General features: G+C 61.1%; 54 protein-coding genes, 1 tRNA gene, 1 pseudogene and 1 riboswitch (2 of these 57 running past the window's edge). Of the genes and pseudogenes, 16 read left to right on the top strand and 40 right to left on the bottom strand.

Annotation, left to right across the window (positions count from 1 at the left end):
• Positions 1-426, bottom strand: partial view of a tetratricopeptide repeat-containing sulfotransferase family protein gene (locus ACR0DO_RS07060; RefSeq protein WP_480557410.1) — the 5' portion only. It extends 1,227 nt beyond the left edge of the window; only the first 426 of its 1,653 coding nucleotides appear in the window; it begins with the start codon at positions 424-426; its stop codon lies off the left edge, out of view.
• Positions 427-484: 58 nt separating this feature from the next.
• Here ACR0DO_RS07060 and ACR0DO_RS07055 point away from each other — a divergent pair, with 58 nt between their 5' ends.
• Both ACR0DO_RS07055 and mnmH read left to right on the top strand, forming a co-directional pair.
• Complete coding sequence (locus ACR0DO_RS07055; RefSeq protein WP_480557408.1) at positions 485-1,150, top strand: SOS response-associated peptidase; 666 nt, start codon at positions 485-487, stop codon at positions 1,148-1,150.
• 44 nt (positions 1,151-1,194) lie between these two features.
• Positions 1,195-2,247 (top strand): tRNA 2-selenouridine(34) synthase MnmH, encoded by a 1,053-nt coding sequence (mnmH, locus tag ACR0DO_RS07050; RefSeq protein WP_480557406.1) that lies wholly within the window; start codon positions 1,195-1,197, stop codon positions 2,245-2,247.
• Here the strand turns inward: mnmH and selD are convergent.
• Genes selD through ACR0DO_RS07015 form a run of 7 tightly spaced genes read right to left on the bottom strand, consistent with a single transcriptional unit; the run spans position 2,238 to position 10,324 of the window.
• Positions 2,238-4,397, bottom strand: a complete 2,160-nt coding sequence (gene selD / locus ACR0DO_RS07045; RefSeq protein ID WP_480557404.1) for a selenide, water dikinase SelD — start codon at positions 4,395-4,397, stop codon at positions 2,238-2,240. The genes mnmH and selD overlap by 10 nt on opposite strands.
• Positions 4,398-4,402: 5 nt before the next feature.
• Positions 4,403-4,789 (bottom strand): Na+/H+ antiporter subunit G, encoded by a 387-nt coding sequence (locus tag ACR0DO_RS07040; protein WP_170443061.1) that lies wholly within the window; start codon positions 4,787-4,789, stop codon positions 4,403-4,405.
• A 7-nt stretch (positions 4,790-4,796) separates the two neighbouring features.
• Positions 4,797-5,066: a K+/H+ antiporter subunit F gene (locus ACR0DO_RS07035; protein ID WP_170400169.1), complete on the bottom strand. Its 270-nt coding sequence runs from the start codon at positions 5,064-5,066 to the stop codon at positions 4,797-4,799.
• Positions 5,063-5,560 carry a Na+/H+ antiporter subunit E gene (locus ACR0DO_RS07030; RefSeq protein ID WP_480557402.1) on the bottom strand — a complete coding sequence of 166 codons (498 nt, stop codon included), beginning with the start codon at positions 5,558-5,560 and terminating at the stop codon, positions 5,063-5,065. Before ACR0DO_RS07030 ends, ACR0DO_RS07035 begins: the two co-directional genes overlap by 4 nt.
• On the bottom strand, positions 5,560-7,098 hold the full coding sequence (locus tag ACR0DO_RS07025; RefSeq protein WP_480557400.1) for a monovalent cation/H+ antiporter subunit D: 1,539 nt from the start codon (positions 7,096-7,098) through the stop codon (positions 5,560-5,562). Before ACR0DO_RS07025 ends, ACR0DO_RS07030 begins: the two co-directional genes overlap by 1 nt.
• Positions 7,095-7,454 (bottom strand): Na+/H+ antiporter subunit C, encoded by a 360-nt coding sequence (locus ACR0DO_RS07020; protein WP_170672104.1) that lies wholly within the window; start codon positions 7,452-7,454, stop codon positions 7,095-7,097. The genes ACR0DO_RS07025 and ACR0DO_RS07020 overlap by 4 nt, the downstream gene beginning before the upstream one ends.
• Positions 7,454-10,324 carry a monovalent cation/H+ antiporter subunit A gene (locus tag ACR0DO_RS07015; RefSeq protein ID WP_480557398.1) on the bottom strand — a complete coding sequence of 957 codons (2,871 nt, stop codon included), beginning with the start codon at positions 10,322-10,324 and terminating at the stop codon, positions 7,454-7,456. Before ACR0DO_RS07015 ends, ACR0DO_RS07020 begins: the two co-directional genes overlap by 1 nt.
• A 224-nt stretch (positions 10,325-10,548) precedes the next feature.
• On the opposite strand from ACR0DO_RS07015, the gene ACR0DO_RS07010 reads away from it, so the two are divergent.
• Both ACR0DO_RS07010 and ACR0DO_RS07005 read left to right on the top strand, forming a co-directional pair.
• Entirely contained in the window at positions 10,549-11,022 is a 474-nt protein-coding gene (locus ACR0DO_RS07010; RefSeq protein WP_480557396.1) for a rhodanese-like domain-containing protein, read from the top strand.
• On the top strand, positions 11,019-11,834 hold the full coding sequence (locus ACR0DO_RS07005) for a CE1 family esterase (protein ID WP_480557394.1): 816 nt from the start codon (positions 11,019-11,021) through the stop codon (positions 11,832-11,834). The genes ACR0DO_RS07010 and ACR0DO_RS07005 overlap by 4 nt, the downstream gene beginning before the upstream one ends.
• On the opposite strand, the gene mdoH is transcribed toward ACR0DO_RS07005, so the two are convergent.
• From mdoH to cbiE, 13 genes are all read right to left on the bottom strand, one after another.
• Complete coding sequence (mdoH, locus tag ACR0DO_RS07000; protein ID WP_480557392.1) at positions 11,835-13,703, bottom strand: glucans biosynthesis glucosyltransferase MdoH; 1,869 nt, start codon at positions 13,701-13,703, stop codon at positions 11,835-11,837. It lies immediately after the preceding gene.
• A complete protein-coding gene (locus ACR0DO_RS06995; RefSeq protein ID WP_480557390.1) occupies positions 13,700-15,199 on the bottom strand; it encodes an OpgD/OpgG family glucan biosynthesis protein in 1,500 nt (499 codons plus the stop codon). The genes mdoH and ACR0DO_RS06995 overlap by 4 nt, the downstream gene beginning before the upstream one ends.
• Positions 15,196-16,413, bottom strand: a complete 1,218-nt coding sequence (locus ACR0DO_RS06990; RefSeq protein WP_480557388.1) for an OpgC family protein — start codon at positions 16,411-16,413, stop codon at positions 15,196-15,198. The genes ACR0DO_RS06995 and ACR0DO_RS06990 overlap by 4 nt, the downstream gene beginning before the upstream one ends.
• Positions 16,414-16,448: 35 nt before the next feature.
• Positions 16,449-17,819 (bottom strand): tetratricopeptide repeat protein, encoded by a 1,371-nt coding sequence (locus ACR0DO_RS06985; protein WP_480557386.1) that lies wholly within the window; start codon positions 17,817-17,819, stop codon positions 16,449-16,451.
• Between the two features lie 181 nt (positions 17,820-18,000).
• The gene (locus tag ACR0DO_RS06980; protein ID WP_480557384.1) at positions 18,001-19,185 is read right to left on the bottom strand and encodes a CaiB/BaiF CoA transferase family protein; all 1,185 of its coding nucleotides are present in this window, start codon (positions 19,183-19,185) and stop codon (positions 18,001-18,003) included.
• Positions 19,172-20,791 carry a thiamine pyrophosphate-binding protein gene (locus ACR0DO_RS06975; protein ID WP_480557382.1) on the bottom strand — a complete coding sequence of 540 codons (1,620 nt, stop codon included), beginning with the start codon at positions 20,789-20,791 and terminating at the stop codon, positions 19,172-19,174. Before ACR0DO_RS06975 ends, ACR0DO_RS06980 begins: the two co-directional genes overlap by 14 nt.
• Positions 20,792-20,869: 78 nt before the next feature.
• Positions 20,870-21,328 carry a DUF302 domain-containing protein gene (locus ACR0DO_RS06970; RefSeq protein WP_480557380.1) on the bottom strand — a complete coding sequence of 153 codons (459 nt, stop codon included), beginning with the start codon at positions 21,326-21,328 and terminating at the stop codon, positions 20,870-20,872.
• Between the two features lie 61 nt (positions 21,329-21,389).
• Positions 21,390-22,136 carry a precorrin-6A synthase (deacetylating) gene (gene cobF / locus ACR0DO_RS06965; protein WP_480557379.1) on the bottom strand — a complete coding sequence of 249 codons (747 nt, stop codon included), beginning with the start codon at positions 22,134-22,136 and terminating at the stop codon, positions 21,390-21,392.
• Positions 22,129-22,857, bottom strand: coding sequence for a uroporphyrinogen-III C-methyltransferase (gene cobA, locus ACR0DO_RS06960; protein ID WP_480557377.1), 729 nt, complete (start codon positions 22,855-22,857; stop codon positions 22,129-22,131). The genes cobF and cobA overlap by 8 nt, the downstream gene beginning before the upstream one ends.
• Positions 22,854-24,170 (bottom strand): cobyrinic acid a,c-diamide synthase CobB, encoded by a 1,317-nt coding sequence (locus tag ACR0DO_RS06955; protein WP_480557375.1) that lies wholly within the window; start codon positions 24,168-24,170, stop codon positions 22,854-22,856. The genes cobA and ACR0DO_RS06955 overlap by 4 nt, the downstream gene beginning before the upstream one ends.
• Positions 24,163-24,957 (bottom strand): precorrin-4 C(11)-methyltransferase, encoded by a 795-nt coding sequence (gene cobM / locus ACR0DO_RS06950; protein WP_480557373.1) that lies wholly within the window; start codon positions 24,955-24,957, stop codon positions 24,163-24,165. Before cobM ends, ACR0DO_RS06955 begins: the two co-directional genes overlap by 8 nt.
• The gene (locus tag ACR0DO_RS06945; protein ID WP_480557371.1) at positions 24,954-25,322 is read right to left on the bottom strand and encodes a cobalamin biosynthesis protein; all 369 of its coding nucleotides are present in this window, start codon (positions 25,320-25,322) and stop codon (positions 24,954-24,956) included. Before ACR0DO_RS06945 ends, cobM begins: the two co-directional genes overlap by 4 nt.
• Complete coding sequence (cbiE, locus tag ACR0DO_RS06940) at positions 25,319-26,518, bottom strand: precorrin-6y C5,15-methyltransferase (decarboxylating) subunit CbiE (RefSeq protein WP_480557369.1); 1,200 nt, start codon at positions 26,516-26,518, stop codon at positions 25,319-25,321. The genes ACR0DO_RS06945 and cbiE overlap by 4 nt, the downstream gene beginning before the upstream one ends.
• On the opposite strand from cbiE, the gene ACR0DO_RS06935 reads away from it, so the two are divergent.
• Positions 26,517-27,266: a cobalt-precorrin-6A reductase gene (locus tag ACR0DO_RS06935; RefSeq protein ID WP_480557367.1), complete on the top strand. Its 750-nt coding sequence runs from the start codon at positions 26,517-26,519 to the stop codon at positions 27,264-27,266. The genes cbiE and ACR0DO_RS06935 overlap by 2 nt on opposite strands.
• On the opposite strand, the gene cobJ is transcribed toward ACR0DO_RS06935, so the two are convergent.
• From cobJ to ACR0DO_RS06895, 8 genes are all read right to left on the bottom strand, one after another.
• Positions 27,239-27,991: a precorrin-3B C(17)-methyltransferase gene (gene cobJ, locus ACR0DO_RS06930; protein ID WP_480557365.1), complete on the bottom strand. Its 753-nt coding sequence runs from the start codon at positions 27,989-27,991 to the stop codon at positions 27,239-27,241. The genes ACR0DO_RS06935 and cobJ overlap by 28 nt on opposite strands.
• A complete protein-coding gene (locus ACR0DO_RS06925; protein WP_170443098.1) occupies positions 27,988-28,716 on the bottom strand; it encodes a precorrin-2 C(20)-methyltransferase in 729 nt (242 codons plus the stop codon). Before ACR0DO_RS06925 ends, cobJ begins: the two co-directional genes overlap by 4 nt.
• Entirely contained in the window at positions 28,713-29,342 is a 630-nt protein-coding gene (locus ACR0DO_RS06920; protein WP_480557363.1) for a precorrin-8X methylmutase, read from the bottom strand. Before ACR0DO_RS06920 ends, ACR0DO_RS06925 begins: the two co-directional genes overlap by 4 nt.
• Positions 29,342-30,469 (bottom strand): precorrin-3B synthase, encoded by a 1,128-nt coding sequence (cobG, locus tag ACR0DO_RS06915; protein WP_480557361.1) that lies wholly within the window; start codon positions 30,467-30,469, stop codon positions 29,342-29,344. The genes ACR0DO_RS06920 and cobG overlap by 1 nt, the downstream gene beginning before the upstream one ends.
• The gene (gene cobN, locus ACR0DO_RS06910) at positions 30,466-33,759 is read right to left on the bottom strand and encodes a cobaltochelatase subunit CobN (protein ID WP_480557359.1); all 3,294 of its coding nucleotides are present in this window, start codon (positions 33,757-33,759) and stop codon (positions 30,466-30,468) included. The genes cobG and cobN overlap by 4 nt, the downstream gene beginning before the upstream one ends.
• A 3-nt stretch (positions 33,760-33,762) precedes the next feature.
• A complete protein-coding gene (gene cobW, locus ACR0DO_RS06905; RefSeq protein WP_480557357.1) occupies positions 33,763-34,818 on the bottom strand; it encodes a cobalamin biosynthesis protein CobW in 1,056 nt (351 codons plus the stop codon).
• Entirely contained in the window at positions 34,815-35,195 is a 381-nt protein-coding gene (locus tag ACR0DO_RS06900; RefSeq protein WP_480557491.1) for a DUF1636 family protein, read from the bottom strand. The genes cobW and ACR0DO_RS06900 overlap by 4 nt, the downstream gene beginning before the upstream one ends.
• 94 nt (positions 35,196-35,289) lie before the next feature.
• A riboswitch (cobalamin riboswitch) is annotated at positions 35,290-35,498 on the bottom strand.
• Positions 35,499-35,570: 72 nt separating this feature from the next.
• Complete coding sequence (locus ACR0DO_RS06895; RefSeq protein WP_480557355.1) at positions 35,571-36,446, bottom strand: LysR substrate-binding domain-containing protein; 876 nt, start codon at positions 36,444-36,446, stop codon at positions 35,571-35,573.
• 103 nt (positions 36,447-36,549) lie between these two features.
• On the opposite strand from ACR0DO_RS06895, the gene ACR0DO_RS06890 reads away from it, so the two are divergent.
• Both ACR0DO_RS06890 and ACR0DO_RS06885 read left to right on the top strand, forming a co-directional pair.
• On the top strand, positions 36,550-37,506 hold the full coding sequence (locus tag ACR0DO_RS06890) for an NAD(P)-dependent oxidoreductase (RefSeq protein WP_480557353.1): 957 nt from the start codon (positions 36,550-36,552) through the stop codon (positions 37,504-37,506).
• Between the two features lie 472 nt (positions 37,507-37,978).
• Positions 37,979-38,599 (top strand): thermonuclease family protein, encoded by a 621-nt coding sequence (locus ACR0DO_RS06885; protein ID WP_480557351.1) that lies wholly within the window; start codon positions 37,979-37,981, stop codon positions 38,597-38,599.
• A 280-nt stretch (positions 38,600-38,879) separates the two neighbouring features.
• On the opposite strand, the gene ACR0DO_RS06880 is transcribed toward ACR0DO_RS06885, so the two are convergent.
• Complete coding sequence (locus ACR0DO_RS06880) at positions 38,880-39,536, bottom strand: hypothetical protein (RefSeq protein WP_480557349.1); 657 nt, start codon at positions 39,534-39,536, stop codon at positions 38,880-38,882.
• Between the two features lie 329 nt (positions 39,537-39,865).
• Positions 39,866-39,939 (bottom strand) — tRNA-Cys (locus ACR0DO_RS06875).
• A gap of 227 nt (positions 39,940-40,166) precedes the next feature.
• Here ACR0DO_RS06875 and ACR0DO_RS06870 point away from each other — a divergent pair.
• The 3 genes from ACR0DO_RS06870 to ACR0DO_RS06860 all read left to right on the top strand — a co-directional run bounded on the left by ACR0DO_RS06870 (position 40,167) and on the right by ACR0DO_RS06860 (position 43,162).
• Positions 40,167-40,820, top strand: coding sequence for a protein-L-isoaspartate O-methyltransferase family protein (locus ACR0DO_RS06870; protein WP_480557347.1), 654 nt, complete (start codon positions 40,167-40,169; stop codon positions 40,818-40,820).
• Positions 40,821-40,916: 96 nt separating this feature from the next.
• Complete coding sequence (locus ACR0DO_RS06865; RefSeq protein ID WP_170443132.1) at positions 40,917-42,335, top strand: TolC family outer membrane protein; 1,419 nt, start codon at positions 40,917-40,919, stop codon at positions 42,333-42,335.
• A gap of 74 nt (positions 42,336-42,409) precedes the next feature.
• On the top strand, positions 42,410-43,162 hold the full coding sequence (locus ACR0DO_RS06860; RefSeq protein WP_480557345.1) for a prolipoprotein diacylglyceryl transferase: 753 nt from the start codon (positions 42,410-42,412) through the stop codon (positions 43,160-43,162).
• Between the two features lie 3 nt (positions 43,163-43,165).
• Here ACR0DO_RS06860 and ACR0DO_RS06855 read toward each other — a convergent pair whose 3' ends face one another.
• Positions 43,166-44,623 carry a cobyric acid synthase gene (locus tag ACR0DO_RS06855; RefSeq protein WP_480557343.1) on the bottom strand — a complete coding sequence of 486 codons (1,458 nt, stop codon included), beginning with the start codon at positions 44,621-44,623 and terminating at the stop codon, positions 43,166-43,168.
• Between the two features lie 60 nt (positions 44,624-44,683).
• Between ACR0DO_RS06855 and ACR0DO_RS06850 the strand changes: the two genes are divergently transcribed.
• Entirely contained in the window at positions 44,684-45,253 is a 570-nt protein-coding gene (locus ACR0DO_RS06850; protein WP_480557341.1) for a cobalamin biosynthesis protein CobQ, read from the top strand.
• Between the two features lie 65 nt (positions 45,254-45,318).
• On the opposite strand, the gene ACR0DO_RS06845 is transcribed toward ACR0DO_RS06850, so the two are convergent.
• Positions 45,319-45,639, bottom strand: a complete 321-nt coding sequence (locus ACR0DO_RS06845) for a DUF6280 family protein (RefSeq protein WP_037310273.1) — start codon at positions 45,637-45,639, stop codon at positions 45,319-45,321.
• A gap of 218 nt (positions 45,640-45,857) precedes the next feature.
• On the opposite strand from ACR0DO_RS06845, the gene efp reads away from it, so the two are divergent.
• On the top strand, positions 45,858-46,421 hold the full coding sequence (gene efp / locus ACR0DO_RS06840; protein WP_480557339.1) for an elongation factor P: 564 nt from the start codon (positions 45,858-45,860) through the stop codon (positions 46,419-46,421).
• A gap of 58 nt (positions 46,422-46,479) precedes the next feature.
• On the opposite strand, the gene ACR0DO_RS06835 is transcribed toward efp, so the two are convergent.
• The gene (locus tag ACR0DO_RS06835) at positions 46,480-47,424 is read right to left on the bottom strand and encodes an ABC transporter transmembrane domain-containing protein (RefSeq protein WP_480557337.1); all 945 of its coding nucleotides are present in this window, start codon (positions 47,422-47,424) and stop codon (positions 46,480-46,482) included.
• Positions 47,425-47,530: 106 nt separating this feature from the next.
• On the bottom strand, positions 47,531-48,268 hold the full coding sequence (ygfZ, locus tag ACR0DO_RS06830; protein ID WP_480557489.1) for a CAF17-like 4Fe-4S cluster assembly/insertion protein YgfZ: 738 nt from the start codon (positions 48,266-48,268) through the stop codon (positions 47,531-47,533).
• A 73-nt stretch (positions 48,269-48,341) separates the two neighbouring features.
• Between ygfZ and ACR0DO_RS06825 the strand changes: the two genes are divergently transcribed.
• A complete protein-coding gene (locus ACR0DO_RS06825) occupies positions 48,342-49,016 on the top strand; it encodes a TIGR04283 family arsenosugar biosynthesis glycosyltransferase (RefSeq protein WP_170672049.1) in 675 nt (224 codons plus the stop codon).
• Between the two features lie 7 nt (positions 49,017-49,023).
• On the opposite strand, the pseudogene ACR0DO_RS06820 reads toward ACR0DO_RS06825, so the two are convergent.
• Positions 49,024-49,770: pseudogene (locus tag ACR0DO_RS06820) on the bottom strand (hypothetical protein); the annotation flags it as partial.
• Positions 49,771-49,842: 72 nt separating this feature from the next.
• On the opposite strand from ACR0DO_RS06820, the gene ACR0DO_RS06815 reads away from it, so the two are divergent.
• Complete coding sequence (locus ACR0DO_RS06815) at positions 49,843-49,980, top strand: hypothetical protein (RefSeq protein ID WP_480557335.1); 138 nt, start codon at positions 49,843-49,845, stop codon at positions 49,978-49,980.
• A gap of 21 nt (positions 49,981-50,001) precedes the next feature.
• Positions 50,002-50,772, top strand: a complete 771-nt coding sequence (locus tag ACR0DO_RS06810) for an alpha/beta hydrolase (RefSeq protein ID WP_480557333.1) — start codon at positions 50,002-50,004, stop codon at positions 50,770-50,772.
• A gap of 18 nt (positions 50,773-50,790) precedes the next feature.
• Here the strand turns inward: ACR0DO_RS06810 and ACR0DO_RS06805 are convergent, their stop codons facing one another.
• The 4 genes from ACR0DO_RS06805 to ACR0DO_RS06790 all read right to left on the bottom strand — a co-directional run bounded on the left by ACR0DO_RS06805 (position 50,791) and on the right by ACR0DO_RS06790 (position 55,189).
• The gene (locus tag ACR0DO_RS06805; RefSeq protein WP_480557331.1) at positions 50,791-51,072 is read right to left on the bottom strand and encodes a hypothetical protein; all 282 of its coding nucleotides are present in this window, start codon (positions 51,070-51,072) and stop codon (positions 50,791-50,793) included.
• Positions 51,073-51,391: 319 nt separating this feature from the next.
• Positions 51,392-52,222, bottom strand: coding sequence for a hypothetical protein (locus ACR0DO_RS06800; RefSeq protein ID WP_480557329.1), 831 nt, complete (start codon positions 52,220-52,222; stop codon positions 51,392-51,394).
• Positions 52,223-52,235: 13 nt separating this feature from the next.
• Positions 52,236-54,194, bottom strand: a complete 1,959-nt coding sequence (parE, locus tag ACR0DO_RS06795) for a DNA topoisomerase IV subunit B (RefSeq protein ID WP_170443151.1) — start codon at positions 54,192-54,194, stop codon at positions 52,236-52,238.
• 161 nt (positions 54,195-54,355) lie between these two features.
• On the bottom strand, positions 54,356-55,189 hold the full coding sequence (locus tag ACR0DO_RS06790) for a class I SAM-dependent methyltransferase (protein WP_480557328.1): 834 nt from the start codon (positions 55,187-55,189) through the stop codon (positions 54,356-54,358).
• 129 nt (positions 55,190-55,318) lie between these two features.
• Between ACR0DO_RS06790 and ACR0DO_RS06785 the strand changes: the two genes are divergently transcribed.
• A protein-coding gene (locus tag ACR0DO_RS06785; RefSeq protein WP_170672041.1) for a peroxidase-related enzyme crosses the window boundary here: on the top strand, positions 55,319-55,877 show its 5' portion. It continues 50 nt past the right edge of the window; only the first 559 of its 609 coding nucleotides appear in the window; it begins with the start codon at positions 55,319-55,321; the stop codon falls past the right edge of the window.

Genomic DNA, 55,877 nt, shown 5'->3' with positions numbered 1-55,877 from the left:
GACGTTATCAGGGTCGGCTTCCAGTCTTTTGCTAGAGTGTTCGACAATCACGCGCCAGTCGTTGCCTTTAAGGTAAATCTCGTCCAGAACCCGGTTCAACTCCTTGTTGTTGGGGAACTTCTCAAGCTTCTGTTCCGTGTATTCCAGGGCTTTTTCGATCTGACTGGTCTGCATCAGGGCATTGGCCAGGTTTTCCACGAATTGCGGATCTTCGGGCTTCATCCGGGACGCTTCGACGAAATGAGGTATGGATTTCTTGTATTGCTTCATCTCGGTCAGCACAAAGCCCGATATGGCGTGAAAGTCTGAATCCTTGGGGAATTTCTTGACGCCCAGCTGTGCCTTTTTCAGCGCCTGTTGCAGCTTGCCCGCATCCAGAGCAGCCACTGCCTTGCCTTTGAGGGTTTTCGCTGTTTGATTTTGCATGTGACCCCGTGACACCCTGTGCCTGTATGAAACGATTATTATTGATGGTTCATTACCCATGTGCGGACGGTTTGCAATAACCCTTGCCAATGACGCGATGGCACAGCTGTTTTCTGCACGCCCGGCGAACACGCCGCCTGCGGTGCCGAATTTCAACGTCTGTCCGACAAATCAGGTGCACGTGGTCCGCGCCGGCGAAGGCGGGCGCAGGCTGGACCCTCTGCGCTGGGGGTTTCTGCCGCATTGGTACAAGACCGAAACGGCCGGTCCCCTGCTGATCAATGCGCGGGCCGAGACGCTGGCCGAAAAGCCTGCGTTCCGCGCCGCCTGCCGTGAACGGCGGTGCCTGATCGTGGCGACCGGGTTTTACGAATGGACCAAGACTGAACGGGGCATGCGCCTGCCTTGGTATATCCGGCGTAAGGACAGAGCGCCGATCGCCTTTGCGGGGGTCTGGCAGGACTGGGGCGCTGACGAGGTCCGGCAAGGCACCTGTGCCATCGTGACGACGCCCGCCAACAAACACCTCAGCACCGTTCACCACCGGATGCCGCTGATCCTTGAACCTGACGACTGGCCTCTGTGGCTGGGCGAGGCCGGGAAGGGGGCCGCGCGCCTGATGCGGCCCGGCGCCGAGGATGTGCTGGACTTTTGCCGCGTTGACCCGGCGGTAAACTCGAACCGCGCCAGCGGGTCCGACCTGATCGAGCCGATCTCGGCCTGACGGTGTACCTTTTCAATGCGGGCTTTGCAGGATAGACCCTTGATATGGCTTTGAACTTCACCGACCTGCCCAGCCTTTATGCGCATGATTTCGATGCGGTGATCGATGTGCGAAGCCCGGCCGAGTTTGCCGAGGATCATCTGCCCGGCGCCATCAACCTGCCGGTTCTGGACAATGAAGAACGCGCCCGGGTGGGCACGATCTATGTGCAGGAAAGCCCCTTTCTGGCCCGCAAACTGGGCGCGGCGCTGGTGTTCCGCAACGCTGCCAATCACATCGAGCAAAGCCTGTCGCGTCACGAGGGCGGCTGGAAGCCTCTGGTCTATTGCTGGCGGGGCGGGCAGCGGTCGGGATCGTTTACCTGGATGTTGCAGCAGATCGGCTGGCGGGCCGAGGTGGTCGAGGGTGGATATCGCACCTATCGCCGCCTCGTGAACCGGTTTCTCTACGACGACCCGTTGCCGCATCGTCTGATCGCGTTGGACGGCTACACGGGCACCGCAAAGACCGACCTTCTGGCGCATCTGAAAACGCGCGGCGTTCAGGTTCTGGACCTTGAAGGTCTGGCCAATCATCGCGGCTCATTGCTGGGTGAGATGCCCGGCGGGCAGCCCAGCCAGAAAGCGTTTGAATCCGCTCTGGCCGCAGTATTGTGCGAGCTTGATCTGGCGCGCCCGGTTGCGGTCGAGGCAGAGTCGTCCAAGATCGGGACCCTGATCCTGCCGCCCAGCCTGTGGGCCGCTTTGCGCAGCGCGCCGCGTATTCAGGTTCAGGCCTCGATTGAGGCCCGCACTGCCTATCTGGCCCGCGCCTATGACGACATCCTGTCGGATGCCGAGCGGTTGCGGGACCGGCTTTCTCCGCTGCGGTTCCACCGGGGGCACGAGGTGGTGGATGGCTGGCTTGCCCTGATCGACGCTGGCGACAAACAGGGACTGACACGGGCGCTGATGGAGCAGCATTATGATCCGTCCTATGCCAAATCCAGCCGCGCCCGCACTGCCGAGGTTGTGGCGCGGGTCGATGCGGCCACGTTGGACGACGCGGGCCTGAACGAAATGGCCGTGCGCATCGAACGGATTCTGGATCAGGTTTGAAGCCGCAGGCCCGGCGTGTCGGACATGTGTCCGATGATGACTGCCGGATAACCCGCGTGCCTCAGCTTTTCGCATAGCCCCTGTACCTGGCCGGGTGCGACAGCGGCCAGCAGCCCTCCGGCAGTTTGCGGGTCGAACAACAGGTCAGCCTTGTCGCCAAACGGAAAGTCCGGGATGGTGGACCGGTTCTCGTCGAAAATCGTTGAGCGGACGCCCTGGGCGCTCAACTCCTGCGCGCCAGCCATCAGTGGAATTGCGTCCAGATCAAGGGAAGCGCCGCAGTCAGACGCCTCGCACATACCCAGCAGATGTCCGGCCAGACCAAAGCCCGTCACGTCAGTCATCGCATGGGCGCCTGCCAGAATGTGTGAGGCTACGCCCTGCGGCTGAACCATTTGCCGGAGGGCATCGACAACCCATTCGCCCCGAGCCTTGCCAGCCATTTCGGCCGCCATTAATACACCGCTGCCCAGGGGTTTGGTCAATATCAGCACGTCACCCGGGCGTGTACCCGACAGGGTAATCGGGTCATCCTTGCACAGGCCGGTCAGGGTGAAGCCGATGGTCATCTCATCGCCCATCGAGCTGTGGCCGCCGATGATCTCGGCCCCGGCGTCGCGCATGACCTCGGTTGCGGTGGCCATGATCTCGGCCATGGTCCGGTGCTGCAAGTCCGGCGACATGCGGGGCAGGATGATCGTTGCGGTTGCCGCTTGCGGGCTGGCGCCCATGGCCCAGATATCCCCCAGCGCGTGAACGGCGGCGATGCGGGTCATGAGCGCCGGGTCATTGGTGAAACCGCGCAGATGGTCCGAAGTCATCACCTGCCGCGCCCCACCTATTGTCAGCAAAGCTGCGTCGTCTCCGGGTAGGGGGGTGATGTCGGCGCGTGCTGGCACGGGCAGGTCGCTCAGCACAGCCCGCAGAGCGCTGCGCCCGACCTTTGCACCGCAGCCGCCGCACATGGGCTTGCCGCCCAGTGCTTCTTGCAGCCCCGCTGCGTGAAGGCGCGGCATTGAAGGGCGCGCTATGTCGGGCAGGTCGCGGAACCTGTTCATGAAACTCTGGTCGATATGGTTCTTCCAACGCCACATCAGCGGTCCACTGAATGAGGTGCCCAACCGCTCGGCCAGTGCGGATTTTCCGCCCAGTGAAATCAGTTTCAGGTAATCCTTCTGCGGCTTGTACCGCCGCATCCGTCCTGCCCCCAACGCGGCGCGCAGGTTATTGAACAGGATCGGAGCCTCTCGGACTGCATAAACCCCAGCCTTGGGGCGCGGGTCCTCCGACAAATGGGCACAATCCCCGGCGGCAAAGATCGCGGGGTCGCTGGATTGCAGGAACCCGTTTACGCGGATGTAGCCGTCCTGCAGATCAAGGCCTGTTTGGGTGATCCAGCCATAGGGGCGGGCGCCGGCGGCGCCGGTCACGAAGGTGGCCGGAATTTCGCGGCCATCACCCAGAACAATATGATCGGCCTCAATGCGGGAAATGGGCGTGTTTTCGTGCAGATCGACACACAGATCCGCCATTGCCTTGCGAATGGTCGCGCCCGCCTTTGGCTTTGTCGCCGTCAGGGCTTGTGCGTTATCGATCAATGTCACCTGCGCCGCACGGCCTTTGGCGCGCAGGGCATGGGCCATGGCCATCACCAGCTCAACCCCCGCCACGCCACCGCCGATCACAGCGACCGTGGCGGGGCCGGTGCCTTGCAGGTACGTGGCCCACCGCGCTGCGAAAGGCCCCAGGGGCTTGGCGGGGATCGCATGGTCGCCAAAACCGGGCAGGGCGGGCATGTCCGAGGTGATGCCCACATTGACCGAGGCCACATCGAACGCGACCGGAGGGCGATCAGGCACGTGAACCAGACGCCGATCAATGTCGATCCCTTCGACCGGGCCAAGGATGACGCGCGCATCGGCGAACCGGGCCAAGCGCACCAGATCGATATCCAGTTCACCACGCTCATAATGTCCCGCGACAAATCCGGGCAGCATTCCGGAATAGGGCGCAGTGGGGCCGGGGTTGATCACCGTCACCCGTGCGCCGGGCAGCGGGTTCATCCCCCATTTCTGCAGTACCAGCGCATGAGTATGCCCGCCGCCAATCAGAACCAGATCGCGGGTCAGGGGCAACGGAGGGTGATGCATGAGTTTTAGTTCGCCGTGTGTTCAGGAACGTCTTCGACCTGTTCGACCGCGTGGGTGGCCCAAAGCTCATCCTCGCCCGCGTCCGGCAGGTCGCTGGGCTTTTCATGGCGGTGAATGTGCCATTTGGCAATGAACAGGGCCGTGATCGGTGCGGTCAGGAACAGGAACAGGGTGATCAGCAGCTCATGCAGGGACAGTTTGCCCTCCAGCAATACCGAGTGGCAGATCGACGCCAGCAACACGCCACCTACACCCAGAGTGGTCGCCTTGGTGGGTGCGTGCAGGCGGGACATCGGGTCTTTCAGCTTGATCATCCCGAACGATCCGACAAAGCCGAAGATGCCCGAGATAATCAGGAAAAAGGCGATCAGAATTTCGAAAATGAACTCCATGTCGCCCTCACTCGATAATATTGCCGCGCAGCATAAAGCGCGCATAGGCCACGGTTGAAACAAAGCCGAGCATGGCGATGATCATGGCGGCCTCGAAGAATATCTCGGTTCCCAAGTGCAGCCCGTAAAGGATCATTAGCGCGATGGTGTTGATCACCATCGTATCCAACGCCAGAACGCGGGTACCGACGCCCTCGGCCGAGATGATCCGGTAAAGGCACAGCATGATGGCCGTTCCAAAACAGGCGAAGGCAAACCAGATCGCAACCTCGATCATTCGAAAATCTCCTTCAGGCGACGTTCATAGCGCTGTTTGATCTGATCGCGTACCGCGTCGGGATCGGGTGCGTCCAGGCAGTGAACCAGCAGGTTGTGCCCCTGCGCCGACAGGTCCGAGCTGACGGTGCCGGGGGTCATGGTGATGGTTCCGGCCAGAACGGTGATCGCCTCGGGCGTGCGCAGTTCCAGCGGGACGCAAATCCAGTTGGGTTGCCGGTCAGCATCGCGTTTGAACAGGATGATCTTTGCCACAGTGATATTGGCAATCACGATGTCCCACAGCACCACCAGCATGTATTCAACCACCATCGGCCAGTTCCGCAGCTTGGGGCGGTCGGGCCAGTAGGGCTGAGTGATGAACGGGATGATGATCCCAAGGATCAGGCCAAAGACCAGCGAGTTCAGCGAGGCTTTGTTGGCCAGCAGAACCCACACAATCGTCAGCAGGATGGTCAGATGCGGGTGCGGGAAAATCCGGTGCAGAAGTCTCATCATTCCTCTCCTCCCAGAACGGCCGAGATGTAGTGTTCAGGTGTGAACAACTGCTCGGCTGTTTTGCCAGCATAGGTCAGGGCCGGACCCGCGAACAGGGTCAGCATGACAAGGCCCAGCACCAGCCCGAAGACGGACGTGAAGGCCAACCCTGCGTTGGGTTCGGGCGCGGGTTGGGCGGGGGCTTCTTCTTCGGCTTCTGGCGTTGGGTTGTGTTGCGCGTCGTGGCTTTTCCAGAAGATCAGCGAGCCCGCGCGTGCCAGCCCGACGATGGTGACAAACGACCCGATCAGAACTACGGCCCAGATCGCGTTTGTATCCGGCGCGTCGCGGGATGCGTCCAGCACCAGCAGCTTGCCGATAAAGCCCGACAGCGGCGGCATCCCCGCCAGCGCGATGGCGCCGACAAAGAACAGGGCCGAGATCAGACCGCTCTGCGGCATCGGTGCCTTGGGTTCGATGGCGCCACCCCGGCGCTCCATCACCAGATCGGCGACTAGGAACAGCAGCGCGGTCGCAAGGGTCGAGTGATAGATGTAGTAGAGCGCCGCAGCGGTGGCGGTTTCCGTGAACAGCGAAATCGCAATCAACAGCGTGCCCATCGACGCAATGGCGCAAAAGGCGACCATCCGTGCGATGTGCTGCGTTCCCAGAATGCCGATAACTCCAACGCCCAGCGTCACCAGTGCGGCCGGTTGCAGCCATGCCCCCACAAGCCCCTGCGTTGCCTCGACATCCGGTCCGAAGCCCAGCGTATACATCCGCACGATCGAGTAGGCGCCGACCTTGGTCATGATGGCGAACAGCGCGGCCACGGGCAGGGGCGCGTTGGCATAACTGGCGGGCAGCCAGAAATGCAGCGGCAGCACGGCGGCCTTGATGCAGAATACCAGCAACAACAGCACCGCGCCGACGCGCAGCAGCGCCGTATCGTCGGCGGGCAGTTCCGCCACGCGCATTGCCATATCCGCCATGTTCAGCGTCCCGGTCACCGCATAAAGCGTCCCCAGCGCAAACAGGAACAGGGTCGAGCCAATCAGGTTATAGGCCACATACTGAACGCCAGCCTTCAGCCGCACCGCACCACCCCCATGCGTCATCAGGCCGTAAGATGCGATCAGCAGAACCTCGAAGAACACGAACAGGTTGAATGCGTCGCCGGTCAGGAAGGCGCCGCAGACCCCCATGAGCTGAAAATGGAACAGTGCGTGGAAGTGCTTGCCCCGGTCGTCCCAGCCTGACGCAATGGCGTAAAGCACTATGGGCAGGGCCAGCAGAGCGGTCAGCAGGACCATCATGGCCGACAGGCGGTCCAGTACCATCACGATGCCGAAGGGCGCAGGCCAGTTGCCCAGCTCGTAGACCTGAATATCGCCACCAGAGGCCTGCGCGGTGATGGTCAGGGCGATCCCCAACAGACCCACAACTCCGGCGACCGAGAAGATGCGCTGCAGGTCCAGGTGGTATCGCAGGACCATGATGATGAACGGGGCCAGGATCGCGGGCAGGACGATCGGCGCTACGATCCAGTGGTTCATGCGTCTTCTCCCGGCGCGTCCACGCTGTCCTGCGCGGTCATGTCGATATGGTCATCCTTCGAGGACAGATAGGCCGAAAGCGCGATCATCACGATCACCGCTGTCATCCCGAACGAGATCACGATGGCCGTCAGCACCAGCGCCTGTGGCAGCGGGTCGGTATAGGGCACCTCTTCGTATTTGTTCAAAACGGCGGGCGCATCCAGCGCCAGCCGCCCCGTGGCGAACAGAAACACGTTCACCGCATAGGTGATAAGTGACAGGCCCAGGATCACGGGGAATGTCCGGCGGCGCAGGATCAGGAAAATCCCGGCAGCGGTCAGAATGCCTACGGCTGAGGCTACGAGCGCTTCCATCAGGCCTGCTCCTTCTCTTGTTCTTCGCCCGGAGGATCGTCCCGCAGCGGGTTGATATCCATCGGGAATTCCTGTGCCATGCCCGGCTGCCACGCGAAGCGCGACAGGCTGTCCAGCGCCAGCATCACCGCGCCCAGAACCGCAAGGAACACGCCGGTGTCAAACAGGATGGCGGTGGCCCATTCGAACTCTTCCAACGGCGGCCAGTGGATATAGCCGAAGTCGCTGGTCAGGAACGGGCGTTCATTGAACCACGCGCCCAGACCGGTTGCGGCGGCGATCAGAACACCCCAGCCGATTGTGCCGTGGTAATAGAACCGCTGCCGTTCGATGGCCCATGTATAGCCGCTGGCCATGTATTGCATCAGATAGGCAATGGCCACGATCAGACCGGCGATGAACCCTCCCCCCGGCTGGTTATGTCCGCGGAAAAAGATGTAGGCACCAACCATCAGCGCAATTGGCATCATCACGCGGGTCGCCACCACCATCATCAGCGGATGCGAGTCCCCCGATTGCGGCCAATGCGGTTTGCGGTTCAGCAGATAGGCGCGGACGTTCGAACCCAGAACAGCCTCGGTCAGGGCAAAGATGATCAGGGCGGCGATACCCAGAACGATGATCTCGCCAAAGGTATCAAAGCCTCGGAAGTCCACCAGGATCACGTTGACCACGTTGGTACCGCCACCGCCTTTGTACGAGTTCGCCAGATGGAACTCGGAGATCGTCGGGAAGGCAAAGTCCCGCAGCATCAGCGCATAGATCAGCCCGCCGCTGCCAAGACCCGCAACAACCGAGATCGCTGCATCGCGCCAGCGCCGCGCGGCGCTGCTGTCCCACGGTGTATCCGTGGGCAGGAAGTTCAGCGACAGCAGCAGCAAGATCATCGTCACCACCTCAACCGAGATCTGCGTCAGCGCCAGATCCGGGGCCGAGAGATAGTTGAACGCCATTGAGACGATCAGGCCAACCACGCCGATCAGTACCAGCGACAGCAGGCGGTTGCGGTGGAACCACATGATCGCCAGCGTTGCGCCGACCAGACAAATCCAGCCGATGAACGGGATGATCTGTATCGGCAGGGGCTCGCGCGTTTCCGGACCAATCGTGCCGGTCGTATAGGCGTAATAGCCAAGCCCGACGGTGAACGCGATCAGGATGATCGCATAGCGGCTGATTACGCCGTTGTGCAGCGTATCGGTCACCCAGCGGCTTAGCGCGGTCAGAGCGCCGATCACGGCGTCAAAGATCGTCTTGGCCTCGGGGCGGGGCAGGGCGTTCCACAGCGCCTCTCCCCGCCGGTGCAGCGCCAGCAGGAACAGGCCGCCAAGCGTTGCCACAGCCGACATATACAGCGCGGGCGTGAACCCATGCCACAGTTTCAGCGAGTAATAGGGCAGTTTCTCACCACCGATCACGGCGCTGGACACAACCGCAACCAAAGGCCCGACGATCGCTGCCGATTGCAGCCCGATCAGCATCACCAGCACCACAAGGAAGGCCGGGGCCAGCCACAGCCCGACAGGTGGGTCATGCGGGTGATGCGGATAATCGGTGCGCTGGGGGCCAAGGAACACATGGCTGACGAAACGGAAGGAATAGGCCGCAGAAAACAGTGCGGCCAGCAGCGCCAACCCCGGCACCAGATAGTGCGAATGCAGCCATGTGGTGTGGACCGTTTCCTCCAGCATCATTTCTTTGGACAGGAAGCCGTTCAACGGCGGCAGGCCTGCCATGGATAGGGCGGCAATCGTGCCGATGGTAAAGGTGATCGGCATCAGCTGCCGCAACCCGCCCAGACGTTTGATATCGCGGGTTCCGGCCTCGTGATCGACGATCCCGGCGGTCATGAACAGCGCAGCCTTGAAGGTCGCGTGGTTGATGATGTGGAAAATGGCGGCCACGGCGGCAATCTTGGTGCCAAAGCCCAGCAGCATGGTCACCAGACCCAGATGCGATACCGTCGAAAACGCCAGCAGCGCCTTGAGGTCATCCTTGAACAGCGCGATGCAGGCGCCGATCAGCATGGTCACCAGACCTGTGGTTGCAACGATATAGAACCACGCATCGGTGCCCGCCAGAACCGGCCACATCCGCGCCATCAGGAACAGCCCGGCCTTCACCATCGTGGCCGAGTGCAGATAGGCCGACACCGGCGTTGGCGCGGCCATCGCGTGCGGCAGCCAGAAGTGGAACGGGAACTGCGCCGACTTGGTGAAACAGCCCAACAGAATCAGGATCAGCGCGGGCATGTAATAGGGCGAGGCCTGGATCAGCTCTTTGTTCTGGAGGATCACGCTCAGGTCATACGACCCCACGATATTGCCCAGGATCAGCATCCCCGCGATCATCGCCAACCCGCCGGAACCGGTCACGGCCAGCGCCATCCGCGCGCCTTGGCGGCCCTCGGGCAGGTGTTTCCAATATCCGATCAGCAGGAATGAGCTAAGCGATGTAAGCTCCCAGAAAATAAGCAGAAGAAGGATGTTGTCCGACAGAACGATTCCAACCATCGCGCCCTGAAACAGCAGCAGATAGGTGTAGAACTGCCCCATCGGGTCCTCGCGCGACAGGTAGAACCGCGCGTAGAGGATGATCAGCAGCCCGATCCCCAGGATCAGCAGGGCAAACAGGAACCCCAGACCGTCCAGCATGAAATTCGCATTCAGACCCAGAGCGGGTATCCACTCGAACCGGGCGGTCACAACCTCGCCGCGCATGACCGCAGGGATGTGGATCAACAGCCCCATAAGCGCCAGAAAGGTGGTCAAGCCCGCCGCCGAAGCTGCTGCGTTTCGTCCTGCCCGGATCAGAAGGGCTGGGAATACAGCTCCGAGGAAGGGAAGGGCCGCGATGAGGAATAGGGACAAGTGCGATACTCCGGTCTGAGCGGTCAAAAGTAGTCCTGATTTTGTAAGGATAATTTTCTGACTGTCCAGCTATTGCAAGTATTTCGCTGCATTCTAGGGGGATGAAACAGGCGGCTGGTCAGGTGCGGATTAATGACGCGAACTTGATCTGCGGGCCGAATTTCACCACAGCGCCGACCTAGCGAGTATGGTAAAAACGGCCTGTCTGCGCAGGAGGGCACTGTATGACAGAGACGGCAAACCGGACCCGAAGGTGGGTTTTGCTGGGCGGGGGCGCAGCCCTTGCCACCGGTTTCGCCGTTCGTGAATATCGCTTGATTCCCCCGGATTATGCGGGCGGCCAGCTGAATGTTGCGGACGCGTACGCGCAGGCACTGTCGGGCGATATCCTGCTGGTGGACATCCGTACTCCGCGGGAATGGCGGGCCACTGGTGTTGGCGAAGGGGCGTACCCTTTGGATATGCGCCGCGATGATTTCGAACAGGCGCTGGCGCACCTGACCGGCGGAGATCGCAGCGCCCCGGTCGCGTTGATCTGCGCCCGTGGGGTGCGGTCGGCTCGTCTGAGCAACCGGTTGACCGAAGCCGGGTTTACAAATGTCCTGGACGTCCCCGAGGGTATGTTGGGTTCTGCCGCGGGGCCGGGATGGGTGCGCGCCGGATTGCCTGTTCAACGCAAAACGGGAGAGACTGGATGATCCGTGAATTGACGCTGGCAACCGGGTTGACGCTGGCGGCGCAAGCTGGCCTTGCCGCGTGTGCTGATCAGGACGGTATGTGCGGAACCGCTTCGGGCGGCTATCACATCGAACTGCCCGAGGCGGACAACCCGCCGCTGGTGGTGTTTCTGCACGGCTATGGCGGCACGGCCACCGGCACGATGAAAAACCGCAGCATGGTCGAGCCCTTGTTGGCGCGGGGTTACGCTGTGATGGCGCCGGAAGGGTCCGAGCGCAATGGCCGCCAAAGCTGGAATTTCTTTCCGGGATGGGAGGGGCGCGATGAAGCGGCTTTTCTGACCGAGGTTGTTCAGGACGCCTCGGACCGGTTCGGGGTGGATACGGACCGGGTGGTGCTGGGCGGGTTTTCGGCGGGCGCGTTCATGGTCTATTACCTCGCCTGCGCCGCGCCGGAGACGTTTTCAGCCTATGTGCCTGTCTCGGGAGGGTTCTGGCGTCCGCACCCCGAGGCATGCGAAGGCCCGGTGCGGTTGTTTCACACCCATGGCTGGACCGACAACGTGGTGCCGCTGGAGGGGCGGCTGCTGGGCGGAGGCCGGTTCCATCAGGGTGACATCTTCGCCGGTCTGGAGATCTGGCGCGTTGCCAACGAGTGCGTCGACACCAAACCCAGCGGGTTCTCTACCACCGGTCAATTCATGCGACGCTATTGGACCGGATGCGCCGAAGGCAGTGCACTGGAACTTGCGCTATTTCCCGGCGGTCACGGAGTGCCCAAGGGTTGGGCGGACATGATGGTGGATTGGTACGAAGGTCTGCCCGGCGGTTGATTACTCCGCCGGGGTCATTGTGCCTTTGCCCTCAATCAAACGCTTTAGTTCTTTCCGATGGCGCCGGGCCGAACGGGTGATCGCGGGTTCGCGGAAATCCTCTCTCATCCCGACCATACGCCGTGCCGCACCAGCCGAGACACCGCTGAGCGCGGAAAGTGGGATGGCCAGCGCAAGGCTGATCGCGATCGGGGCCAGCCAGACCGAGACGAGGCCGGACAGGATGCCAACGCTCAGCGCGACGCCGCTGATGGTTTCCAGCGTGTGGCACAGGATAAGGGTGCGCAGGCTGTAGGTGCCGCCGTCGCGCGCCTGCGGGGACCAGCCCTTTTGGATGCCGAGCGCGGTGCGGAACACCGCAATCATCTGCTGCACCATCAGGATCGGGGCATAGAGGATCGACAGGATCACCTCGGCCAGGAAAGACGTCACGAATTTGGACCCACCGCCGAATTCCGCATAGCGCACGCCGCTCAAAGGTAGGGCCAGAACGCCCAGCACTTTGGGCGCCAGCAGCATCGCGTACATCACCAGAATGATCAGCACGTGGCGGGTTTCCGACATCTCGGGCCATTGCGGGAACATCGGGTTGTCGGGGCTGAAATAATGCAGGACCGAGGCGTCCTCACCCTGACCAATCAGTGCCCACATCACCAGCAGCGCAAACCACAGCGGCGACATCAGATACCCAACCGCACCGTGGAACATGTGAAAGCGCGACACGGCACGGAAGCCCGTCGAGCCCAGCAGTTTCAGGTGCTGCAGGTTGCCCTGGCACCAACGGCGGTCGCGCAGGGCGTGGTCGATCAGTGTGGGTGGAGTTTCTTCATAAGAACCACGAATCCGCGGCAGGAAGCGTACGCCCCAACCGGCGCGGCGCAGCAGGCCGGCCTCGACGAAATCGTGGCTCATGATCAGCTTTTCCTGACCGTTATAGGCCCGCAGCTTGGGCAGACCCGCGCTTGTGGCAAAGGCCCGGGTGCGGATGATCGCGTTGTGACCCCAATAGTTGCCTTCCTGCCCGCACCAGCGCGCAAGACCTTCGGCAAACGCAATTCCATAGACGCCATTGGCGAATTGCTGCATCCGGGCAAAGACTGACTGCGCGCCGATCAGTTGCGGGTAGCTTTGGATCAGGCCCGCACCGGGATCACGCGCCAGCGAATCCGTCAGTCGCAGAATGGCGCGCCCAGTCATCAGGCTGTCGGCATCCAGCACCAGCATCGCGTCCCAATCGGCGCCCCAGCGGCTGACCCAGTCGGCGATATTGCCAACCTTGCGGTCGGTGTTTTCCTCACGGCGACGGTAATACAGCTCCAGACCGGGGGCGAGGGTGGTGCGCAGCGCCTCGACACTGGCCTGTTCCTGCGCCGCGATCTCGGGGTCGCGGGTGTCGGACAGGATGAACATGGCATAGTGGTGCTGTCCGCCCCGCGCACGCAGGTCCTCGAGCATGGTGCGGGCGTTGCCCAGCACGTTCCACGGCACCTCGTTGTAAACCGGCGTCAGCAGCGCCACGCGCAGCGGCTGCGGGCGGGTTTCGCGTTTCGGCTGTTCCTGCCGCGACAGGGACACCATGCCCAGCAAAACGGTGCAAACCGTGAAAGAGATCCAGAAGAAGTTGAACGAGATCAGAGCCAGCAGGATGCCCTCGATCAGGTTGATCCCCTCGGCGCCGAACCAATCACTCATGACCCACAGCAGGCCCAGCGTAGCCGCCATGGCCGGAGAAAACGCCAGCGCGCGCCAGAACCCGGCCGAGGGGCGCTGACCCGCGGGGACCTGCGCATCCCGGAAATCCGCGCTGAAATCCTGCGCGGGCATGGCCAAAGGCGCCTCGGGGGGCATGATATGAAGGTCCTGGGTCATGTGGTCCAACGATAAAGCCAGACCTCAGAGGCCGGTTGTTTGTCTTTCAGCAACTGCGCGCGCAGTTCCACGTGGTTGCGGTCGCCCGGCTGGAATGAAAACGCCAGCCGCAGGCCACCGGTATCCGGGTTGCGCTGCAGCACACCCTCGGAGGTTTCGGCATGGGGCGAGTCGACAAAGATCGTCATCGCTTCGGGGTCGTCGAACAGCTCGCTTTCCTCAAAGTCGATGACGGCCAGTCGACCGTCGCCAAAGGTATTGTCGCCCATTGCCGTGTTGATCACGCGGGGCATCGGCGTGCGCTGCGGTTCCTCACCCCAGATCAGGCGATAGGACAGATCAACCTGGCTGCCGACGGCATAGGGTTCAGCCGGGCGCCAATACGCGACGATGTTGTCATAGATCTCCTGATCCGCCGGAATTTCGACCAGAGTGACGGCTCCTTTGCCCCAATCGCCATTGGGTTCGACCCAAAGGCCGGGGCGTTTGTGGTAATTCGCCTCAAGATCGGCGTAGTCCGAGAACTCACGCTTGCGCTGCATCAGGCCAAACCCGCGTGGGTTCATGTCGACGAAGGACGAGAATTGCAGCCGCGTGGGGTTGGCCAGCGGCCGCCACAGCACCTCTCCGGCGCCGTTGCGGATCAGCAGGCCATCGCTGTCGTGGACAGCAGGGCGGAAATCGTCGAACCGGCTGTGATTGGTCTGGTCGAACAGGAACATTGACGTACCCGGCGCGATGCCGACATGGGTCAGCTCTTCGCGCGGGAACAGGGTGGCTTCGATATCCATCACGCAATCCGCACCGGCTGTGACGTTGAAGCGATAGGCACCGGTCACGCTGGGGCTGTCCATCAGCGCGTGGACGACCATGTCGCGCTGACCGGGTTTCGGGCGTTCCAGCCAAAAGCGGATGAACTCGGGAAACTCCTCACCATCCGGGTCGCCGGTTTTCAGCGCCAGTCCGCGGGCGGACAGGCCGTAGACCTCGTGCAGGCCGATGGCGCGGAAATAGCTGGCCCCTTGCCAGACGCAGAACTCGTCGGTCTTGCCGGGGCGGTGCATTTCCGTGCGCAGGCGCAGGCCGGAAAAGCCCAGCGTGTCGTCGACCGGCAGTTCCGGCACATCCTCGGATTTGTCGAACATGCCAAGGTCAAAGGCGACCGGCGCGGCCATGCCGTTTTCGACCGTCATCACTTTAACCGTGCGCGGGAAGTACAAGCCGGGCGTAAAGAAATCGACGTTGAAAGGCGTCTCGGTCTCATACCAAAGCGCGCGGTCCAGACGGAACCGGATCGAGCGGTACTGCTGATATGTCAGGTCCTGCCATTCCTGCGGCACCATCTCGCGTTCGGCATAAGGCTGGCTGGCCAATTCCCGGGCCATCGCGATGACGTCATTGCGGTCAAACGGGGTTTCCCCGCCCGTGGCAAAGGTGGCCGGCGCAAAGGCAAGCGCCGAAGTCGAGGCCAGAAATGCGCGACGTGTAAAATTCATTTTTTCGACTTCCAGGGTTGTGACTTGAACCAAGCGGCCATGTAAGCAACGCCGATGATCATGGCAAAGCCAATCATGTTTGCGATGAACACACTGGCAACATCCCGCCCACTCAGGTCCAGTCCGACGCCGATAAGCCGTGCTGCTGCCATGGAAAATACGAACACTGCCAGCGATTGCTGCCCGACCTTGGTGATCACGGTCAGCAGGAATTGCCAGACTTTGGCCGCAGCGCCGTGTCCGGTGGCGATCAGGCGGTGGCCGTGCTCACCTGCGATGACCCAGCCCAGATAGGCCAGCGACAGGAAGTGCAGGTAACGGAACAGGCCAAAGTCGGTCTTGTCGCGGAGTTCCTTGGTGACCGGCCAGACCTTGCGGATTTCCTCAGCCAGATCGGGGGCTGCCGCGTTGATCCAGGTGAACACTTTCCACGAACCGAACGGCATCGAGAAGATCAGGAACAGCGCCGCCGCCCAGATCAGCGTTTTCGACACCGGAGGCGCCGGTATCCAGCCGCGCATAAAGGCAAAGCCGGTGAAGAACAGTAGCTGCCAGCCGAAGGGGTTGAAGAACCACTGACGGTCCGACCACGGTTCGGCCGGCAGGTCCAGAACGTCGGTCTGTGCCACCAGCCACAGCGTGACCGAGGCCAGGGCAACCGCCCAAAAGCCGATCCGCGACAGGCCCATGACCAGCGGCATCATCGCCAGAACCACCAGATACATCGGCAGGATGTCGAAATAATTCGGCACATAAGTCAGCGTGAACATCCCGACGATCTGCGGTGCCGGGTCGTTGAAGAAGTGTTGCAGGTTCAGTGACGAGATATAGCTTTTCTCGAACAGCCCGCTTTGATCCAGCGCTGCCATGGTCATGGCAACAAAGAAGAACAGCGCGATATGCGCCCAGTAAACCTGCCAGATGCGGAAGCAGACACGGGCCGTGCCCATCCACCAACCCTTGCGCAGGAACGCCCCGCCGAATGCGATGGCCGAGGCCATGCCCGAGCAGAACACGAAAATTTCGGTCGCGTCCGAAAACCCGAACCGGGCCGGTATCCACTTGGCCCATGGGTCGTTGGGGATATGCGCGATCAAGATGATGAACATCGCGATGCCGCGATAGAAATCCAGCCGCGGGTCGCGCGTGCGCGCAGGGGCGGCCGTCGAGGCCACCACAGGCGCAAAATCAGAAGCGGGCGAAGCTGTCGCCATACGTATTCTGTCCTTCTTGGTCTTTTTTTGTTTTGTTATTCAGCCGGGACGCTTTGTGCGTCTCGGTCATCGCGGGCCGCGTCGATCAATGCGCGGCGCGCCAGAGCGTAATTGTCCTCGCCCCCGGCGCGCTTGGCGCGGCGATCGTCCAGAATGCGCTCGACAGCATCCAGACGGCCCGCGCGCAGGCCGGAATCAATTGTGATGCGCTCGAATACATCACGTTGGGCGTGGCTGCCCCCTGCCAGTTGCATACCACTGCGCGCGTTCGATAAAAAGTCGAATGCGGCACCGTAGAGGCCTTCGCCAAAGGCCTCAAGCCCCTTGGCGGCTGCAATGCCCGGATCGGACATGCGGATCGGGGTGTCCCCCTGATTGCGCTGCGCATCCTTTTGGATGCGCTGCAACATCTTGTTGGTCGCGTCGTTGCGGTTGTCGCCGGTCAGGGCCAGAAGATAGTGCAGGTCGGCAAAGATCAGACAGCCATCCTCGGTCCGGGCGGCGCTGAGATCGGCCAGCTCTTCCCAACGATTGCCGACATCAATGCCCTCCAGCTCCATCCGCGACAGCAGCGAAGTAGCGTTCGAGATATCGCGGTAATCGTCGGTTTTGTCCTGACGGATATAGTTGTCATACAGCTCCATCACCTGATCGACCTGACCCAGGTCCAGATGCATCAGCGCCTTGTGCCACCAGACGTGATAGCGGAAGTTGTTGCAGTGGGTCCAGGCGTCCTCGCGCCCGGCCAGCCAGTCCAGGCCCAGCTGCGCATTGCCTGTCATTTCATGTACATGGGCCACCGCGTGCAGACCCCAGGCGTCGTCCGATACCATCCACAGCGCCTGGCGTCCCGCAATCTCGGCCTTTTCATAGGCGCCGGTTTCCTCCAGCGCGAAGGAATGGCAGCCCAGCAGATAGCCGCGTCCGGGATGATCGGGCGCATAGGCGGGCATCACCCGTTCGATCGAGCGGCGCATTCCGGCCGGGTCGCCCAGAACGAATCGGGTCGCGTGGCTGAGCTTCATTGCCAGCGTGTCCTGCGGATGGGCGCGCAGAATCTCTTCGAATTTCTGGATGGCCTGCGAGGGCAGGTCGGCCAGATACAAACCCAGCGCGTCGATATACAATTGTTCGCGCGCGGAAACCGGCTGCCGCTCTGCCGCGGCATTTGCGTCTGCCAGGGCCTCGACCGCAACCGCCGTCATCTCACGCCGGCCCAGCAGAACCATGAACAGACCTTTGATCGCGTGACCCAGGGCAAAGTCGGGCTCAAGCTCAAGCACTTTGCCCAAATGCTGCGGGGTGCTGGCCGAATGCGCCATGAAGCCAAGCAGAACACCATTCCACGCCTCGACGCTTGCGGGCTGGCTCAGGGTATTCATCTGTCCGAAAACATCTTGTTTCATGCGTGTGATCCGATCCAATTATGAATTTCTACAATATTCGATTTAGCAGAGACTTTGGCGGCGTCGTAACAGTATCGCCGCTGCTCTCGAATTGGTGAAATGCCGTGTGTGGAAAACGTGAAAAAAACCGCCGATTCAACGGCATGTTTCAGCAACTTGCCGCCGAAATAGGCGCCGTGTTTCAATCTTCGAATGGATTTTCAGCGTTCAGAACAGCCTGAGTGTCCGCGCCAAACACCGGCGGAGCACTGCGATATGTTACAGGCGTGCGGGACAGTTTCAGCGGATTCCCGATCAATTTCACCTCGCCAGGTGCGGCCTGCATGGCGATCTGCATCTGCCGCGCGGCGACCTGTTTCGTGGCGAAAACCTGACCCAGCGTCTGCACCGGGCCGACCGGCACTTTGCGGGTTTCAAGCTCGGCGATAACTGTTGCAGTGGCGTGGTTCTGCACCGCCGGGCGCAGCACCGCGTTCAGGGCGTCCCGGTTTTCCAGCCGCGCCGGGTTGGTGGCAAAGCGCGGATCGTCGCCAAGCTCCGGGTGACCGATGAACTCGCAAAAGCGGCGGAACTGGCCGTCATTTCCTACAGCCAGAATGACGTGACCATCGGCGGTTTCGTAGACGTCATAGGGCACGATATTGGGGTGACCGTTGCCGCGCCGTTGGGGCACGTCGCCCGAGGTCAGGTAATTCACACCCTCATTGATCAGCCACGACACCTGCGTATCGACCAGCGCCAGATCGATCTGCTGGCCTTCACCGGTCTGATCGCGGTGGCGCAGCGCGGCCAGAATGCCGACCGTCGCGTACATTCCGCACATCACGTCAGAGATGCCCACGCCCACCTTCATCGGGGCCCCTTCAGGATCGCCGGTCAGCGACATGATCCCGCCATAGCCCTGCGCCATCAAATCGTAGCCGGGCTTGGACGCGTTCGGCCCGGTCTGGCCGTAGCCCGAGATCGAGCAATAGACGAGGCTGGGAAATTCTGGCGACAGGGTTGCGTAGTCCAGCCCGTATTTTGCCAAACCACCGGGTTTGAAATTCTCGATCAGGATATCCGCGTGCGCGGCCAGCCGCTTGATCTGCGCCTGACCCTCGGGCGTTGTGATGTCGATGGCCACCGATTTCTTGTTACGGTTGGTCGACATGAAATAAGCGCTCAGGTCCGAGCGGTTGCCGTCTGCGTCCTCAACATAAGGAGGACCCCATTGCCGCGTGTCATCCCCGCCCGTCGCCGGGTTTTCGATCTTGATGACGCTGGCACCCAAATCGCCCAGCAACTGCGTGCAGGTCGGCCCGGCCAGAATACGGGACAGGTCCAGCACTTTGACGCCCTTCAGCGGTCCCTCAGATGCGGCCATCATATCCTCCACGATCAATCTCGGCAGCGATCACGGTGAATGTGTCGGCCTTGGCGGCTGCATTCAACGCGGCGCGCAATTCTTCCCGGTTGCGCACGGTGTGGCCGTTGCCGCCAAAGGCGCGGCCCATGGCGGCAAAGTCGTGGCGGTCGAAATCGACGCCCTTATTGCCCATCTGCCGCTGCCGCTGTTTCAACTCGATCAACGCAAGACTGGCATCGACAAAGACCAGAAAGATCGGGTTGCCGCCCATTTCGGCGGCGGTCGACAACTCTCCGGCGACCATAAGGAACCCGGCATCGCCTGAAAAGCTGATCACCGGGCGGTCCGGCTCGGCCAGTTTCAGGCCAATTGCCATCGGCACCGCGCAGCCCATGGTGCACAGCGCCGAGGATTGGATCAGCCCGCGTTCTTCATGGCAATCCCACATCTGGCTCAGAAGGATGCGATGCGCGCCGCTGTCGGCGGTCGCCAGCGTTTCGGCGGGCAGGGTGGCGCGGGTCTCGGCGATCACGGCGGCAGGGCCCCAGTCGTCATCGGTGGGGAAGGCCTGCGCCAAGGCGGCCTTGACCTGCGCGGGCTCACCACCCGGCCATGTTGCGCGCGCGGGGTTGCCTTTGGCGATGGATTCCAGCGTGGCACCCGTATGGGCGACCAGATGCAGCCCGGCCTGATGCATGTAGTGGTCATTGACCACGGCAGAGATATCGATGACGCGCTTTTCCTCGGGATCCCAGATCTCGCGCCAGCCGGGGCGCATCTCGATCGGGTCATAACCCAGACACAGCACCAGATCGGATTGTTCAACCAGCGGCACCAGATGCTTGTCGGCCAGCGGTGACAGACCCGCGCCGCAAAGGCACAGGGGGTGATCCTCGGGCACCACACCCTTGGCCTTGTAGGTGGTCACGAACGGAATACTGAAATGCTCCAGAAACGCCTGCACCACATTGCGCGAGTCGTCATAGAGCACGTCCAGACCCACGACTGCGATGGGCCGTTCGGCCTCGGCCACCCAGCGGCGGGCTTTTTCAACGCAATTCCCCTCGGGCGCGACGGCGGCGGGTTTGGTGAGGCGACGGCGTTTCACTCCGGATACGCGCGTATCCGCGACCGAGATCGGCACATCGATATGCACCGGACCGGGGCGCGGCTGGTTGGCCAGCGACACCGCCTTGTCGGCCACAATATCCGCGCCTTGCGCGGTCAGGGTGAACGTCCCTTTGGTGATCGAGCGATAGACTTGCGCATGATCCATGACCTGATGGGTATAGGTCAGCGCCTCATCCGCATCGACGCAGCCTGTCAGTACGATCATCGGCACCCGGTCCTGCAGCGCGTTGGCGACCACGTTGATCCCGTTCATCGCACCGGGGCCCAGGGTCGCCACCAGAATCGCAGGTGCACCGTCGCGGTGATGTACGGCCTCAGCCATGAACCCGGCGGCGTTTTCGTGTTTGGTCAGGTGAAAGGTGATCCCGGCCTGCTCCAGCGCATCCACCAGCGTCAGAACTTCTCCGCCCGGCATGCCAAAGGCGTGGCGGCATCCGGCCTCGTAGAGACGTTGGGCCAAAAGGTCAGCCGCGCGGGGGGACAGGTCCTGCATCAGTCAAGCTCCGAAATCGTGTTTCACAGGAGATTGCGGAGGACGCGCCCGGACGCAAGCGGGTTCACGTCAGTGTGACTATTTGACTGCGGTTTCCGCCACCGCCTGAAACTTTGTGTCCAGTTCGGCGGCAATGTCGCTCAGCGGCTCGCCGCCTTCATACACATAGGGTGCGAACACGAAACTGGGCGTTTTGTAAGACAGGGTGGCGGTGCCATCGTCATTTTCCGTGACATAGAACCGGATCGGGGCCTCGATCATCGCTCGAACCGAGGTTTCCAGAACGCGGACCGCGTAGTCGTTGTTAAAGGCCCCGATCACCAGATTGCCAGGAATGATGATGCCTCGCGCCGCCGCTGCCTTGGTTGGCCCGGCCTGTGTGACCACGATCAACCCGTTTTCTTTCACCGCAGCCTTGGTGTCGGCCACGAGGTCTTCATAGCTTTTGTCCGTCGGATAAACCGCCCATCCGGACAGGGGTTCTTCGGCCCAGGCAGGCACGACCAAACAGCAAAGCAGAGCCCATAGAACGCGCATTCTTGACACCTCCATCACCACGATTGGCTTTATTGATGACAGAGAACCGGGTGTGGTGCACTCACAATCCTGTGCGTTTTTGCAGCAGATAGATATCCATGATCCAGCCATGATCGGCACGTGCGCGGGCGCGGGTGTCCAGAATCTGCTGCGCCACTTCAGCCATGGGACCCTTGATCAGAAGTTCTTCCTTCATGCCCACATAGGCGCCCCACCAGATGTCATAGTCCTGCATCTCAAGGCTTTGGAACGAGCATTCACCGTCCAGCATAACCGCCACTTTCGAGGCGTTTACCGGCCAACCCTCATCCCGGATACGCCGGCCAGTGGTGACAACATAAGGCGCGCCCAGATCGTTGATCGGAATCGCGTGGGCCGCTGTCAGCGCCTGCAGCGCTGTGATGCCCGGTACCACGCGGGTTTTCGGCTGAGGATTCAGTCGCGAGGCGATCCGCAGCGAGCTGTCATAAAGCGACGGGTCGCCCCAGATCAGCAAGGCCACATGTTGCGCCTCTGGGTGGGCTTGGATCGCCGCGTGCCAGCGCAGGGCAATCGCGTCGTGCCATTCGTCCACGCCACGCAGGTAACCATCGTCCGAACGGCGCTTGGGAATGTCAAAGTATGCAATCCGGGGCGGCGTGTCGGTCACGGCCCCGATGATCTCTTCGCGCAGCCCGGCCAGATCGGCCTTGTTCTCACCTTTGCGGGGGATCAGGATCAGGTCGGCATCGCGGATCGCCTGCGCGCCCTGAAAGGTCACGTGATCCGGGTTGCCGGTGCCAATGCCGATCAGGGTCAGGTCAAACATCTTCAAACTCTGCCAGCGGGCCATAAAGGATCAGCGCCGGGGCGTTGCCGACCTCGTTTGCCAGTTTTTCCGACAATGCGCCGATGGTCGCTCGATGCAGTTTCTGGTCAGGGGTCGAAACAGATTCAGCCATCAACGCGGGCGTGTCCAATGGCAGGCCATGCCCGTGCAAGGTCTTTACCAACAGGGGGAACGTCCGCTTGCCCATGAACACTACGGTTGTCGCATCCGGATCGGCCAGCGCGGGCAGGTTCAGGTCTTCGGGCAGTTGGCCGCTGACATCATGGCCAGTGACGAATTGCACCCGGCGGGCCGTCAGGCGCCGCGTCAGCGGAATGCCTGCCGCTGCCGCTGCGGCCACGGCCGAGGGGATGCCGGGGATGATCTCGTAGTCTATCCCGGCTTCACGCAGGGCGACCAGTTCTTCCTCGAGCCGACCGAACAACCCACCATCGCCGGATTTCAACCGCACCACGCGGGCGCCGGTCTTGGCATAATCCACCAGCAGACGGCTGACATGGTCCTGCTTGGGCGAAGGCCGACCTGCGCGTTTGCCCACGCCCACCAGGTCCGAATCCTTGCGCGCGTGCTCCAGAATCGGGCCGCTGCTCAGGTCGTCAAACAGAACTGCATCGGCCTTTTGCATCCGGTCGACCGCTTTCAGCGTCAGAAGTTCCGGATCACCGGGGCCAGAGCCGATAAAGGAAACGAAACCGCTCATGCCGTGGCCTCCGCAATCAGGTGAAAGAATGTGCCGGTGACGTTGCCACGCACCGATCCGGTCTGCGGACCCTCGGACCCCTCGGCGTCAAAGACCCGCGCCAGCGGCGCATCCGGTTGCTCGACAATCGAGGAATAGTGGAACTCATGCCCGCGCAGAGCCGCACCGGACGCATAGCCGGGCATCGGCGACAAGAGTTCCGCCTTGCGATAGCCAAGGTTGAACTTGCGCTTCTCATACGAGGTCACCAGCCCCAACAGGCCAGCCATCTGGTGCTGAACCCCTTCTTTGTCGATCAGAGCCTGACCCAGCGCCATATACCCGCCGCATTCTCCGTGAACGGGTTTGGTTTCGGCGTGTTTGCGCAGCCCGTTCCGGAATGTCTCTGCCGCGGCCAGCGTACCGGCGTGCAACTCGGGGTATCCACCGGGCAACCAAATCAGATCGGCATCCTCTGCCGGGGCTTCATTCGCCAGCGGTGAAAACGGCAGAATCTCGGCTCCTGCGGCGCGCCAGCCTTCCAGCAAATGAGGATAGGTAAAGGAAAACGCGGCATCTCGGGCCAGCGCGATCCGTTGCGCCGGAGGGCGCGGCAGCGCGGCTGACGATGGTCCCTTCGGGCCTGAGGAAGCCGCTGCCTTGATCGCCTCCAGATCCACATGTTCGCGCAGAAACGCCGCGTAACCGGCAATCGCGCTTTCCAGATCGGGGTGCTCGATCGCCTGAATCAGGCCCAGATGGCGTTCCGGCAGGGTCAGGTCTCCACGGCGGGGCAACACACCCAGAACCGGCAGGCCCGCACGCTCCATCCCCAGCCGCGTCAGGCGTTCATGCCGGGGGCTGGCGCAGCGGTTCAGGATTACGCCTGCGAACGGCAGATCCGGGTTATACATCCGGAACCCCAGCGCCGTGGCCGCAGCCGATTGCGCCTGACCACCAACATCCAGCACCAGAACTACGGGCCATCCCATCCGCAGCGCGGTCTCGGCGCTCGACCCGTGGCCTAGCTCTCCGGGCTTGGCGACGCCGTCAAACAGCCCCATCGAGCCCTCGGCGACCACGATATCAGCCCCTTCGGCCTGCGCCGAAATGGCGCCTAGCAAAGGATCACCCATCGCCCAACTGTCGAGGTTGAACGAGGCCCGCCCCGCTGCCGCGTGGTGGAAGGCCGGGTCGATATAGTCCGGTCCGCTCTTGAACGGCTGAACATTCAACCCATCCTCGGCCAACGCCCGCAACAGGCCCAGCATGACAGTGGTTTTGCCCGTGCCCGAAGAGGGTGCAGAAATCAAAAGACCCGGAGGGTTAGTCATCACCGTGGCTCCAGCTCGACCACGGGCTGTCGGCGCTTTGCGGGCGATACCGGCGGTCGTAGTCCTTGGAATACAGGCAGCTTTCGTCAAAGCCTTCACCGGCCAGCGCAGGCCCGACCATGATCAGGGCAGTGCGCGAGATGCTCTCGTCCAGCGATTCTTTCAGCGTGGCCAATGTGGCGCGGATGATCCGCTCATCCGGCCAACTAGCACGGTAGACCACAGCCACCGGGCACTCCGCGCCATAGGCCGGAGTCAGGTCGGCGATCACCTTGTCCAGATTGCCGATTGACAGGTGGATCGCCAGCGTCGCCCCGGTGCGGGCGAAGTTTTCCAGCGTTTCGCCCTCGGGCATAGATGACGCGCGTCCGGGCGTCCGGGTCAGAACCACCGATTGCGCCAGTCCGGGCAGGGTCAGTTCAGTTCCCAGCGAAGCTGCGGCAGCGGCGAATGAGGGAACACCGGGTGTCACGCTGACCGGGATGCCCATCTCTTTAAGACGGCGGATCTGCTCGCCCATCGCCGACCAAACCGACAGATCACCGGAATGCAACCGGGCCACATCCTGACCGGCCTTATGTGCGGTCTCGATCTCGGCCATGATCTGGTCCAGATCCATCGGCGCGGTGTTGATAATTTTTGCGCCCTCGGGGCAGTGGCCCAGGATTTCCTCGGGCACCAGCGATCCGGCATAAAGGCACACGGGGCACGAGGCGATGATGTTGCGCCCACGCAGAGTCAGCAGGTCGGCAGCGCCCGGTCCGGCACCGATGAAATGAACAGTCATGATTGTCCTCCGATGGCGACGGCGCAGGTGGCGAGCCGGTCGTCCGAAATGTGTCTGGGTGAGGTCAGCCGCGCGCCGGGACCGGCGGCGGCAAGGGCAGATGCTTCGGCCACGCTGCCGGTGCCATAACTGGCGCGGCTGCGGTTCGAGCAGGTGAGCGTGCGCTGTCCGGCCAGATCGGCGGGTGCGATGAAATGCAAGGGCAGGGCGGTGGACGCCGCGAATTGGGTCAGGGCGGCGTGACCGTCTTTGTCGGCGACAGTGGCCAGCGCGTCGATGGCCTGACCCGCGCTGGCCCGATTGAAGGCTGCGCGCAGGCTGTCCACTGTGGCCGTCGATGAAAACCCCAAACCAGCAACGATCATAGTGTGACGCTCCATTGCACGACCGGGTAGGCGGATTTCCAGCCTCGTCGAGGACCCAGCGGAGCGGCTTGCGCCAGCTCGATCCGCAGAAGTTCGCCGCCAATTTCCTCTTGCCATTGTGCGAGAAGGATTTCGCTTTCCAAAGTCACTGCGTTGGCGACCAATCGAGTACTTGTGGGCAGCGTGTCGTACAGCCATTCAAGTAACGTGTAGCTGAGGCCCCCGCCGATGAAGACGACTTCCGGCAGGGCCAAACCATCCAGCGCATCCGGGGCGGTGCCATGTACCACGTCCAGCCGGTCCTGTCCCAGCGCATCGGCGTTGCGGCGAATACGCTCGGCGCGATCTGCGCGGGGTTCGATGGTGGTGGCCGTCAGGGACGGGTCGCACATCAGCCACTCGATACTGATCGAGCCAGTGCCGCCGCCGATATCCCAAAGATGCTCGCCCCGCTGTGGTGCCAGCGCCGACAGCGTCAGCGCCCGCACCGGGCGCTTGGTGATCTGGCCATCGGTTTCAAAAATCTCGTCCGGCTTGCCCGAGGCTTTGGGGAAAGCCCGCCCTTGACCTGCAACCTCAAGCCCGACGCAGACGGGGTGGTCGAAACTGCCCAGCAGCGCCTCGGTCAGTGACACGCTGCGCGACCGTTCGCGAGGCCCGCCGAGGGCCTCCATCACGTGCAGGGCACTGTCTGCAAATCCGGTCTCGGTCAGGAAGGTCGCCAGCTCTGCAACCGCAGCGCCGTTACGCAGCAACAGGATGGCGCGCAGGCCGGGTGCCAAATGCGGGCGCAGCCGGGTCAGGGGCGCGGCATGCAGGCCGAAGGTCAGCGTCGTTTCCAGCGGCCATCCCAGCCGTGCAGCAGCCAGAGAAAAGGTCGACTGACCGGGCAAGGCAGCCCATTCTCCGGCCTCGAAATTGCGCGCGATGACCGAGCCGGCGCCGAACCAGAACGGATCGCCCGAGGCCAGAACGACGGTCGGGCGCCCCCGGAATTCGGTCAGGATCGGCAGGCCGTCAGCGAAAGGCACAGGCCATTCGACGCGCTGTGCGGTGGTCTCGGGCACCAATGACAAGTGACGCGGTGGCCCCATGATGATTTCAGCGCGTTCCAGTATTTGACGGCTTGCAGGTGGCAGGCCATCCAGTCCATCTTCGCCCAAACCCAGAACGGTCAGCCACGGAGCTTTATGCATGACACATCTCCTGATCCTTGGCGGCACGACCGAGGCTAGCGCGCTGGCCAAAGCTGTGGCCGAACAGGGTATACCTGCGACCTATTCCTACGCCGGTCGCGTTGAAAACCCGCGCCCGCAACCTTTGCCGGTGCGTGTCGGCGGGTTTGGCGGTGCCGAAGGGTTGGCGCGTTACCTGCGCGATCACGCGGTGACCCATGTTGTTGATGCCACCCATCCCTTTGCCGCGCAGATGAGTGGCAACGCTGTCGCGGCGTGCCGCGAAGCCGGAGTGCCATTGGCTGCACTGACCCGCCCTGCATGGGAAGCGCAGGACGGCGATCAATGGCACCGCGTCGCGGATATCGATGGCGCGGTGGCCGCGCTGTCCGGTGCGCCGCAGCGCGTCTTTCTGGCCGTCGGTCGGATGCATCTTGAAGACTTTGCTGCCCAGCCCCAGCACCGTTACCTGCTGCGGTTGGTCGACGAACCGGATCGTCTGCCGCTGCCGTATTGCGACGTGGTTGTCTCGCGCGGGCCGTTCTCGGTTGCGGAGGATCAGGCATTGATGCAGCAGCATGGGATTGAACTGGTGGTGTCCAAGAACGCAGGCGGCACCGGCGCGCGCGCCAAGCTGGACGCCGCGCGGGCGCTTGGCGTGCCGGTGCTGATGATCGACCGTCCGGCCCTGCCGCAGCGGACCGAATTGTCGAATGTTGCACAGGTTCTGGACTGGCTGGCTCATTCTGGCGTGAACCTCGGGGTATAGACGATCGGGGTGCCGCCCCGCTCAATCATGCGAGTCAGGGATGAGCCGACGATCACCACGGTCTGCATATCGGCCATGTCCGGCGTTGCTTCGGCCAGCGTTGAAATCCGGATCGCTTCATCAGAGCGGGATACGGCGCGGGCGAACAGGATCACGCGCTCGGGCTCGCATTCCTCACGCAGAATTTTCAGCGTTTTCACAAAGCCTTCCGGGCGGGATTTCGAGCGCGGGTTGTAGAACGCCATCGCGAAATCGCCCCGCGCGGCAAAGCGCAGGCGTTTTTCGATCAACGACCAGGGTTTCAGGTTATCGCTGAGGTTGATGGCGCAGAAGTCATGCCCCAGTGGCGCACCCGCACGGGCGGATGCGGCCAGCATCGCAGTGATGCCGGGCAGGACGTCGATGGGAATGTCACGCCATTCGGCAGGGCCGTTTTCCAACGCTTCGAACACCGCAGCGGCCATCGCAAATACGCCGGGATCACCCGAGGACACTACGACCACTCGCTTACCTTCGGCTGCCATCTGCAACGCGTGTTGCGAGCGGTCGATTTCGACCCGGTTGTCGCTTGCGTGCAGCGTCAGACCGGGGCGTTCGGCAACGCGCGCAACATAGGGGATGTAGCCAACGATATCCGTGGCCTCGGCCAACGCGGCGGACACTTCGGGTGTCACCAGACCCTCGTTGCCGGGCCCAAGGCCCGCGATCTTGATCCATCCACTCATGGCCGCCGCCCCTGACCGTGCACGATGATGATCGAGAAATAGGGGGTGACCTTTTCGCACGCCTCGGACAGTTTCGTCACGGTCTGGTTCGGCATTTGCGCGAATTCCACGATCCACGCGCGATCATATAGACCGGCCGTTTTCAGCGCTCGTTTGACCTTGTCGATATTGCGTCCGATCTTCATCACGACCAGAGCGTCGGTCTGCGCCATGCGCTCGGCCAGCGTTTCCTCGGGCAGGGTGCCGACCAGCACGGTCAGCACATCGTCGCCCCAAGTGATCGGGTCGCCGGTCGCTGTCCAAGCACCGGACATGCCGGTGATGGCGGGTACGACCTCAATATCAGCTTCGTCGCGCAAGCGGCTGTAAATATGCATGAAAGAGCCATAGAAGAACGGGTCGCCTTCGCACAGGACCACCACGTCCTCACCCTGATCCGACAGGGTTTTCAGATGCGCGGCGCAGTCCTTGTAAAAGGCCGAGAGCAGCTCGTTATAGCGCGGATCGGTCACCGGGATTTCGGTGGTGACAGGGTATTCCATGGGGAATTCCACCGCATCGCCGGGGATCATGCCGTTGACGATCTTACGCGCCTGGCCACTACGACCCGGTTTGCGGAAGAAGGCCACGTGGCGGGCATTGCGCAACAGGCGGTCGGCCCGGACGCTCATCAAGTCCGGGTCACCGGGGCCGAGACCCACACCGTATATCTTACCCGCGCTCATTCGGCGCGGCTCGCGATGGCGTTGACGGCGGCCACGGTGATGGCGCTGCCACCCAAACGACCCTTGACGATGCAGGACGGCACCGGTTGCGCCGCCCACAGGGCGTCTTTGGATTCAACCGCGCCGACAAAGCCCACCGGGCAGCCGATGATGGCGGCGGGGCGCGGGCAATCGGGGTCTTCCAGCATGTTCAGCAGGTGGAACAGCGCAGTCGGCGCGTTGCCGATGGCGACCAGTGCACCTTCCAGATGCGGACGCCACAGCTCCAGCGCGGCGGCGGAACGGGTGTTGCTCATCTCGGCGGCCAGAGGACGCACGCGTTCGTCATGCAGGGTGCAGATCACCTCGTTGTTAGCAGGCAGGCGAAAGCGGGTCACGCCTTCGCTGACCATGCGCGCGTCGCACAGAATCGGCGCACCGTTTTCCAGTGCGGTGCGGGCTGCTGCCACGAAACCCGGCGAGAAATGCACGAACTCTTCCAGCCCGACCATCCCGGCGGCGTGGATCATGCGGACGGCGACCTGCTCTTCGTCGGCGTCGAACCGGGCCAGGTCGGCCTCGGACCGGATGGTGGCAAAGCTTTCCTTATAGATCGCGGCGCCGTCGGTTTCGTATTCATAGGGCATCAGGTGAAGTCCATGGTCATAAGTGTTTCTTCGGTCAGGCCGTGCTGGCAGGGCTCATCCCCCGCACGGCCTTGTTTGACAAGATCAAATCGTCCGTCGTGGCCGACTAAAGTGATATCCGCCACGCCCATCCGGGCGCAGCCCTTGGCGCAGCCCGAGACATGCAGGTTGCCGCTGACGCGCGGTGCCAGCGCACGGGCGATGTCGCGGGTTTCCACCTGGGCCTGCGGGCAGAACGGTGCGCCGGGGCAGGCGTCGGTGGTCATAAGCGGGTCGGTGCCGTTTGTGACGAAGGCCGGGGCGGGTATCGCCGCCCCGCCTTCCAGCAGGATCAGCCGCCACGGGGTCACCCGCAGGGCTGACGCACCGCTGTTTTGTATCAGTTCAAGAAGTTGGCGCGCAGGCAGTTGCCCGAAAGCCGCGCCATACAGAGTACCGAGCTCACATCCGCCGGGTTGCAGCGGCGCGCCTTCGGGGCCGGGCGAGCTGCCTTGCCATTCCGGCGGCAGGCCTTTCGCGGCCACCACTCGCGCCATGCGGCGGGTCTCGGGCGTGTAGGTCTCAGAGAACCACATCGCCAGCGCGATCAGTTTGTCGATTGCCTCTGCCTCGGACACTTTACGTCCAGTCTCGGCCCCATCTGCGCGCAGGATCAGGCCATCGGCGGCGGTTTCCAAACGGATGTCCGCCGAGTCACCAGCCAGCAGGCGTTCAGGTCCTGTATCGATGGCAAAGCCGAACTTTGCGGGCAAGGCAGGGAGGTCAGCCAGACGGTCGATCAGCTCTTGCGCCAGTCGTGCGGTCAGGTCGCCGACCTGATAGAGCGGTGAGGTCAGTATGTTGCGACGCACCTCGATGCCCGGTTCTGCATCCAGCAAGCCCAGCGCTGAAAGTTCGGCGAGCAGCGGCTGGTGGTCGGCTTCCTGCACGCCGCGTAGCTGCAGGTTTGCGCGGTTGGTCAGGTCGATGGTGCCATTGCCGAACCGTTCCGCCAGTTCGCACAGGCCAAGCGCCTGCGCGGCGCTTAGCCGAGCCAGCCGAGGCCGCACCCGCACAACCAGCCCGTCGCCCGACATCATCGGACGGTGTGCTCCAGGGCACCAGCCTTGGACGATGGGCGCGCTCATCTCAAACCCTCCAGATCGGCACGGATCGAGTTTCGACGCGTGTTCCAGAGCCCGGCCTCCAACAGCGCCAGAAACCTGTCCTTCATGGCCTGATACGCCTGCGGGTTTGCTTCTTGCAAAAAGGCATCGACCTCTTCGTTGCCAAGGGTGGCACCGTGGTAGAGGTCGAAAAGGTGCGGCGCGACGGTGCCGGACAGATGTGCAAACGAGGCCATGTGATCCAGCGTTGCCGCGATCTCGGCAGCCCCCCGGAAGCCGTGCCGCTGCATCCCTGCGATCCAGCCGGGGTTGGCAGCGCGGGCGTGGACGACGCGGCTGATCTCTTCGGGCAGGGTGCGGGCGCGCGGGTTTTGCGGGTTGGTATTGTCCAGATGATACAGCTGCGCACTGCCGCCGGTGATCTTCTTGGCCGCCGCGAACCCGGCCTCATGGGTGGCATAGTCATTGGCCAGAAGCAGATCGGTCTCGGTGAGGTCCTGCAGGTGGACAAAGCTGTCTGCATTGGCGACGCGCTGGGTGATCCCGTCTTTGTCCTGCGCGATATGCTCGCCCTCCAGCGCGAAGGAACTGGCTTCCAGCCACGCCTCGCCCGCCTGCATGCGAGCCTCATCCGTATAGGTCTCGGACAGGTGGGTCATGTTCAGGCCGTAACTGCCGGGGGCGGGGCCATAGACGCGGGCCGCGGGGGCCTGACCGGCATAGGGGTTCCAATCCGGGGCCTCGTCACGTTGGGACAGTGCCCGCACGGCCTGACCGAACAGCGCCGAAAGCGTTGGGAACACATCGCGGAACAGGCCCGAGACCCGCAGTGTGACGTCCAAACGCGGGCGGCTGAGGTCGGTGATCGGCAGGACTTCGATTCCCGCTACCCGCTCGGACCCCTTGTCCCAGACCGGTTTCACGCCCAGCAGGTGCAGCGCCATGGCGAATTCCTCGCCCGCCGTGCGCATGGTGGCCGAACCCCACAGGTCGACGATCAGGCCCTGTGGATAGTCGCCCTCTTCCTGCAGGTGGCGCCGCACCAGTTCCTCGGCCAGTTTCACGCCCTGCGTGTAGGCGGCGCGCGTCGGAACCGAGCGCGGGTCGGTGGTATAGAGGTTCCGCCCCGTTGGCAGCACGTCTGAGCGTCCGCGATAGGGGGAGCCGGACGGCCCTGCCTCGATCCGTTTACCGGCCAGCGCATCGATCAGGGCGCGGCGTTCGGCATGGGCCGAGGGCGCGGGGTCGAAATTGCCGGTCACGTCCGGCACCCGGCCAAAGATGTGCAGGCCGTCGCCAAACTGGCTTTCCTTGATGTCGCAGACAAAGCGGTCGATGCGGGTGATCGCCTCGGCGGTGCAGGTGGCCTGATCCAGACCCAGATCGCTTTCCAGCCCGATCGCCTGCGCCTCGTCGCGGATGTCTTCCTGCAGGCGGTCGCGGCGCTTGGGGTCAAGCCCGTCGGCATTCGAGAATTCATCCAGTAGCGATTCCAGCCGCACCATGCGGTCCGGCGTGCCGCTTTCTTTCAGCGCAGGGGGGATGTGCCCCAGCGTCACGGCCCCGATGCGGCGCTTGGCTTGCGCGGCCTCGCCGGGATCGTTGACAATGAAGGGGTAGATCACCGGCAGGTTGCGGATCAACGCCTCGGGCCAGCAATCGGCGGACAGGGCGACCGACTTGCCCGGCAGCCATTCCAGCGTGCCATGCGCGCCGATATGGATCAGGGCGTCCGCGCCGAGGCCTTGGCGCAGCCACAGATAGAACGCGACATAGCTGTGGCGCGGGGTGCGCGACAGGTCGTGATAGTCGTCATCGCGCAGCTCGGGCGTTCCGCGCTCGGGCTGCAGGGCGATTAGGGCCTTGCCACGGCGCAGGGCGGTAAAATGGAACGCGCCGTCCGAGAAGGTTGGGTCATCCTCGGGGGTGCCCCAGACGGTTTGCAGATCATCGCGCAACTGTTCGGGCAAAGCCGCGAGCGCCGTCCGGTAGTCCTTCAGCGGCCATGAAATCCGTGCGTCCAGCAGCGCTTCGGAAATCGGTTCGGCGGGCGCGGTGTCATAACCCTCGGCCTGTAGATCGGACAGCATCGCCTCAGCCGAGGCCAGCGCATCCAGACCCACCGCATGGGCCATCTGCCAGTCTTTGCCGGGGTAGGTGGACAAAATCAGCGCCGGGATCTGATCTGCTTTGGGTGTGTCGTGCAGGTTCAGCCAGCCGGTGACCCGGTCGATGATTGCTTCGATCCGTTCGGGCTCGGCCCGGTGGGCGAAGCGGGAATATTCCAGATGCGGGTCGCGCTTGCCCGGTTCCTTGAAGGACGCAATGCCCGCAGAAATGCGCCCATCCACTTCGGGTAGAACCACATGCATGGCGAGGTCGGCGGGCGAGAGGCCGCGTTCTGCCTCGGCCCAGGCTTTGCGGCGTGAGGTCGCGAGGGCGACCTGGAACACCGGCACATTGGCCGCGTCCAGAGGGGATGTGCCCGACGCGCCTTTGCCCGAGAATGAGGTGGCGTTGATGATCGCCGATGGAGCAAGCTCCACGACTTGTTCGCGCAGCCATTCGGCGGCTGCGGGCGCTTTGAGAGAGGGGGCGAACATGCCGACAGCCTCAATCCCACGATCCCGCAAGCTGCGGATCAGGGCCGCGACGGGGGCGGTATCGGCCGAGGTCAGATAGGCGCGGTAGAAAGTGACGACGATGCGTTTCGCGTCGCCCGTGAAAGCCGTGTCCACGGGGATCACGCCACGATCCGGGCACCATGCACCGCAGTCAGGCAGGGTCTTGGCGCCCATTACCGGACCTGCATAAAGGCCTGCCGCCAGTGCCATCTGCGCCAGCGCGGCTTGTGCGGCGACCTCCCCACCAGTGTCGCAGAGATGCGCCAACCGGCGCAGGGTCGAGACGGGCAGGGTGGAATAGTCATCCAGCCGCGTGTCCTCGCGCCCATCCGCAGGCAGGACGGCCAGCGCAATACCCTTAGCCTGCGCCAGTGCCAAAACCTGCTGCAACCCGTAAGACCAGTAAGGCACGCCGCCAATCAGGCGGATCAGAATGCCTTTGGCGCCCTCCAGCGTCTGTTCGACATAGGTGTCGACGGACAGAGGATGTTTCAGCGCCGTCAGGTTGGCCAGCCGCATCGTCGGCATCCGCCCCTCGGCACCGCCACCGCGATGCCAGCCTGCCGCGAAAGCGCCAAGGTCGCTGTCGGAAAAAGACAGCACCACCAGATCCGCCGGGCTCTGGCCCAGATCGGTTGGGGTCTCGGTTTCTTCTAACCCGTGGCTTTCGCGGAAGACGACGTGCATGGCTTACTCGGCGGCCTCGGTCACACCAACAAGGATGTCGCGGATCGCGGCTTCTTTGATGTCGTCATGCTCGGCGATGACCACCAGACGCGAGCGGCGCTCTTCACCCGATTCCCACGGACGGTCGTATTGGTGACGGACACGGGCGCCGACGGCCTGCACCAGCAGACGCATCGGTTTGCCTTCAACAGCGGCATAGCCTTTGACGCGCAAGATGTTCAGCTCATTGGCCAGGCGTTCGATTTTCGCGACCAGATCGACGGGGTCGGTCTGTTCCGGCAGTTCGACGATGATGCTTTCGAAATCATCATGCTCGTGATCGTGGTGGCCGTCGTGATGCGAGGGACGGGCGTCCATGTCATCTTCGGCTGCGGCTTCCAGACCCAGAACGACGCGCACGTCCACGGCACCTTCGGCCACTTCGACCACCGGCAGCGGGCGCGGAGCTTCGGCTGCGATGATCTCTTTGGCCTTGGCCACACCCTCGGGACCGGCCAGATCGGGTTTGGTCAGCAGGATGATGTCGGCGCAGGAGATCTGGTCCTCGAACACCTCGGACAGGGGCGTTTCGTGGTCGATCGAGTCATCGGCCAGGCGCTGGGCGTCCACGGCCTCGACATTCGGGGCGAAACGACCGGCGGCAACGGCCTCGGCATCGGCCAGAGCGATTACGCCATCCACGGTGATCTTGGACCGGATATCCGGCCAGTCGAACGCCTTGAGCAGCGGCTTGGGTAGGGCGAGGCCGGAGGTTTCGATCAGGATGTGATCGGGGCGCGGCTCCAAGGCCATCAGCGCCTCGATGGTGGGGATGAAGTCGTCGGCCACGGTGCAGCAGATGCAGCCATTGGCCAGTTCCATGATGTTTTCCGCCGGGCAGTCCGGGATGGCGCAGGATTTCAGGATATCGCCATCGACGCCGACATCGCCAAATTCATTGACCACAACGGCCAGACGCTTGCCTTGCGGGTTCTGCATCAGGTGCTTGACCAGAGTGGTCTTGCCCGAGCCCAGAAAGCCGGTGATCACAGTGACGGGGAGTTTCTCGAGGTTGCTCATTTCAGGGCTCCAATCGGGGGAATGCGGGCCGCACAGTTTTTGCGGAAATGTTCTGGGCGTTCGCGCCATTTGACCAGGCCGTCTTCGGTCGCGAGGTACTTGGTGGCACCTTCGACGATGGTCTCGACATGGTCGTTTTCGTTGAGGTGCTCGTAGACAAAGGTCCAGCGATCCGGCCCGCCGCGCAGCACGATGGAGCAGCCCTCATCACAGTTCGACAGGCATTCCACGGCTTTCAGAGTGATGCCCTCGGGCAGTTCCGCCTGTTCCAGCGCTTTGTGAAGCAAGGTGCCGGGTCGCTGCGCGTCATCCTCGACAGGCAGGCCGCGGCGGCACGTGGTACAGACCAGCAGCTCGACGGGTGCGGTCACGGTCATGTCTCTCATCCCCCCAAATCCTCATTGCGGGGGACGGGGTTTCATGCGGGCCACGTGTTGCGACATGGACCCGACACCGGAACACCCCGCCCGGTTTCATCTTCGGGTGCTGGCAGGTCTCCCGGCTTGCGGATGTCAGAGGTGGGCCTCTGTCGGATGTCCCGCCTTCCCGGCCTTTTGGGCCAGTGGCTGTGGGCACCCTCTCCGGTCACGGTCGCGGGGGCGGCTGCGTTTGACGGATGACCGCTGACGCATTCCCTTTTCATCCATCCGGGGATGGACACCAACCCAAGCGACATGCGGCACGGGCAGGGGCCTTGTCAAGCGCCAGACCCAGGCGGAAAACCCTCGGGACGAAAAAGCGACCAGCTTGTGTCAATCCGCGGCATCCGCCGCCAGCCGGTCCCGCAACCACGCGCAAAACAGACCTGCCGCTGCTGTGGATGGCACAGCTTGCTGAGCACTAACCATGTAATGCGACTGGGCAAAGGGAATCGCCGGACCCGCAATCGCAATCGGCGCACCCTGGCGGATCGCGTTTCTGGCGAACCGTTCCAGGATCGTTGCATATCCCGCACCGGCCATCACAAGTTGCAGCGCCGCCACCGTCGTATCCACCGAATATCGAGATGGTTGGCCGGGTGGCGCAGTGCCGATGGCTTGAAAATACTGCGCCCAGTTGTCCTCGTACCCAAGTATTTGAATCAGCGGCCCGTTATTCAGTTTCGGCGAACCGTGCCCGGCCCGACAGACCGGAACCAGCTTTTCATCGGTAATCTTCTCGGACCGCACCCCCGGCCAGTCGCCATACCCCAGCCGGATTTCCACATCCACATCGCCGGGCGTCCCGCTGTCGTTCCAGATGTGCGAGACCAGACGGACCGGAATATCCGGATGCCGGGTGGAGAAGTCCGGCAGTTCGGCGGCTATCCAGTAGGTGGCGGTCGATATGGCAGCGCGGACGGTCAGGGTCTGCCGTGAGGCCGGGCCAAACAGGCTGTTGGTGGACAGCGCGATATCTGACAACGCCCGCCGCACCGTCAGCGAATAGGATTGCCCCAGCTCGGTCAGTTCCAGCCGCCGCGCATTCCGGGTGAACAGCTTTTGCCCCAACTCGGCCTCGAGGGATCGAATATGCAGCGAAACCGCCGTCTGCGTCAGGCCAAGCTCTTGCGCGGTTGTGGTGAAATTCAGATGGCGCGCGGCGGATTCGAAGCTGCGTAGCCATGCGGGGTTTGGAAGGCGGTCCATCTATCACCAAAAAATTTTGCCCATAATGCGTGTTATTATTCATTTTCACTACAGGCAAGCAACAGGGATACTTGGCGCGAACAGCGACCTTCGGGAGGGTGAAATGAAAGTCGGATTTATCGGTTTGGGAAATGTCGGCGGCAAACTGTCAGGCTCGCTGTTGCGGAACGGAATTGATCTGACGGTCCATGACCTCAATCCCGATCTGGTGGCCGAATTCGTGGCCCAAGGCGCCAAAGCGGCCGAAAGCCCGACACAGATCATGCGGGATTGCGATGCGGTTATCACCTGCCTGCCGTCCCCTGCCGCCTCGGATGCCGTCATGCAGCAGATGCTGCCCGAGGTCGGTCCGGGCAAAATCTGGATGGAGATGTCGACCACCGACGAGGCCGAGGTCAAGCGTCTGGGTGCGATGGTGATCGAGCGCGGAGGCGCCGCCGTCGATTGCCCCGTGTCCGGCGGGTGTCACCGGGCCGCGACCGGCAATATCTCGATCTTTGCAGGTTGCGACCGCGCAACCTTCGAGCGGATTTTGCCGTTTCTGACCACGATGGGCCGCCGCGTTCTGCATACCGGAGACCTGGGCACGGCCTCGGTCCTGAAGGTGCTGACGAATTATCTGGCCACCGCCAACCTGATCACCTGCGCCGAGGCACTTGTGACCGCCAAGGCCGCTGGGATGAACCTCAACACGACCTACGAGGCGATCAAGATTTCATCCGGTACCTCGTTTGTGCATGAAACCGAAAGCCAAGTCATCCTGAACGGCTCGCGCGATATCTCTTTCACGATGGACCTTGTGAAGAAGGATATCGGGTTGTTCCAGGATGTCGCCGACCGTGCCGGAGTGCCGCTTGAGATCAACCCTGTGATGATCGAAATCATCGATGACGGCATCGCCCGTTTTGGCGAACGCGAACTGTCACCAAACATTATCAAGCGGTTAGAGGAAGCTACCGGCCTGAACATCACGGCCCCCGGTTTCCCGCCCGAGATGCTGGACGACGAGCCGGAAGAACCGGGTTACGAAGTGATCCCGCAGGGCCGACGGGCGGAATGACGCACCAAGCGGCGCATCTCAACAAGTTGCCAACGTAGAGGAGTGGAGGCGAGTACCGGACCCGCTACCATTTTTCTAAGCCATTGAATAACCCGGATTATCGGGGGTGAGGTTGGCTTGTGTGTCTCACACTAGTGTCACACTGATGCTTAGGCAACACCTATTGGTTATGTTCGTTCAGTCTGTATGGCAAACTGCGGGGTCGCTTCATCAGTGAAGTCTTTAGTGGTCGGTCCTACGGGGTGTTTATCCCGGTGTTGTGGGCACTGTCGTTTTCCAAGTCGGGTGAATGCATATTGGGTGTGACTAGCCCCTATAGATTGCCGGTGTTTGGTGTTTTGTCGTGGTGAAAGGCTGTCACTTTTCACTGGATTAAACCTCTCCGGCATCCCAATATCAACCATAACGTGCAGTACGTCTGCGGACTTCTCCGCATGTGTTTTGAGCCAAACCATTTACAAGGTCCGATCCTGTGGAAGTATTGATACTGCTTGTCGTTGCTGGGGTAGTTGTGCTGTTCCTTGTGCATAGCAAACGCAAGCCAGACAGAAGCACTAAGCCGACCTATCAACCAACTTCGGACTTGAAGCCGAGATTGGGCGCATCACGCCCCCAAGGGGTTCAGCAGCCACCGCGTTTTGAAGCTGACAGTGCAATACCTGAACCCATAGAAAAGGTCTTGGAAGGCTCAGCCTATGTTGTGGACGGCGACACCATAAAAATAAAGAAAACCCAAGTGCGCTTGTTTGGCGTAGATGCGCCCGAGATTAACCACCCGTACGGCAAGAAGGCCAAGTGGGCTTTAGTATCCCTATGCAAAGGGCAAAAGGTGAGGGCAGTGGTTACTGCTGAGGATACCCACGGTCGTACAGTGGCAAAGTGCTATCTTGAAGACGGGCGCGACCTGTCTGCGGAAATGGTCAAGCTGGGGATGGCGATAGATTGGCCTAAGTTCTCAGATGGCAAGTACAGGAGCCTAGAGGTGCCTGACGCGCGTAAGAAGCTCTGGCTGGCTGACGCGCGGCAAAAGGGCCGCATTAAGGTCTGGGAACAATTCGAAGCCAAACAGGCACAGCGCAATCAGGACAAGTAGGACCTCGCACTCTCTAGCGGCAGTGGTGTGGGTCATTAGTATGGTGCTTGTTTCGGTATTCAGAAGATGTCGCCGAGGGGTGTGTGTAGAGGTCTCACTGCAGCAGTAGCGTCCACGCTACCCAACAGGTCTAACAGTTCGGCGCTGAACCTGTTTGTATTCCCGTTTGCTATCGTCAGCAGTTCACTAAATGCCCGTGAAAGAATGCTTTGCCCCAAAGGCGTCAGAACCCAGCCCTGACGGGTTCTTCTCTCTGCTATCCCCATGCTGTCATAGTCCACTAACCGTGCCGCTCAGCCCAGTCGAAGAAAGCCTTGAACATCTGTATGTGGCTGTTGGTTGTCTTTGGCGCGATCTTCTTGTGACCCGGCAGCTTGATAACTTCCAATAACGGTATGTCTTTGAGGGCGGGCTTAGTGTTCCGGCTAGCTGGCAAGGCTTGCAGGACCTTTTTAACTTCGTTCGCGTCCTGCTTGGTTATGGTGCCTAGCAGCCTGTCCGGTCCGAAGTACTCGACAAGGATGTTGAGATAGGCACGGTTCTGTCCGACTGTTTTTTCAGCCCACTGGCGCGAGTGTTCTGCAATGAAGTCGTCAATTGCAGTTCCTATTGGCGAGGAAGGCGGCACGGCATTTGTGGGTGGCGAAAACGCCTCTGGGCAGGTGTCGTCGAAAGAATAGTGTTCAAGGTTCTCTAGCGCCGCCAGAACACGCCTGAGCACGTCACAGCGCGCCTTACGCATCTCACGTCGAAGGTCTAGTGCGTTATCTTCCCAGTCCTGAGCGTCTAGGCCAGATGCTTCGCAAAACGCCTCGTAGTTGAGATACAGGTCCGACAGCGGGTCCTCACCCTCAACGGCGTTTTCATGGGCTACAATCTCTTCCTGCATAGCGCTAACGGCATTCTTTGGAAGGCCAGTGTTGTTCATCCATTCCATGAACTTTGCGAGCGAAGCCTTGAAGTGCCGCTGCACCATTGATCGGATTTGGTCTTGTCTAAGTCGAGCCACGTTTTTTTGATCCGGTAGTAGTCGCCCGCAAGATGCAAGAAATCGTGCCAGATCGCCAGCCCTGCGCGGGCATCTTGTGTGTAATGATATTCTTACAGTTGTTCGCCCTTGTCCGAATGACGGAGAGATAGGCCAGCGGAAGTAAAAAATGCCGTGCCGTGAAAGGCTTAGGTAGGTTGGCTGCATCATTGTAGGTGTGTCCCACTTCTGTGTCACACCCGAGCACCACAAGGCTAAGTCAATGATTTAGAATAAAATGGAGGCGAGTACCGGAATCGAACCGGTGTACACGGATTTGCAATCCGCTGCGTCACCACTCCGCCAACTCGCCTTTTCAAGTAAAATCAAATACTTGCCGTGGTGTGGCAGGCGTTTTAACACCTTTCGTCAGGGGCGTCCAGTGGGTTGATCGGAAAAATCCGTTCCTACCTGCTGCGACATGGCGCAGTGCGACACCAAGTTCCTGCGATCCGGCGAAACTTTCGACGCCAAGCCGTTGCCGGTTTCGTCTGGATATGGCACAAGCCGGACATACTTGGGACTAACATGAGCGATCCAATGACAGATTTCGCAACTCGGCGCCGTACGATGGTTGATACGCAGGTTCGACCCTCGGATGTCACGAAATTTCCCATCATTGACGCCATGCTGACCGTCGAGAGAGAGAATTTTGTGCCGGACGCGCAGCGCGAGGCCGCCTATGCCGAGGGCGTGATCGAACTGGGCAACGGGCGCTGCCTTCTGGAGCCGCGGACGCTGGCCAAGATGCTGGACGCGCTGAACATCTCGAATGACGAGGTCGTTTTGGATATCGCCCCCGCAATGGGGTATTCCACTGCCGTCGCGGCGCGCATGGCGCAGCTGGTTGTGGCCGTGGAAGAGGACGAAGCCCTCGCGGCCGAGGCGCAGACGATCCTGATGGAGGCCGAGGCCGACAACGCGATCGTACATGTCGGCCCTCTGGCGCAGGGCGCGACCGAGCATGGCCCCTATGACGTCATCATGATTCAGGGCGGGGTCGAACAGGTGCCCGAGGCGCTGATTGCACAGCTCAAGGACCATGGGCGCATTGCCTGCCTGTTCGTGGAAGGAGAGCTTGGGACTGTCCGGATCGGGCACAAATCCGGTGGCCGGGTGACCTGGCGTCACGCCTTCAACGCCAACGCCCCGGTTTTACAGGCGTTTTGCTCTGAGTGTGCATTTTCGCTATAATTCCTTCTCATATTATTCTGTTGCCTTGATTAGTTGAAAACAAACGCGCAAACTATACTCAGGGCAGCGTAATTTTGGTTTGAGAAGGATTTTGTTATGCGTTCACGGACGGGGGGGAAGTTTGTAAAGGCATTGGCACTGACCGCGGGAATCGCGCTGAGTGCCTTGCCGGGACGTGCGGTCTGGGCGGACAACCTGACCGACGCGTTTATCGGGGCTTATAACACCAGCGGCTTGCTGGAGCAGAACCGCGCGTTGCTGCGTGCGGCTGATGAAGACGTCGCGATCGCGCTTTCCGCACTTCGCCCGATCATCAACTGGGCGGTCGAAGTCAGCCAAGACTACACGCGGTCCTCAACGGACACTGGCGTGGTCAGAAATGAACCATCCAACTTTTTTACCGGACTCACGCTGAGCCAGCTGATCTATGACGGTGGCTTCTCGGTGTTGGGCAAGCAATCGGCGCAGGAAACGGTTCTGGCAACACGGCAGACCCTGCTGGACGTTGAGCAGCAGGTCCTGTTCCGCGGTCTGAACGCCTATTTGGGTGTTTTGCTGCAGGAAGAAACCGTACAGATTCGCCTGAACAACGTTGATGTGTCGGCCGAGGAACTGCGGGCCTCGCAGGACCGTTTCGATGTGGGCGAGGTAACCCGTACGGACGTCGCGCTGTCAGAGGCGCAATTGGCCAGCTCGCAAGCGGACCTCGCGGTCGCGCGTGGTAACCTGAGCATTGCGCAGGCAGAGTATGTCAACGCGGTCGGTAAAGCTCCGGGGCGCACAGCCGGTCAGCCGAGCCTGCCGAATCTGCCGCGATCCGAAGGCGAGGCCGTCAGCCTCGCGCAACGCAACCATCCTGCCATTCAGGCAGCACAACACCAGGTGCGTGCGCTGGACCTGTTCGTGCAGCAGCAGCGTGCCAATCTTGGTCCCAATGTCAGGCTGAACGCTGATGCGGGTATCCGCGAAAGCTATGACAACGATGACAGCCTCGAAGATGCAACCATCGCGCTGCGTTTCGAACAGCCGATCTATGCTGGTGGCCGACTGGCTGCCACGGTCCGCCGGGCAATGGCAACGCGGGACGCGTCGCGCGCCAACCTGCTGAACGTGCAGAAAGACATCACTCAAGGAGTCGCGGACGCCTACGCCGCATTCCAGGCCGCGACGGCCAGCCTGAGAGCGTCGACCGAACGGGTCCGCGCCTCGCAGGTTGCGTTTGACGGCATCCGGGAAGAGGCAACGCTGGGCGCGCGGACAACTCTGGACGTGCTGAACGCTCAGCAAGACCTGCTGGACGCACAACTGGCCGAGGTCGCATCGCGCACCGAACGGTCCCGTGCGGCGTATCAGCTGCTGCAGGCGCAGGGTCTGCTGACGGCGGAACGTCTGGGTCTGGCCGTGCAGATTTATGATCCGACCCTCTACTACAACCTGGTGAAGAAGGCTCCGGCTCAGATCAGCCGGCAAAGCAGGGATCTGGATCGGGTCCTCAAAGCGTTGCGTCGCGACTAAGGGCCAATACTACCTGTTGTGAGGTCCGGTTTGTTTGGCTACACTCGATCCTGAGGATAGAGCGGTAGAGAACAATGACGGATAAAGTCGTAAAAGCGGGAATCGAGGACGTCCTGTCCTCGATTAAACGTCTGGTCACCGAAGAAGACCGAAAAGCGCCGGGAATACTGGCGACATCCCTTTCAAAAAAACCCGGCAGGCTGGTTCTGACCGACGCGCTGCGGGTCAATGAGCCGGCGGTGCACGAGCGGCTCCAACCTGAGAAAAAGGAATCGGCCTACAAGGCCGAGGATTCCGTCAAGCCGATGCTTCTGCGGGCGTGTGATATCGTCAAACACGCCGAACCTGCTGTCGAACAGCAAGCAAAGACCGAGCCCGAGGACGGCCTTACCGACAGTCTGAGCGCCAAGATTGAAGCGTTGGAAGCTGCGATTGCCCGAACCGAGGATCAGTGGGAGCCAGACGGTGACAGTGAAGACGCCTACTCTGGGACACCGGCCATGTCGCTCAAATGGCACTCGGAAGACCAGTTCGTTGTTGCAAATAGTAGCGACCTGACAGCGTCTGACCCGGAACAGCATGAATCTGCCACGACTGCGGCCTTCGCACGGAATTCGGAACCCTCAACCGCGGAGCAGACACAGTCCGCCAAGGAAGCCGGCGAAAAATCGGCGCTGGTCAGGGATGAAGATGCACTGCGCGGCCTGATTGCTGAGGTCGTACGGGAAGAGCTGCAAGGCGTTCTGGGCCAGCGCATTACCCGCAATGTCCGCAAGATGGTGCGGCGCGAGATTTACCGGGCACTGGCCGAGCGCGAGTTGGACTAGGCCTCAGGGCCGTTTCGGCGTCCGGGTCAGGGTCAGCAGGCGGTCCAGATCCATGTTCCGTTCCAGATGATCCGCCAGCGCGTCCAACGTCTCTTCAACTCCATCCTCGTATGACAAATCCGAGGTTGCGCCCAACTGCTCCAGGTAGCGGGCGCGGAACGTGTCGGACGAGAAAATACCGTGCAAATAGCTACCCCGAATGCGGCCGGTTTGGTCGGCAGCGCCTTCGGGACGGTTTTCGATCTCAAGCCATGCGCGATCGCAATCAGGGCCTTCGGTGCGTCCCATGTGAATTTCGTATCCTGTGACCGGCTCGTTCTCGGGGACCGTGCGCGCGGTACGCAGGGTGACCTGTTTCTCGCCTGCCATGGTGGTGGTCACATCCAACAGCCCCAGACCCTCAACCGTGCCCGGGCGCCCGTCCACGCCATCGGGATCGGCGATGGTCTTGCCCAGCATCTGGTAGCCGCCGCACAGGCCCAACACACGGCCGCCCCGGCGAACATGGGCATAAAGGTCGATGTCCCAGCCCTGCGCCCGGAAATAGGTCAGATCGCCGATGGTGGATTTGCTGCCCGGCAACAGCACAAGATCGGCATCGCCGGGCAGAGGGCGTCCGGCGGGGATGATCTCGACCGTGACACCGGGCTCGGCGGACAGCGGATCGAGATCGTCGAAATTGGCCATCCGTTCCAGTTGCGGCACCACAACCTTGCATGCGCCACCGCTGTGGGACCGGATGTCCATCATGTCCTCGGCGGGCAGTTTCCAGGCGTCGTGGAACCATGGCACGACGCCCAGGCAAGGCCAGCCGGTACGCGCGGCAATGTCATCGCGCCCCTCGTCGAACAGCGAGACATCGCCCTTGAAACGGTTGACGGCAAAGCCGCTGATCATCTTCAGATCATCCGCCCCAAGAACCGCCTGCGTGCCCACGATCTGAGCGATCACGCCGCCGCGGTGGATATCTCCGAGCAGAACGACCGGCACGTCTGCGGCACAGGCAAAGCCCATATTGGCGATGTCGCCCTTGCGCAGATTGGTCTCGGCCGGGCTGCCCGCACCTTCGATCAGCACCAGATCAGCGTCGCTGCACAACCGGTCAAAGCTTTCCAGCGCGGCGCCCAGCAGTTTGGATTTGTCCTTGCGGTAATCGCCCGCCTTCATCGTGCCCGCGCGCTGGCCTTGAACGATGATTTGCGCACCGGTATCGGTTTCCGGTTTCAGCAGGATCGGGTTCATGTCGGTGTGCGTGGGGCGCATGGCAGCGCGCGCCTGCAGAGCCTGTGCGCGCCCAATCTCGCCCCCGTTTTCGGTCACGGCGGCATTGTTTGACATGTTCTGCGGCTTGAACGGCGCCACTTTCAGGCCGCGTCGGGTAAAGGCGCGTGCCAGTCCGGCGACCAAAACCGATTTTCCGACATTGCTGCCGGTGCCCTGAATCATGATGGCGCGAACCATGGCCGTCTCCTATACGTTGGCGCGCAGATGACCTGATTTGAGCCCAAAGGGAAAGCCCGGATGAACACGCCCGCACATCTTTTGATCGGTGCCGCCGCCTTTGCTCGGCCTGCGCGGGGCCGAATCCTTGCGGCGGCCGTGCTGGGGTCGTTGCTGCCCGATCTGTCACTGTACGTGTTGGCGGGCGTTTCGCTGTTCCTTTTGGGCATTCCCGAGCATGTGGTCTTCGATCAGCTCTATTTTTCACCCGCATGGCAGACGGTTTTTGCCATCGACAATTCGTTCTTTCTTTGGGGGCTGCTGCTGGCCGCCGGGCTTTGGCGCAAGTCGCGGGTTCTGACCGTCGCGGCCTTGGCAGGCCTTCTGCATCTGGCGATGGATTTCCTGCTGCACGCCGGCGACGGGCGGCCCCAGTTCTGGCCGCTGAGCGATTGGGTCTTTCACAGCCCGGTCAGTTATTGGGACAGTGCGCACCACGCCCTTTGGGTGGCACCGGTTTCAATGGCGGTTTGCGCGGGGGCCTATGTCTTACTGTGGAACAGGGGGCTATCCGTATCCGCAAAACTGTTTTTCGCTGCCCTGTTAGGAGCCGAAATCTGGGTCATCCGCCAATGGCTGCTGTTCTTTTGACAGGGTAAAAGAAAAACGCGCCCCGGAGTGCGGAGGCGCGTTTTTTCCTTCAGAAGTCGCCTGATTTATGCGGCTTCTGCCTGCTGAGCGGCATTGCGGCGCTCGCTTTCTTCACGCGACAGCGCGACCGAGGTCCGCACGCCACGACCAACGAACTCCATCAGTCCGCTGACAACCCGCTCGTTCGGGTCGATACCCGCGCAGGACAGCACTTCGCGACCATCGCGCGAGCGCGCCCAACGGGCGATTTGTTCGGGGCCATTGCCGTATTTCTTGTCATCGGCGATAGCGTCATCAAGTGCAGCCAAAACAACGGCCGCGAAAAGTTTGCGTGCACGATTGCCTTGCTCGTTATTAAAGGCAGTGCCGTCAACGAAATCTCTCATCTCGTCTTCCTTGTTGTTCTTGCTCTTGCATTTTCGGCGTGACGGTTCTTATGACCTATTCGACGTGATTCGGATACAGCTAAAATGCATAGTTGCGTTGCGTCATGTGCATGGCTTGCTGCAAGTGCAGCACTAGGTGTCGTTGTCTTGTCAGGTGATGTCCTGCCAGATATAGGGACGGGAACTGACGCATCAACCGTTTGTGAAGGATTAATGTAATGCCCAAGATAAATGGGAACGAAATTCGCCCCGGCAATGTGCTTGAGCATAACGACGGGCTGTGGGCCGCAGTTAAAGTTGACCACGTAAAGCCCGGTAAAGGCGGTGCTTTTGCGCAGGTCGAACTGCGCAACCTGCGTAATGGCTCGAAGCTGAACGAACGCTTCCGCTCGGCGGACAAGGTCGAGCGTGTACGCCTTGAGCAGAAGGATCAGCAGTTCCTGTACGAATCCGACGGGATGCTGGTGTTCATGGATTCCGAGACCTATGAGCAGATCGAACTGCCCGCCGAACTGCTGGGCGAGCGCCGCCCGTTTCTGCAGGACGGCATGACAATTGTTGTCGAATTTTATGAATCCGAGGCGCTGAACGCCACGCTGCCGCAAAAAGTGACCTGCAAGATTGTCGAGACCGAGCCGGTCGTCAAAGGTCAGACTGCTGCGAACTCGTTCAAACCGGCGATTCTGGAAAACGGCGTCAAGGTCATGGTGCCGCCGTTCATCGGCCAGGATGAGATGATCGTAGTGAACACCGAGACGATGGAATATTCCGAGCGCGCGTAACCCCGCGTCTGTTCGAAACAGGAAAGACCGCGCAGGCACCCGCCGCGCGGTCTTTTTTTTAATGCCGGTTCTTCAGATACCGGTAGCGCTCGGGGTGGGGGCCGAAGAGTTCCATCATCAGCTCATATTTGATGCGGTTGGCGCTGACCTGCCGGTAGAAGGCGATCAGAAAGGCGGTAGGCCCCTGAATGCGGCTGAGGCCGCTGGTGGCCGCAACCACGGTGCCAACATCCGTTCGTCCCTGCAGAACCAAATAGCCCCCCAGCATCAGGACACCGACCGTGCCCGCGCCATTGATGACGCTTAGCAGGAATTTGGCCGACAATTTCCACAGGAACATGCGGCGACGGGTTTCAAAGATATCGTCGAAATGGGCGTCGATATCGCGCACCACATCGTTGATATCCTCGATCGTCAGCTTGTCGGTGGCGTTGCGCAGAATACGGACCCGCTCGGCCACGAAGATGTTCACCTTGCGCTGTGAGAACAGCACGATGACGATCTGTGGTACGATCATGGAAAAGGCGATCATGCCCAAGCCGGGCTGGGTTGATGAGATATAGCCGATCACGCTGATCAGCGTGCCGATCTGCACCACCGGGTCCGAGAACGCGCCCCCAGCGAATTTACCCAACTCTTCAGCCTCGGCCGAGATGGCGGTGGTCATCGTGCCCTTGCGGACGGTCTCGCCCGTTTCACCTATGTCCGATGCGCGCACCAGAAGCCGCTGGCGGATCATGCGGATCATATCCTCGCCCAGCGTACCCGCACGATAGCCCAACAGCCATTTCAGGGCGAGGCTCAGGAGGATGACCGCCATCATGCCCGCGCCCAGATAGATCAGCCGTTCGGTGGCGATATCGTCTGTCGTGAGGTGATTGATGATATCGCGCTGAAACTCCAGCGGGACCGCAGCCAGACCCGCGATGGCGATGGACAGGATAATAAGGACGATCTGCCGCCCGGCGCTGGCGCGCCAGATCGCTCGGTACAACTTGAACATATGCGCATCCGGGTCTTTGAACTGGCGTCAGTGTGGCAGCGCCAAGGGTCTTGTTCAAACAGTGCCGGGCGCGTTGGCACCTCAGCCGTGCCGGAATGGCAACATGTTACGTGGTCAGGCTGACCGCGGCCCCATTCGCCCGCATCTCGCCTGTTGCGCGATCAAGGCGCAGATATGCGATTCCGTAGCCGTTCGACTGGGTGAACAGCGTGCCTGCCGGTTTGCCGTCGGACGTGATTTCCGTTCCGACAGGGGCCGAGCCTTCAACCCGGACGCGTCGCAACCCTTTCCGCAGCTCGGTCTTGTGCTTCATCCGCGCGGTGACTTCCTGCCCGACATAGCAGCCCTTTTTGAAATCGACGCCGTTCAGGGCTTCGAACCCGGACTCGAGGATATAGCTGTCGGGCGTCAGTTCGATGCCGGTTTCCGGGATGCAGTGCTGCACACGGATGGCGTTCCAATCGGTGCCGTCGTCCGCTTCGGCTTCGGTCGTATAGATCCGCCAGCCCATATCCGGGTGACGCGGATCGGGCAGGGCGCCCTCGGGCGCCGGACCGGTGCCGCGTTGCAGGTTCAGGCCGCTGTCTTCGATCACAACATCGGCGCGCAGTTTGTACATGCTCAGCCGTTTGACAAAACCGTCGGCGATGTCCTCGGAGACATCCAACAGCACCGCATCTCCGTCGCGTTTCAGAAAGAAATCCGCCAGATACTTGCCCTGAGGGGTCAGCAAGGCCGCGTAGACCAGCCCGGTGTCCAGCCCGGAAATGTCATTGGTCACCAGCCCTTGAAGAAAGCTGTCAGTGTCCGACCCGCTAAGGCGCAGAATACGGCGATTGGGCATCGGGTGGTCCTCGTCATTTCCCTCGGCCCCGTGATATAGGAGTTCCCGCCGCCATGACCAGAGGGTATCCGCCTTGCCAGCACCGATCAGCATCGTCATTCCGACCCTGAACGCGGGCGAGGCCCTGTCTGAAACCCTGCCTGCCCTGATGGAGGGGCTGCATACCGGGCTGATCCGCGAACTGATTGTGACCGATGGCGGATCAACCGACCCGACGCTTGAAATCGCAGATGAGGCCGGGGCCGAGATCGTGACCGGCGCGCCCTCACGCGGGGGACAGTTGCGGCGGGGCTGCGCGGTTGCCAAGGCCGAGTGGTTGTTAATCCTGCACGCCGATACCGTGCTGCAGGCCGGGTGGAGCAAAGAGGTGGGCGAGCACCTCGCCACTGGCAAACCGGCGGCATTTCGTTTGGCCTTTGGGGCAAAAGGATTTGGTCCTGCATGGGTCGCGGGATGGGCCAATCTGCGCAGCCGGGTGTTTGGTCTGCCTTATGGGGATCAGGGCCTTCTGGTGCCGCGCCGCATGTATGAGAAGGCCGGAGGTTACCCCGATCAACCGCTGATGGAAGACGTGGCACTGGTCCGCGCCTTGCCCCGCGTCGCCATGCTGAACACTCGCGCGGTTACGAGTGCGGACCGCTATGCGCGGGCGGGGTGGCTGCGTCGGGGGGCTCGGAATCTGTGGACGCTGGCGCGGTATTTTCTTGGGGCCGATCCAGAGCAACTGGCGCAGGCCTATCGGCGTTAAGGGTCGTTCGCAGCTCGACAATGGATTTGCCCAGACGGAACGGCGCGGCAAAGCTGACCAGACACAGGGCGATAATCTGCAGCACCAGAATATGCGCGTTGGCCTGCAGGTATTCCCATTCGTCTTTCAGCTTGCCGACCTGTTCGACCAGATCATCATAGCTTTGCGCAAGGATCAGATAATCTCCGGCAATCGCAGGTACCTTGCGACGCATGTTGTCGATGGCGGCCTGAGTTTTTTCGTCCAGAGTTGCAAAGACCAGAAACTGGTCGATATTGAACGCATCCGCCTTGGCCGCCATCTGGCCCATCTCGTCCTTTTCCTGCCGCCCGAACAGGAAGTGCAGGCCTTGCAGCGGGGCGACCTCATTGGTCACGGCGATAAACAGGGGCAGATCGGCATTGCTGGCGGTTGAGGCGGACAGGAACTCGACCCGGTCGCACAACACGGCGGTGTCCGGATCGTAGGCGGGATCGCAAAACCGCAACCGGAACCGTGCGGCGTCGCGGTCGAAGGCCAGCGTTGCTGCATAGGCCACGTCGATCTGTCGGTCCAAACGGGAACTGTCCGAAGTATAGAGTCCGGCCAGAACTGCCACCAATGCACCGATGCCACCCAGCACGACCCAGACCAAATCCGCCAGTTTCCACGCCCGGTGCTTCGCCGGTTTGCGAAACAGGAACGCGGTGCCAATCGACCCGGCCAGAAAGAACAGGATCAGCAGCGGCAACTGGTTTTCGGTCACAAATGTCATGACACCAAAGTGACCACCTGCCAGCGTGCTGGCAACACTCTTCACAGGCAGTTGTAGTTAAGAGCCAGAGCTTTGGTCGAATTTCCTGAACAGTATGGTGCAATCATCGACCCATCCTGCGGCGGTAACCGGATCGAACTGACCGAAGCCACCCTGTTCAAGGCCCCCTGTAACGGGCTTGCCGAACCCGTCCCACAGCTCTCATACTGATCAGAGGTGAGGGAGATTTTCATGACCAACGAGATTGTTCTGATCCACGGGGCCTTTGCCGGGCCGTGGTGTATGGAGGATTACGCGGGCTTCTTTCGCGACCGAGGCTGGACGGTGCACACCCCGGCGCTGCGCTATCATGGCGGCGACCCCAAGGCCGAACCCGACCCCGGACTGACCGATACCAGCGTCATGGACTATGCCAATGATATCGCCGAATTCGTGCGGGGGCTGGACAGCAAGCCCGTGCTGCTCGGCCACGCCATCGCGGGGGTGGTGGCGCAGCAGGTGGCGTCTCGTGGGCTGGCCAACGCTATCGTTCTGATCAACCCGAACGCTCCGTGGGGGACTCTGCCGGAAACCGACGACGAACGCGCCATTCCGCGCGCATTGATGGAGGGCGGGGCGTTCTGGAAACAGCCCATGCGGGTCGAGTTCGACCTGATGGCTCCCTTCGCGCTGAACAAGATGCCCGAGGCGCGGCAGCACGCGGTGTTCGACCGGCTGGGTGCCGAAAGCGGGCGGGTGATGTTCGAGATGTTCTTCTGGATGTTCGACGACCACCACGCGATGAAGGTGGAGATCGACAAAGTCGACTGCCCGGTGCTGGTCGTCTCGGGCACTGAGGACCGGGCTGTGAACCCCGACACCTGTCGGGCGCTGGCTGATCTGTACGGAGATCGCGCGACCTTCCTGCCCGTCAAAGACCATGCGCATTTTCTGTTCATGGAACCCGGCTGGGAAAAACCCGCCGCGCAGATCGCGGAATGGCTGGAGGATAAGGTGGGCTAGACCGCCCACCCCAAGCGATTAGTTGTTGGTCGAAAACGTGCTTTGGGGTTTCCATTTCAGGGTGCCGTCACTGTCGCGATGACAACGCAGCAGGCGTTCCTGCACGGTGCTGACCGTAGTGGTGACGGTGTTGTCGCCCACCAGCAGAACAAAGGCGTCCTCGGAATAGGTCAGGCCCTTGTAATAGCAGAACCGAGACTCGGCCCCATCAGGTATCGGCGATGCAAGGCTGAGCGTCTGCTGCGCAGAGGCTTGCGTGGCCAGCAGGGCAAAGGCCAGCCCGAGGGTAAATGTTTTCATGTCGTCCTCCCGTTCGAATATCTGTTGGTCTTATTCGGATTTGGACGCTCGGAACCTCAAATGTCGTTCTTGAATGACGGTTTGAGGGTAAGTGTGAACGAGATCAACGGGTTAGGCAAGGGGAGTGTTTTGGAGAAACACTTTAGTTGATCCAACGTCCCAGAGTTTCAAAACCGTATACAGACGAGTTTTTTGGGTCGTTCAACGAGGATGGTTGAAAAAAAACTGTAAAAACCAATCCCCTGTTCCGAAAGAGTTGGGGATCGCTGGGTAGACTGTCTACAGTTGATTAACCACGAACAGGCTAGTCCCTGACGACTCATTCTTTCGATAAATCAGAGCTTATGTCGGGTAATTGAGACCAGTCTGTCCATGCTCCCATGATCGCGGCAGCTGCCAGAACCAATGTTAGAAAAAATATAAGCCAATTGTGCCGAATATTGTCAGTATGGCGTTGTTGTTCGACTTCGTGCTCTGAAATCGTTTGAAGGGAGCGGGGTTCCAGTCGGTATCGGGATTGTTCGTCTAGTGAAAGATCATTCGACGAGACCAGCGAGTTTAAAATCATTTCGAACCTTGTTAATGCAGAAGATGAGTTAGGGTGGTTAAATGCGCGCTGGCCGTGGATTCTTTTAAAAAGATTCCATGCGCTTATGCCACTTGCTCCTGCCGCTGCAAAGGGGTCATCTTCCACTCTATTAATGTGGATTTCAACAATTTCTTTGAGAATTTCGATTCTGTCTGTGCGAAATCTCAATTGAGAGTTAAAGCGTCTTTGGCTCCACCATTCTTTCAAAAGTACCCGATAGCGCAGCAGAGAAACTTGACCAAAGAAAAAGCTCATTGGCCCATCATATCGAATTCTGACACTTCTAAAGTGATGAGTGATTTCTATTAAGGCGTTATTCAGTTCAACAATTGGTATCGAGATTTGTTCCTCATACCGATTACCGTTCCATCGAAGCCCAGATATTTCTTGGCCGTTAAATCTTTCAATAAATATGTCTCTATTTTCACCTTCGCTAAACTTTAACGAGGTGGAAAAATAGTCAATATTGTGCCAATTTTCTCTGTCTATTGAAAATCGCTGGGGAGTGGGTTTTCTCAGCGCGCATTTTATTGCTCGCTTCTTCAAAAACAACTTTAGCATTTCTATTTAATCGCTAGACATCCAACTCCTCCACAAACCGCGCGTTCTCCTGAATATACTGGAACCGCAGTTCAGGCTTCTTACCCATCAGGCGCTCGACCAGATCGCCGGTCTCGCCGGGTTCGTCCTCATCAATCGTGACGCGTATCAATTTGCGGGATGCCGGGTCCATCGTGGTCTCTTTCAGGTCCTTGGCGTCCATCTCGCCCAGACCTTTGAAGCGGGACACGTCGATCTTGCCTTTGCCGCCCAGCCCTTTCTCAAGCCACTCGTCACGCTCGGCCTCGTCCAGACAATAGACGCGCTTGGCGCCTTGGGTCAGGCGGTAGAGGGGCGGGCAGGCGAGGTACAGGTGGCCCGCGTCGATCATCGGACGCATCTGGGTGAAGAAGAACGTCATCAGCAGCGAGGCGATATGCGCCCCGTCCACATCCGCGTCGGTCATGATGATGACCTTGTCATAGCGCAGATCATCGACGTTGAACTTGGTGCCAAGGCCCACGCCCAAAGCCTGCGTCAGGTCGTTGATCTCGGCGTTCGTGCCCAGTTTCGAGCTGGCCGCACCCAGCACGTTCAGGATTTTGCCGCGCAGGGGCAGCAGGGCCTGTGTCTTGCGGTCACGGCCCATTTTGGCGGAACCTCCCGCCGAGTCGCCTTCGACGATGAATAATTCGGTGCCGTCGCGTGTTGAACTAGAACAGTCCACCAGCTTGCCGGGAAGACGAAGTTTCTTAGTGGCGGACTTGCGTTGTGTTTCCTTCTCGGCCCTGCGGCGCAGGCGTTCCTCGGCCCGCAGGATGAGGAAGTCCAGAATGGCGCCGGCAGATTTCGTGTCCGCGGCCAGCCAGTTATCGAAATGGTCGCGGACCGAGTTTTCGACCAGCCGCTGCGCCTCGACCGTGGCCAGACGGTCTTTGGTCTGACCGACGAATTCCGGTTCGCTGATAAAACAGCTGACCAGCGCGCACCCGCCGGTGATCAGGTCGTCGCGGGTGATCTGACCGGCCTTTTTATTGTTGATCAGTTCTCCGTACGCTTTGATCCCCTTGAGGACCGCAGCCCAGAACCCGGCCACATGGGTGCCGCCTTCGGGGGTGGGGACGGTGTTACAGTAGGACTGGATGAACCCGTCGCGCGAGGGCGTCCAGTTGATCGCCCATTCGACCTTGCCGGGCGTTCCGAATTTCTCGTTGAAGTCCACGGTGCCGGCAAAGGGCTGTTCGGCGTAGGTCGAGGAGCCGTTCATCGTCTCCTTCAGATAATCCGACAGGCCACCGGGGAAGTGGAAGGTCGCCTCGGTCGGCGTCTCACCGTCGTCGATGTGGGACTTCCAGCGGATTTCGACGCCGGAGAAAAGGTACGCCTTGGAGCGGATAGATTTGAAAAGCCGTGCCGGTTTGAACCGGTGATGGCCAAAGATTTCCTCGTCCGCGTGGAAGGTGACGGTGGTGCCGCGCCGGTTGGGGGCTGCGCCGATTTTCTCGACCGGTCCCAAAGGAACACCGCGCGAGAAGCGCTGTTCGAACAGCGTCTTGTCACGGGCCACCTGCACGACCATCGAATCCGACAGGGCGTTCACAACGGATGCGCCCACGCCGTGCAGACCGCCCGAGGTCTGATAGGCTTTGCCCGAGAATTTACCGCCCGCGTGCAAGGTGCAAAGGATGACTTCAAGCGCGGATTTGTCCGGGAATTTGGGATGCGGGTCGATCGGAATGCCGCGCCCGTTGTCGCGCACAGTCAAGGCGTAATCTGCGTGCAGCTCAACCTCGATCCGGTTGGCGTGGCCGGCGACCGCTTCGTCCATCGAGTTATCGAGGATTTCAGCGACCATATGGTGCAGCGCGCGCTCATCCGTGCCGCCGATATACATACCGGGGCGTTTTCGGACCGGTTCCAGCCCTTCAAGCACCTCAATCGAGGAGGCGTCGTAGGTGGCGGTCGCGCTGGGCGTCAACAGATCGTCGGGCATCGGTGCTGCTCTTGTTTTTGGGTTGGGGGCCATTATGGCAGGTGATGTGGTCCGGGGGAAGAGGGGCGCGAGGTGTTGTGGGCATTTGGCCGTACGGAACGCGCAAAACACACTGCCCGGCGCCTGCGGTCACAGAGGTAATGGCACCGATCTTTGCGGGGTTATTTAGGTTTTTCAGCGGTCAGGCGCACGCCGCCGATGCGCCGTTGCTGCACATCGCCGACAAATTTTGCGTACATCTTCAGGAATTCATCCCCTTTCGATGGGTTGCCCGCGCGTTCGGCCTCGGCGTCCAGGGTTTGATACATACTCAGACGCCGCGCCAGAATATCGCCCCAGGGTCCGGTGATATCATCGGCCGAGACGACCTCGAATCCGGCTTGCCCAAGCTGGGATTCGTATTCGGGAATGCTCAGCAGGGACTGGCAGGCAAAGCGTTGACGGTATTGTTCCATCTCATCGTCGGGCAAAGGTATATGCATCACCCAATCGGTAAAGGCAAAGCGACCGCCGGGGCGCAGGACCCGAAACACCTCGTGCAGGGCCTTTGGTTTGTCGGGGATATGCAGGAATGATTCCTGGCTGACTGCGGCGTCGAACTGCGCATCGTCAAAGGGCATTTCCGTCGCACTGGCCAGAACCGGGTGAATCCGGTCCTGCAACCCGACCAGCGCGTTCAGCTCTTGCGCACCGTCAACACGGTTGGGGCTGATGTCGACACCGGTCACCTGAACGCCGCGTTCGGACGCGTACCAGCGCGCAGGGCCGCACAAACCGGCGCAGACATCCAGAACACTGTCACCAGCGTTCATCCGGGCCTTGTCAGCCAGCCGGGCATTCGCCTCGAGCCCGTCATAGTGATCCTGATCATAGGGGTAGAGATCCTGCGGGGTCAAACCCTCGAGCGACCCACGGAGGTTCTTCAGCTTGGTCAGAATATGCGGTGCAGAAATCGGGTGACTGGCGTACCAGTCCGCGACTGTTTTTTCTGCCATTTCCATTGGATACTCCCCCCTTGCCTTACGTCAGCTTAGCCTGACATGGTTGGTCAATCCAGTTTCGTCTTGTCGATGGTAGGGGCAAGGCCGGAGCGGGGACGGTGCGACAACAGGAAGGGAAACCGCATGAGCTGGATCAAGACTGTTCCATTCGACGAGGCCAGCGGCAAGCTGCGGAAGCTGTACGAACGGGTCACGGGGCCGGGCAACAACGTGGACAACATCATGATGGCGCATTCCCTGCGGCCACATTCGATGGAGGGCCATATGGCGTTGTACAAGAACGTCCTGCACCATTCGGCCAACAAAATCCCAAAGTGGTTTCTTGAGGTGCTGGGCGTTTGGGTCAGTTCGCTGAATCAGTGCGGGTATTGTGTCGAGCATCATTTCAACGGCCTGCAACGGTTGTTGAAAGACCCGGATCGGGGTCAGGCCATCCGCAGCGCGATTGAGGCGGAAACGCCAGGCGCCGCTCCGTTGGATGGGGCGCAGATCGCGGCGATGAACTATGCGCGCAAGCTTACCGAAGCTCCGGCTGAAATGGTTAAGGCGGATATTCAGGCCCTGCGGGATGCTGGATGGGACGACGGCGAAATCCTCGAGATCAATCAGGTCTGCGCTTACTTTGCCTATGCGAACCGTACGGTTCTTGGGTTGGGGTGTTCGACCCAAGGTGACATTCTGG

The sequence above is a fragment of the Ruegeria sp. AM9 genome (assembly GCF_056540565.1).
Note: the sequence above shows the minus strand (reverse complement) of the source record. Positions and strands in the feature narration are given on the sequence as shown.

Bases quoted from the DNA above. Each gene is read 5' to 3' on its own strand.
- ACR0DO_RS07055 (WP_480557408.1), top strand. From the start codon at position 485: ATGTGCGGACGGTTTGCAATAACCCTTGCCAATGACGCGATGGCACAG.
- mnmH (WP_480557406.1), top strand. From the start codon at position 1,195: ATGGCTTTGAACTTCACCGACCTGCCCAGCCTTTATGCGCATGATTTC.
- selD (WP_480557404.1), bottom strand. From the start codon at position 4,397: ATGCATCACCCTCCGTTGCCCCTGACCCGCGATCTGGTTCTGATTGGC.
- ACR0DO_RS07040 (WP_170443061.1), bottom strand. From the start codon at position 4,789: ATGGAGTTCATTTTCGAAATTCTGATCGCCTTTTTCCTGATTATCTCG.
- ACR0DO_RS07035 (WP_170400169.1), bottom strand. From the start codon at position 5,066: ATGATCGAGGTTGCGATCTGGTTTGCCTTCGCCTGTTTTGGAACGGCC.
- ACR0DO_RS07030 (WP_480557402.1), bottom strand. From the start codon at position 5,560: ATGAGACTTCTGCACCGGATTTTCCCGCACCCGCATCTGACCATCCTG.
- ACR0DO_RS07025 (WP_480557400.1), bottom strand. From the start codon at position 7,098: ATGAACCACTGGATCGTAGCGCCGATCGTCCTGCCCGCGATCCTGGCC.
- ACR0DO_RS07020 (WP_170672104.1), bottom strand. From the start codon at position 7,454: ATGGAAGCGCTCGTAGCCTCAGCCGTAGGCATTCTGACCGCTGCCGGG.
- ACR0DO_RS07010 (WP_480557396.1), top strand. From the start codon at position 10,549: ATGACAGAGACGGCAAACCGGACCCGAAGGTGGGTTTTGCTGGGCGGG.
- ACR0DO_RS07005 (WP_480557394.1), top strand. From the start codon at position 11,019: ATGATCCGTGAATTGACGCTGGCAACCGGGTTGACGCTGGCGGCGCAA.
- mdoH (WP_480557392.1), bottom strand. From the start codon at position 13,703: ATGACCCAGGACCTTCATATCATGCCCCCCGAGGCGCCTTTGGCCATG.
- ACR0DO_RS06995 (WP_480557390.1), bottom strand. From the start codon at position 15,199: ATGAATTTTACACGTCGCGCATTTCTGGCCTCGACTTCGGCGCTTGCC.
- ACR0DO_RS06990 (WP_480557388.1), bottom strand. From the start codon at position 16,413: ATGGCGACAGCTTCGCCCGCTTCTGATTTTGCGCCTGTGGTGGCCTCG.
- ACR0DO_RS06985 (WP_480557386.1), bottom strand. From the start codon at position 17,819: ATGAAACAAGATGTTTTCGGACAGATGAATACCCTGAGCCAGCCCGCA.
- ACR0DO_RS06980 (WP_480557384.1), bottom strand. From the start codon at position 19,185: ATGGCCGCATCTGAGGGACCGCTGAAGGGCGTCAAAGTGCTGGACCTG.
- ACR0DO_RS06975 (WP_480557382.1), bottom strand. From the start codon at position 20,791: ATGCAGGACCTGTCCCCCCGCGCGGCTGACCTTTTGGCCCAACGTCTC.
- ACR0DO_RS06970 (WP_480557380.1), bottom strand. From the start codon at position 21,328: ATGCGCGTTCTATGGGCTCTGCTTTGCTGTTTGGTCGTGCCTGCCTGG.
- cobF (WP_480557379.1), bottom strand. From the start codon at position 22,136: ATGTTTGACCTGACCCTGATCGGCATTGGCACCGGCAACCCGGATCAC.
- cobA (WP_480557377.1), bottom strand. From the start codon at position 22,857: ATGAGCGGTTTCGTTTCCTTTATCGGCTCTGGCCCCGGTGATCCGGAA.
- ACR0DO_RS06955 (WP_480557375.1), bottom strand. From the start codon at position 24,170: ATGACTAACCCTCCGGGTCTTTTGATTTCTGCACCCTCTTCGGGCACG.
- cobM (WP_480557373.1), bottom strand. From the start codon at position 24,957: ATGACTGTTCATTTCATCGGTGCCGGACCGGGCGCTGCCGACCTGCTG.
- ACR0DO_RS06945 (WP_480557371.1), bottom strand. From the start codon at position 25,322: ATGATCGTTGCTGGTTTGGGGTTTTCATCGACGGCCACAGTGGACAGC.
- ACR0DO_RS06935 (WP_480557367.1), top strand. From the start codon at position 26,517: ATGACACATCTCCTGATCCTTGGCGGCACGACCGAGGCTAGCGCGCTG.
- cbiE (WP_480557369.1), bottom strand. From the start codon at position 26,518: ATGCATAAAGCTCCGTGGCTGACCGTTCTGGGTTTGGGCGAAGATGGA.
- cobJ (WP_480557365.1), bottom strand. From the start codon at position 27,991: ATGAGTGGATGGATCAAGATCGCGGGCCTTGGGCCCGGCAACGAGGGT.
- ACR0DO_RS06925 (WP_170443098.1), bottom strand. From the start codon at position 28,716: ATGAGCGCGGGTAAGATATACGGTGTGGGTCTCGGCCCCGGTGACCCG.
- ACR0DO_RS06920 (WP_480557363.1), bottom strand. From the start codon at position 29,342: ATGCCCTATGAATACGAAACCGACGGCGCCGCGATCTATAAGGAAAGC.
- cobG (WP_480557361.1), bottom strand. From the start codon at position 30,469: ATGAGCGCGCCCATCGTCCAAGGCTGGTGCCCTGGAGCACACCGTCCG.
- cobN (WP_480557359.1), bottom strand. From the start codon at position 33,759: ATGCACGTCGTCTTCCGCGAAAGCCACGGGTTAGAAGAAACCGAGACC.
- cobW (WP_480557357.1), bottom strand. From the start codon at position 34,818: ATGAGCAACCTCGAGAAACTCCCCGTCACTGTGATCACCGGCTTTCTG.
- ACR0DO_RS06900 (WP_480557491.1), bottom strand. From the start codon at position 35,195: ATGACCGTGACCGCACCCGTCGAGCTGCTGGTCTGTACCACGTGCCGC.
- ACR0DO_RS06895 (WP_480557355.1), bottom strand. From the start codon at position 36,446: ATGGACCGCCTTCCAAACCCCGCATGGCTACGCAGCTTCGAATCCGCC.
- ACR0DO_RS06890 (WP_480557353.1), top strand. From the start codon at position 36,550: ATGAAAGTCGGATTTATCGGTTTGGGAAATGTCGGCGGCAAACTGTCA.
- ACR0DO_RS06880 (WP_480557349.1), bottom strand. From the start codon at position 39,536: ATGGAATGGATGAACAACACTGGCCTTCCAAAGAATGCCGTTAGCGCT.
- ACR0DO_RS06870 (WP_480557347.1), top strand. From the start codon at position 40,167: ATGACAGATTTCGCAACTCGGCGCCGTACGATGGTTGATACGCAGGTT.
- ACR0DO_RS06865 (WP_170443132.1), top strand. From the start codon at position 40,917: ATGCGTTCACGGACGGGGGGGAAGTTTGTAAAGGCATTGGCACTGACC.
- ACR0DO_RS06860 (WP_480557345.1), top strand. From the start codon at position 42,410: ATGACGGATAAAGTCGTAAAAGCGGGAATCGAGGACGTCCTGTCCTCG.
- ACR0DO_RS06855 (WP_480557343.1), bottom strand. From the start codon at position 44,623: ATGGTTCGCGCCATCATGATTCAGGGCACCGGCAGCAATGTCGGAAAA.
- ACR0DO_RS06850 (WP_480557341.1), top strand. From the start codon at position 44,684: ATGAACACGCCCGCACATCTTTTGATCGGTGCCGCCGCCTTTGCTCGG.
- ACR0DO_RS06845 (WP_037310273.1), bottom strand. From the start codon at position 45,639: ATGAGAGATTTCGTTGACGGCACTGCCTTTAATAACGAGCAAGGCAAT.
- efp (WP_480557339.1), top strand. From the start codon at position 45,858: ATGCCCAAGATAAATGGGAACGAAATTCGCCCCGGCAATGTGCTTGAG.
- ACR0DO_RS06835 (WP_480557337.1), bottom strand. From the start codon at position 47,424: ATGTTCAAGTTGTACCGAGCGATCTGGCGCGCCAGCGCCGGGCGGCAG.
- ygfZ (WP_480557489.1), bottom strand. From the start codon at position 48,268: ATGCCCAATCGCCGTATTCTGCGCCTTAGCGGGTCGGACACTGACAGC.
- ACR0DO_RS06810 (WP_480557333.1), top strand. From the start codon at position 50,002: ATGACCAACGAGATTGTTCTGATCCACGGGGCCTTTGCCGGGCCGTGG.
- ACR0DO_RS06805 (WP_480557331.1), bottom strand. From the start codon at position 51,072: ATGAAAACATTTACCCTCGGGCTGGCCTTTGCCCTGCTGGCCACGCAA.
- ACR0DO_RS06800 (WP_480557329.1), bottom strand. From the start codon at position 52,222: ATGCTAAAGTTGTTTTTGAAGAAGCGAGCAATAAAATGCGCGCTGAGA.
- parE (WP_170443151.1), bottom strand. From the start codon at position 54,194: ATGCCCGACGATCTGTTGACGCCCAGCGCGACCGCCACCTACGACGCC.
- ACR0DO_RS06790 (WP_480557328.1), bottom strand. From the start codon at position 55,189: ATGGCAGAAAAAACAGTCGCGGACTGGTACGCCAGTCACCCGATTTCT.